We start from the raw sequence: 56,431 nt of genomic DNA, 5'->3' as shown, positions 1-56,431 counted from the left end.
CCAGTTGTTGTGCCGGATGGTGTTGTTCCGGATGACCGCGTTGTAGCTGGTCTCGTAGATCAGCGCGGCGCCGTCGTTGTCCTCCAGGACGTTCTTCTCGATGCGGAAGTCGTTGTTGTTGGTGTCGGCCCACAGGCCCGTGCCGCGGTTGTCGTGCACCCAGTTGCCGCGCACGTCGGCGCCGTCGACGGCCCAGAACTTGATGCCTCCGGTGCAGCCGCAGCCCTTGCGCTTGCGCTCCCAGTCGCCGGTGTTGTTGCCGACGATCTCGTTGCCCTCGACGACGAGGCCGGTGAGCCGGCCGCCGCCCTTGTACGCGTTCATGCCGTACTGGCCGTTGTCGCGCAGGCAGTTGGCGCGGACCTGCTGGCCGACGCCGGCCATCAGCGCGGCGCCGTCGTTGTTCTGGATCCTCGAGTGCTCGATCACCCAGCCGTCGCCCGAGTCGTGGTTGACCACGCCCTCGTCCGGCGGGGCCACGAACCGCTGCACCGTCAGGTGGCTGATGGTGACGTCGGTGGCGGTGCCGGTGAACGCGTACTGGTTCTTCTTGGCGCCGTCGAGCACCGCGCCGGGCGCCCCGAGGTAGCGGTCGCCCTTCTTGGGCACGATCTGGGCGTAGCGGTCGGGGTCGAGCCGGTGGGTGCCCGGGCGCAGCCAGAACGTGGTGTGCGCGGGACTGCTCTTGGTCTTCTCCGCGAGGTCGCCGACCTTCTTGGGGTCGATGGTGACCGCGCCGGCCGGTGCCTTCGCCGGTCCGGCCGGGGGCTCGGCGCACACCCGGGCCACGGGTGTCTTCGCCGGTGCGGCGGCCGACGGGGTGCTCTTCGGCTTGGCCCCGGCCTCCGACGTCGGCGTGCTGTCGCAGCCGGCCGTCGCCAGCAGGACCAGCGTCAGCGGTGCCACCGCGAACGCCCAGTGCCGTCTTTTGTGGTCCACGTGTGCCCCTAGCCGCGGAATCTGAGCACGGTCGTGAAGTCGGCGGCGCCGTCGGCGCTGCCGGTCCCGACCAGTGTGGTGGTGGGTTCCTTGCGTCCGAAGCCCGGCGAGTACCAGCCCAGCGGCGGATCACTCTCCCCGCGGTGCGCCCGCCAGGACAGCTGCCCGGGCAGGTCGAGCACGGCGGAGCGGCCCTCGCCCTCGTGGATCCAGGTGAGGACGGCGCGGCCGCCCACCAGGTCGGCGGCGACGGCCGGGCCCAGGTGGAAGGCGAGCCGGACGTCGCGGCGCGGCCCGCGGACCTCGTCGACCAGGCGCAGTTCCTCGGTCGCGGTGGTCAGCTCGACCCGGCGGCGGTGCACGGACGGCTGGTAGCCGTCGTGCTCGGCGCTCCACCGGGCCACGCCGTCGGCGGAGGTGTCGACGTCCAGGACACGGGTGCGCGCGTGCCGGGTCCACAGGAACGGGCCGCCGGACGCGGACTGGTCGGTGCCGTCCAGCTCCAGGGTGTTGTGGCCCAGGGTGGAGCGGAAGTACCGCCGCCACTCGGGCTCGCCGTGGTAGCAGAAGGTCCCGGGGTCGGCGAGCACGTCGACCCCGTCGTGCCGGACCTCGACGGACAGCGCGTCGGCGTGGGCGTGCGCGGCGATGGACAGGAAGCCGTGCGGGCCGCCGTCGCAGCGGACCCAGAGCTTCTCCGGGCCGCGCAGCACGGTCGTCCCGGCGTCGGCGAAGTGGGCGGGGCGGGTCCGCGGCCGGGTCACGGCCGGGGTCGCCCGGTGGATGAGGGCGGCCAGCAGCGGGGTGCGCACATCGGTGGCGGTCACCTCGGGCCACCAGTCGAGCCGGCCGAACGCGGCGTCGCCGGTGGCGAGCAGCGAGGCCCAGCGGTCGGTGCCCGCGCCGTCCACGATCAGGCCGTGGCCGTCGTCGGCGTCGCCCTGGCGCGGCGACCGGAGCCGGTTGTCGACGACGGCGGCGAGCGCGTCGGTCATCCGCAGCAGGACGATCCGCAGGGTCGCCGGGACCGGCCGGCCCGCGGCGTCGGCCTCGGCCAGCGCGGCCAGGCCGAGTTCGAGGACGAGCCCGTGGTATTCGGAGGCCAGCTCGCGGTTGAGGCCGGAGTGGAAGGTGTTGGCGCGCAGGTTCCTGTCGAGGGAGCGCAGCGCGTTCTCCCGCCAGCGGGGCGAGTCCGGGAACCAGTCGAAGGCGCAGGCCGACGCGTACTGGCCGGCGGTCTCGGCGATGACGTGGTTGTTGGCCGACGAGCCCCGGCTGGGGAACGCGGCCAGCCAGCGCTGGTGGTGCCAGATCTGGCCGACCGCCACCGGGTTGTCCTCGAACAGCGCGCCGGCGCCGGACCAGCCGTCGAGGAGCCGGCGCACCCACACCCAGGACAGCAGCCGGATGCCCAGCTCGATGCCGCTGATCCAGTGCACGCCGCGCAGCGGCGGGTTGGCCGCCCACCACGAGCGCAGGTGGTCGGCGGCGCGCTCGGCGTACCGCTCGTCGCCGGTGACCGCGTAGGCGGCGGCGAGCCGGGTGAGGTGCTGGTGCCGGGAGGGCTCCCAGATCTGCTTGATGTCGCCGACCGTGTCCTCGTCGCGGTACGGCACGTCGAAGGCGTAGCCGGCCGAGGCGCGGCGGCCGGTCTTCGGGTCGCGCGACCAGTCGGGGTCGGTCAGGTCGTCGCGGGCCACGCCGAAGTACTCGGCGTGCCCGTCCAGCAGCCGGTCCGCGTCGGCGACGAGCCGCTTGGCGGCGTCCGGCGGGATCGCGGCGATCGTCCCGGCGGGCAGGACGGCCGTGAACCGGGCGCCGGTCACGGCCGGTGCCGCCGGCCGCGCCGTCCGCCACCGGCGGCGGCGGGCCGCGTCGCCGGCCCGGCCGGCGATCTCCTGCGGTCCCATCCGGGACAGGCGCCGCAGGTACCAGCCCGCGCTCATGGTCATCGGGACCCCGCCAACGTCACGGGCGCGCCACTGGCCAGGCCGGTCCGGACGGCGAGGGTGGCCGCGGTGGTGGCGACCAGCGACTCCAGCGGCACCGGCATCGGGCCGCCGGTGCGTACGGCCCTGATGAACGCGGCGAGTTCGGCGTTCTGTCCCTTGTCGCGGGTCTTGGGCAGGCGCGAGCTGACCCAGCGCTTGCGGCCGTAGACGGAGGCGCGGACGAAGTCGTCGAAGCGGAGCACCTTGCCGTCCGCGACCAGGTCGAGCGTCTCCTTGGGGTAGCCGGGGGCGCCGGTGGTGACGTAGCTGATGGTGGCGGTGGAGCCGTCCGGGTAGCCCACGACGACCTGGAGGTCCTCGTTCCCCGCGGGGGCGGTCGCGTAGACCGAGACCGGGTCGGAGTCGAGCAGCCAGCTCGCCGTGTCGATGAAGTGGCCGCCCTCACCGGCGAAGCGCGAGCCCTCGGTGCCCTGCTGGAGGTACCAGCTGCCCTGCTGGAGCCGTCCGGCGTTCACCAGGTAGCGCAGGCTGGCCGGTCCGGTGCGGACGCCGAACCGGCCCTTGGCCTCGTGCAGCAGCGGGGCGAAGCGCCGGTTGAAGCCCACCTGGAGCCGGTCGTTGCCGGACTCCTCGACCGCGGCGAGGACATCGGCCAGTTCGTCCTCGGTGAGCGCCAGGGGCTTCTCCACGAACACGGACTTGCCCGCGAGGAGGGCCTGCCGGGTCAGTTCGGCGTGCGAGCTGTGCCGGGTGACGACGAAGACCGCGTCGATCGACGTGTCGCCGAGGACGGCGTCGAGGTCGGTGGTCGCCTCGGCGAAGCCGAACTTGCGCTGGGCGTTGGCCGCCGACAGCGCGGTCGTGGTGACGACGGTGGCCAGTTCGACGCCGTCGCGCTCGCTCAGGTGGGGCAGCAGCATCGAGGTCGCGTAGTTGCCCGCGCCGACGAAGGCGACCCGCACCGGGGACGGGACGGCCCGTGCGGTCCGGGGCCGCGCGCTCACGGCGGGCACGGCCACCCGCGGTGCGGGGATCTCCGCCGGGGACTCCGCGGGCTGGTCGGCGTAGCGGAACAGGACGGCCACGGCCTTCAGTTCGCCGTCCTTCAGGCGCTGGTAGGTGTCCACCGCGTCGTCGAAGTCGGCGACGTGGGAGATCAGCGGCTCCACGTCGACCCGGCCGCGCGCGACGAGGTCGAGGAAGCAGGCGAGGTTGCGGCGCTCGGTCCAGCGCACGTACCCGATCGGGTAGTCGCGGCCCTCCAGCTCGTACTCCGGGTCGTAGCGCCCGGGGCCGTAGCTGCGCGAGAAGCGGACGTCGAGCTCCTTCTCGTAGTACGCGTTCCAGGGCAGGTCGAGGCGGCACTTGCCGATGTCGACGACGCGGCCGCGGTCGCGGCAGAGCCGGGCCGCCAGCTCGACGGGCTGGTTGCTGGCGCCGCCCGCGGCCAGGTACACCTGGTCCACGCCGTATCCGCCGGTGAGCTCGGCGACGGCGCTCTCCACGGCGGCGGACGCGGGGTCGCCGGTGGCGGCGGCGCCCAGGCTCTCGGCGAGGGCGCAGCGGCTCGGGTCGGGGTCGACGCCGACGACGCGGACGCCCGCGGCGGTGAGCAGCTGCGCCACCAGCTGGCCGATCAGGCCGAGCCCGATGACCAGGGCGGACTCGCCGAGCTGCGGCTCGCCCTGGCGGACGCCCTGGAGCGCGATGGAGCCGACGGTGCCGAAGGCCGCGTGCCGGGGCGCGAGGCCGTCGGGGACCGGGCTGTAGAGGTTCTTCGGCACCCAGTTCAGCTCGGCGTGCAGCGCGTGCTCGTTGCCCGCGCAGGCCACGAGGTCGCCGACCTTGACGTCGTCGACGCCCGCGCCGACCTGCTCGACGATCCCGCACAGCGAGTAGCCGAGCGGTGTGTAGGAGTCCAGCTTGCCCATCACCTTGCGATAGGTGGCGGGCACCCCGTTGGTGGCCACGCTCTGCATGACCTTGGCCACCTGGTCGGGGCGGGAGCGCGCCTTGCCCAGCATCGACATGCCGGCCTCGGACACCTTCATCAGCTCGGTCCCGGTGGAGATCAGCGAGTAGGCGCTGCGGACCAGCACCCCACCCGGCTTGCATCCCGGTACCGGCACGTCGAGCACCGCCAGCTCGCCGCTCTTGTAGTTCTGTACGACCTGCTTCACCCGAACTCCTCTATTTCCTAAGCCGTCAACCGAGTGCTCTGGCCGGACCCGGAGGTCGCGTCGCGGTACCAGTACTCGAGAGTCAGTACGTGCCACAGATGCTTGGAGTAGTCCTGCTGTCCTGCGGCGTCCGCGGCGACGAGGCGGCGCAGCGCGTCGCGGCGCAGGAAACCGGAGCGGACCAGCTCTCCGTCGTTGATCACCTCGCGCACCAGGGGTGCCAGGTCCCGGCTCATCCAGGCCCGCAGCGGGGCGCTGAACAGGCCCTTGGGCCGGTAGACGATCTCCCGGGGCAGGATCGAGGTGGCCGCCTCCTTGAGGACGGCCTTGCCCTGCTTGCCGGCGATCTTGCGGTCGCCGGGCAGGGCGAACGCGGCCTTCACCACCTCGACGTCCACGTAGGGCACCCGTACCTCGGTCGACGCGGCCATGCTGGAGCGGTCGGTGTAGGCGAGGTTGAGGCCCGGCAGGAACATCCGGGCGTCGGTCAGGCACATGCGGTTGACGAAGTCGTCGAGGGTGTTGTCCTGGTAGGTGTCCGCGTGTTCGGTGAGCACGTCGTCGACCGTCCCGGCCAGGTCGGGGTCGAGCAGGTCGAGCAGCTCCTGCTGGTCGTACATGGTGTAGCTGCGGCGGAACGCGGTCTCCTCCGGCAGGTCGGCGAAGGACAGGAACCGCTTCGCGAAGCGCACCGAGCGCAGTCCCCGGCGCGAGGTGGCGACCGGGAGCCGGCCGACGGCCGCGGACACGCCGCGCCGCAGCGGGCGGGGCACGCGCTGGTAGCGCAGCGCGAGGGTGTTGGCGAGGTGCTTGCGGTATCCGGCGAACAGTTCGTCCGCGCCCATGCCCGACAGCATCACCTTGACCCCGGCCTCCCGGGCGGCCGAGCAGATCAGGAAGGTGTTGATGGCGGCCGGGTCGCCGATCGGCTCGTCCAGGTGGTACGTCATCCTGGGCAGCAGGTCGAGCACGTCGGGCGCGATCTCGATCTCGTGGAGGTCGACGCCGTACCGCTCGGCCACCTGCCGGGCGTAGCGCAGGTCGTCGGGCATCGCCTCGAACTTGGCGTCCTCGGCACGGAATCCGATGGTGTAGGCGGAGATCCCGGGCCGGTACCGGGCGGCCAGCGCGGTGAGGTAGCTGGAGTCGAGGCCGCCGGAGAGGAAGGTCGCCACCGGCACGTCGGCGAGCAGGTGGCGCCGGGTGGACTCCTCGACGATGGCCGCCAGGTCGGGCAGTTCGCCGCTGCGGGCCCGGTCCTGGCCCTCGGCGGCGACGTCCTTCAGGCTCCAGTAGGTGCCGCGCTCGATCCGGCCGTCCGGGCGCGCGCGCAGCCAGCTGCCCGGCGGCAGCTTCTCCGCCTCGCGGAACGCGCAGCGGGAGTCCGGCACCCAGTAGTAGAGGAGCGAGGCGACCATCGCGCCGTGGTCGACGTCGAGCCGGCCGCCGGTCGCGGCGGCGAGTGCCTTCAGCTCGGAGGCGAAGACCAGCCCGGTGCCGCGGCGCAGCAGGAACAGCGGCTTGATGCCCAACTGGTCGCGGGCGAGGACCAGTTCGCCGGTGCGCTCGTCGAAGATGCCGAACGCGAACATGCCGCGCAGCCGGGGCAGGCAGTCGGTGCCCCAGCACCGCCAGGCCTCCAGGACCACCTCGGTGTCGGAGGTGCCGCGGAAGCGGACGCCCTTGGACTCCAGTTCGGCGCGCAGCTCCGGCGCGTTGTACAGCTCGCCGTTGTACGTGAGGGCGAGGCCGTCGGAGACCATCGGCTGGGCGCCGGTCTCGGACAGGTCGATGATGGAGAGCCGCCGGTGTCCGAGCTGTACCTCGCCGTCGGCGACGGGGTGGCCGTAGCGGCCGGCTCCGTCGGGGCCGCGGTGGGCGAGGATGTCGGTGAGCCGGTCGGTGACGATCTTGCCGTCCGGCCAGCGGTAGGTGCCTGCGATGCCACACATGGTTACCGCGCCTCCTGGTCGTTGTCCGCGCCGTGTGCGGCCCACATCGGCTGCCGCTCCGCGCGTCGCGCGGTCCCGCCCGGGCGGGCCTGTCGTTCGCTGCGTCCGCGCAGCGCGGTGTGCAGCCCGTCCCACAGCGTGCCGTCGGTGCGGTCCCGCGGATCGGGGTCGGTCAGGACCACCCCGATGACGGGTATGCGCTGGTCGGCGAGTTGCCGGGCCACGGTGTGCAGCCAGGCGGCGCTGCCGTGTCCGGCGCGCACCACGAGCACGGTCTGGGTGCCGAGGTACTGGAGGTCGGTCCAGGCGGTGCCGGGTGCCACGGAGCCGACGCCGAGGCGCAGGCCCTGCTGCGGTTCGGCCGCGGCCCGCTCGCCGCCGATCACGGCCGGGTCGCCCGGCTTCGGGCGGTGGCCGGAGAGCTGGGAGCCGGGCAGTCCGTCGATGACGGCGACGGGTCCCTCGGCCGAGAGCTGCCTGCCGATGTCGAGGGCTAGGCCGCCTGCGGTGCGGGCCGCGCCCAGTTCGAGCAGGGACACCGCCTCCGCGGAGCCGCGCACCGTGCGGGCGAGACTCGTGGTGAGCCGTTCGCGGGCCACGCGGGCCCGGCGGCGCCGCCACGGGAGGACGGACCTGCGGGGCAGGTCGGTGATGACCGAGGCGCCGAGGTGGGCGGCGATGTCCCGGCGGAGCACCGGGCGGTCCTTGACCACGACGCCGACCGCGGCGAGGGCGATGCCGACCACGAGGCCGAGGACGAGGCCGATCACGGCGTTCGTGGCGGCGGCCTTGGGCATCGAGTACGGCACCGCGCGGGCGTCGTCGACGATCTGGGTGCCGGCGACGACCTGGGGCGTCCCGGTGCGCGCGTCCGCGGCCCGCTCGTCGAAGTCGGCGATCCGCGAGTTGAGTTCGGCGCGGCGGGCGAAGAGCGACTCCAGGCTCGCCGACGCCTGCGGGTCGGTGTCCGGCGAGCGGTTGCCGATCTCCTTGTTGACCTCGACGAGTTCGGTGCGCATCCGGTCGCGCTGTTCGAGCAGGGCGTCCGACTCGGCCTTGGCGGTCGCCCGCATCCGGCGGACGTGGTCGGCGACGAAGGCGTCGGCCAGCGCCTTGGCCCGCTCGACCGCCTGGGCGTCGGTGTCGCCCTTGACGTCGATCTGCATCAGGTTGTTGGTCAGGCCGGTGCCCTGGTAGTCCCGCAGGAAGTCCTCGGGCTTCTCCGGGGAGTTCAGGGAGCGCAGGGCCAGTGCGGCGATGCGGGTGGTGCCGAGGACCTGGACGTCGGTGCGTATCAGGGTGCCGGAGTCGTTGGGCTGGTCGTCGGCGTGGGCGACCAGCACCTTGGTGACCGCGCTGGGCGGCGGCGGCAGCACGATCGCGATGGCGGCGCCGGCCAGCAGCCCGAGCAGGGCCAGGGCGGACCAGAGGCGGCGGCGCCTGCGCACCGACACCACCAGTCCCTGGAGATCGATGAGCGGTGTGCTCGCAGACGACTCCGAAGTCGTGCTCGTCGTCACGCTGAGCCTCCCGTGGCGTGGCTGTGGACCGCCGGTGCCGGAGCGGCGTGGTGCGGAGGGTGGGCGGCGGACCGCCCGGGGCCGGCCAGGACCGGTTCGGCGATGACGAGGCCGACGATCTCGTGTCCGCCGTCCGCGCACGCCCGGGCGATGCCGGAGAGTTCGGCGGCGGTCCAGGTGCCGGCGCTGACCACGATCAGGGCGCCGGACTCGCTCGCGCGGTCCGGGACCATCGGCCGGTCCACGGACACCGGTGCCACGGTCAGCAGGGGGTGTCCCCCGCCCAGGGCGCCGGCGGCCGGGTCGGCCGTGGCCTCGGCGACGAGCTGGCCGGCCGCGTCCTGGGCGATCGCGTCGCCGTCGGGGACGACCGCGAGGAGCCGCGGGGACATCCCGGAGCGGTCGCGCAGCCGGGCGCACACCCGCCGGTAGCGGATGCGTCTGCCGGCCTCGTCGCCCGACCGCTGCGGGGCCGGGGTGTCCCACCGGACGTCGGTGCCGAGGAACCGGCCGATCCTGGCGCGGGTGCCGTCGTCCTGCGGCCGGTGCGCGTGCCGGTCGTCGGGGACGTCGACGGTGCCGATGAGGTCGGCGCCCAGTGCGGTGGCGATCTCCCGGTCGGTGCGCGGGCGCCGGTTCATCCGGGCGGCGGCGAGGTGGCCGATCACCGCGGCGAGGAGGAACACCAGGGCTCCGGCGCCGATGAGCTGGGCCCGGGTGGGGGCCGCCTCGCCGACGGGCCGGGCCGACGGGCCCATGACGACCATGCCGGTGGTGTTGCTGGTGGGGTCGGCCTGGTCCAGCTTCGTCATGGCCTCCTCCAGCGAGGTGCGCAGCTTCTCCAGGGAGGTGCGGGCCTCGACGCCCTCCACGGTCTGCCCGGGGTCGGCGGCCCTGGCCAGCTCGGTGATCCGGCGGTTGGCCGCTTCGACCTGCTTGCGCAGGGCGAGCCGCAGGGTGGCCGCCTCGGTGTCGGCGCTGCCGCCCGCGATCTGCTTGGCGAACACGACGAACTGCTCCGCCGTCCGGTCGGCGAGCTGCTGGGCGTGCTTGGGCGTGTCGGCCGTGCCGGAGATCTTGATGATGTTGCCGTCGGCCGCCTTGGCGACGACCCGGTCCTGGAGGTCGGTGCCGGTGACGTCGGACCAGTGCAGCTTGTCGGCCGCGAGGTCGAGCACCGTCGAACTGGTGGCGATGTCCACCTGGGTGAGCAGTTCACGCTCCTCCCACTGCCCGGGCAGCAGGACCGAAGCGGTGGTCGTGTAGCGCGGCGGGAACACCAGCGAGGTGCCGTAGCCGACGAGCGCGCCCAGCACGGCGAGGGCGGCGAGCAGCCGCCACCGCCGTCGGAGCATCCGTCCGATGGTGGCCAGACGGATCGTGTCCTCGTTCAACGACGCTGCCTCTTCCTTGTCCGTCGCGTCGTACCGGCCGCGACCGGTGGGCGCCCGCCACTGGCCGCGGTGTAGGCGGCGAGCAGCGCTGTCTGCGAGTTCCGCCACGACAGCGGCCCGCTGACCCGTTCCTGTCCGATCCGGCCCATCAGGGCGCGTCGCTCCGGGTCGTCGAGGAGCACGGTGATGAGCTTGGCGAACTCGGCCTCGTCGTTGGCCGGCGCGTAGACGGCGGCGTCCCCGGCGGAGACGCGTGCCTCCCGCAGTTCGAACGAGACGAGCGGCCGGCCCATCGCCATGTACTCCAGGACCTTGTTCATGGTCGACACGTCGTTGAGCGGGTTGCGGGGGTCGGGCGAGAGGCAGACGTCCGCCGTGGACAGGTAGCGCACGAGGTCGGCGTCCGGGATGCGGCCGGTGAACTGGACCTGGTCGTCGAGTCCGAGCGTGCGGGCCAGCTCGACCATCGCGTCGAAGGCGTCGCCGGAGCCGACGAACACCGCGTGCCAGTCGGTCCGTCCGAACTCGTCGCGCAGCTTCGCGAGGGCCCGCAGCGCGTAGTCGACGCCGTCCTGGGGGCCCATCACGCCGAGATAGCACAGCAGATGGGGCTTGCCGCGCTTCAACTCGGTTTCGGCGGGCACGGGTTGGAAGCGCTCGATCGCGGGCGCGCTGCGCACCACGAAGACGTCCTCGGGCCGTTTGCCGCCGCGGCGCACCGCGACGTCCCGGTAGCTCTCGTTCGTGGCGATCACGATGTCCGCGGCCCGGTAGGTGCGCCGCTCCAGCGCGCACACGGCGCGGTAGAGCAGGTCCTTGCCGCGGCCGAAGCGGGACAGGTACAGCTCGGGCACCAGGTCGTGCTGGTCGAAGACGAACCGCGCGCCGCGCCGCTTCAGCCACAGGGCGGGCAGGAAGAGCAGGTCGGGCGGGTTGCAGGCGTGCACCACGTCGACCGGGCCGACCGCGCGGGCCAGCCGGACCGTGTGCCACAGCGCGGACCCGTACTCGCGCAGGTAGCCGGCCGGGCCGCCGGTGGCGGCGCGCAGCGGGTAGCGGTGGATCCGCACCCCGTCGATCACCGCCTCCGGCTCCGTGTCCCGCTTCTCGCCGCGGGGGCAGATGACCTCCACCTGCCAGCCCGCGTCGCGCAGCGTCGTGCATTCCTGCCACACCCGCCGGTCGAACGGCACCGACAGGTTCTCCACCAGGATCAGCGCGCGCCGGCCATCGCCGTCGCCGCCCGTCGCGCTACCAGACAAGGCCCGTGTATCCCGGTTCGGTCCGGCGCGCGTCGGCGTCGGGCAGGTGGACGAGGTCGATGATGTCGGGTCCGCCGCCGTGGGGCAGGGCCGCGAGCACGGCCTCGTCCTTGGTGCCGACCAGGCACACCTCCGCGTGGTCGAGCACCTGGTCGACGGAGTCGGCGAGCAGTTGCGCGAGGTGCGGCAGCCGGTTCTCGATGTACTCGCGGTTGGCGCCGAGCAGCCGGGACATGCTGACGTTCGCGTCGTAGATGCGCAGGTCGTAGCCCTTGCCGAAGAGCCGCTCGGCCAGCTCGACGAGCGGGCTCTCGCGCAGGTCGTCGGTGCCGGGCTTGAAGGACAGGCCGAACAGGCCGACCCGGCGCTTGCCGCTGCGCTCGACCAGGTCGACCGCGCGCTGGAGGTGGTCGGCGTTGGACGACAGCACGTGCGACAGGATCGGCACCGAGACGTCGGCGCGCTGGGCCGCGTGGACCAGGCTGCGCAGGTCCTTGGGCAGGCAGGAGCCGCCGAAGGCGAAGCCGGGGCGCAGATAGGCGGGGCTGATGTTGAGCTTGCGGTCGGCGAGGAAGACGTCCATCACCTGGTGCGAGTCCACGCCGAGTGCCTGGCAGACCGCGCCCAGCTCGTTGGCGAAGCCGATCTTGAGGCCGTGGAAGGAGTTGTCGGCGTACTTGATCGCCTCGGCCGTCGGCACCGGCACCCGGAACACCTCGCCGGGCAGGCCCTCGTAGAGCGCGAGGACGGCGTCGCCGCTGGCCGGGTCCAGTTCGCCGATGACGGTCTTGGGCGGGTCGAAGAAGTCCCGCACGCTGGTGCCCTCGCGCAGGAACTCGGGGTTGACCGCGACGCCGAGCTCCACGCCGGCGGTGCCGCCGACGGCCTTCTCCAGGATGGGCACCAGGAGGTTGAGGCAGGTGCCGGGGAGCATGGTGCTGCGGAAGACGACGGTGTGCCGTCCGCCGCGCTCGGCCAGCGCGGTGCCGATCTCCTCGGTGACCCGCTCCAGATAGGTGGTGCACAGGCTGCCGTTGGGCTCGGACGGCGTGCCGACGCAGATCAGCGACACCTCGGTGTCGGCTATCGCCTCCCGGACGTCGCGGGTGGCGCGCAGGGCTCCGGTCCGCACGACGTCGGCGATCAGCTCGCCGATCCGCTCCTCGACCACCGGCGCCTTGCCGTCGTTGACCAGGTCGACCTTCACCTGGTTGACGTCGACCCCGATGACCTCGTGTCCCATGCTGGCCAGGCACGCGGCGGACACGCAGCCCACGTAGCCGAGGCCGAAAACGCTGACTCTCATGACCCGTTACTCCCCCCAGGCAGGCCCTTGTGGCCTGCGGTCCGCGCGCCGCCGGTACGGCGGTCCCCACGCATCAGTACGCCCCCTGTCCATGGATCACCGCGCGCAGCGTCTTCCACAAGATCACTGTGTCCAGGGCGAGTGACCAGTCCTCCACGTACCGCAGGTCGAGGCGGACGGCCTCCTCCCACGGCAGGTCGCTGCGTCCGCTGATCTGCCACAGTCCGGTGAGCCCCGGCTTGACCAGCAGCCGGCGCCTTATGTCCGGGCCGTAGGCGGCGGACTCCTCCGGCAGCGGAGGCCGCGGGCCGACGAGCGACATCGACCCGGTGAGTACGTTGAACAGCTGCGGCAGCTCGTCGATCGAGTACCGGCGCAGCACGGTTCCGACGCGGGTCACCCGCGGGTCCCGGCGCATCTTGAACAGCAGTCCCGCGCCCTCGTCGCGCTCGGCCAGTTCGGCGCGGGCCGCGTGGGCCCCGGCGACCATGGTGCGGAACTTGAGAATGGTGAACTCGCGCCCGTCCTTGCCGACGCGGCGCTGGCGGTAGAAGACGCCGCCGCGGCTGTCCGCGAGCACGAGGATGCCGACGACCGTCATCAGGGGTGCGAACAGCACCAGCAGCAGGGCGGCGCCGAGCCGGTCGACGAACGCCTTGATGGCCCGGCGGGCGCCGGTGAAGGTCGGCAGGCTCACCCGCAGCAGCGGGATGCCGAGCACCGCGTCGACGTGCAGGCGCGGTCCGGCGACCTCCATCAGCACGGGGGCCACGACCATCTCGGCGTCGCTGCCCTCCAGGTTCCAGGCGAGCCGCTGGAGCCGGTCGGGTGTCCAGTGCGGGTCCGGTGTGACGGCGATGACCCGGTAGCCGTCGCGCTGTACGTGGGCGGCGAGGTCGGAGAGCCGGCCGACGACGGGCACCCCGTCCAGGTGGTCGCCCTCCGGCCCGAGCCCGTCCGTCGTGCACACGGCCTCGATCCGCCAGCCGAGGTGCGGGAACTTGCGGGTCCGCGTGATCAGGTCGTGCACCGTGGCCGGGCTCCCGGCGGCGAGCACCGGCCTGAGGCACTGTCCGTCCTTGCGCTGCTTGTGCAGCCAGAGCCGGAGCAGGTACCGCTCGGTCATGGTGACGATCCCGATGGCGGGTATCGCGACGAAGATCCAGAGTTTGATGTTCCGCGAGGTGAGCGCTATGCCGCCGAGCGCGAGCACGACGGTCGCGGTGAAGAGTGAACGTCCCAGGCGACGGAACTCCTCGGCGCCCTGGCCGAGCACGGCCGGAGCCCAGGCGCGGCTCACCGTGAGGGCGGCCAGCACCAGCAGTTCGGTGCCGAAGGCCAGGATCCCCCACTTCTCGTGCCAGTTGGCCGCGTCGCGTGCCCCGAAGAAGTTGCCGATGCCGGCGACCACCAGAGCGGTGGCCACCATGTCACTCGTGATGACGGAGCGGCGGTACCGCTGCTCCCAGTCGTTTGCCGGCTGGCTGATCGCCTCATCCGTCAGACGCCCACGCGCCGACGAAAAAGAGCCGACTAATCCCCCCTGCCGCACAGAAACCCCCCGGTCCCCAGTGGTGGTGCTTGGTCGGTGACTCAATTCCCCCAGGAGGCCCCCGCCTCCCGCACCGCGCCGCTCTCCCGCCGGAAGGCCCCCGCCTTCCGTACCCGGCCCCACGGCCGCCGGCAGCGCTGCTCGGGTCCATCACGACGGCCATCGGCATGCTTGCCACGTGCAACCCGCGACAGCCTGCGAGAACCCGTCGACACTCCGGACGCTCCCCTCGTCCGAAGCCCGTCTTGGACCCCACTCCTCGATCACTCCCCGGGCGGGACCGGAGGGGGATCCGCCGATCAGCCGGAACTGCTGATCAATAGATCGCCATTTGTCGCCTCGTGTCCCACCATGTGAAGCACGGTCAATCTAGACCATGGGGACCCCTCTGAAGAGGGGGATGTGTGGAATTTGTGGTTGATATTTGCGGTGGGCTCAACCGATCGATGTTCACGTGCGTCCACCACGAGGGCCGGACACACGGTGTGACCTGTGCTGACGTGGCGTGTCCGGAGAGCCGGACGGCGGTGGCCGCACCCCCGGGATCAGGCCCTTCGTAGAGAAAGTCGTCTTGATTCGATCAGTGGCGGAGCGCTCCGCGAGGAGCCGGGCCGTCCCGTACGGTCGTCGCCACGGACATCGGCGTCGAAGGACACCGGCGGGCGACGCCCCGCCGCCGAGGATCGGAGCCCGGGATGAAGGCCGCCCGCTTCAGTGCGTTCGGGGACCCCGACGTCCTCGGCATCGTCGACCTGCCCGATCCGCGTCCTGGCCCCGGCCAGGTGCGGATCGCGGTGCGCGCGGCCGGGGTCGGCGCCGGCGACTGGCGGAAGCGGCGCGGTCTGCTGGACCAGGAACTGCCGCAGACGCTGGGCCACGAGGCGGCGGGTGTCGTCGACGAGGTGGGCGAGGGCGTCACGGACGTCGCCGTCGGCGACCGGGTCTTCGGCTTCGTCCCGGACGGGGCGGCGCAGGCCGAGCTCGCGGTCCTCGCCCCCTACGCGCCGATCCCGCCGTCGCTCGGCTTCGCCGGCGCCGCCGCACTGCCCGGCGCGATCGAGACGGCGATGCGCGCACTCGACCGGCTCGGCGTCGCGCGCGGCGACACGGTGCTCGTCAACGGCGCCTCCGGGAGCGTCGGCAGCGCGGCCGTGCAGTTCGCCGTGGCGCGCGGGGCGCGGGTGATCGGCACGGCCTCCGCGGCGAACCACGCCGCGCTGCGCGCCCTCGGCGCCGAGCCCGTGGCCTACGGCGACGGGTTCGTCGAGCGGGTGCGGCAGGCGGCGCCCGACGGTGTCGACCTGGCGCTCGACGTCGCCGGGAGCGGGGTGCTGGCGGAGCTCGTCGCTCTCGCGGGCGGCGCGGAGAACGTCCTGACCGTCGCCGACGTCACCGGGGCGCGGGAGCACGGGGTGCGGTTCAGCCGGGGCGAGGACGGCCGTGCGGTCCATGTCCTCGCCGGGATCGGCCCGCTGATCGAATCCGGCGGTTTCGCGCCTCCGTCGGTGACCACCTTCCCGCTCGCCGCCGTCGCGCAGGCGCACCGGGCCGGCGAGAGCGGCCGGGTGCGCGGGAAGCTCGTCCTGCTGGTCGGCTGACCGCACGCGGGCGGGGCCCGGAGGGACGCTTCCCTCCGGGCCCCGCGGGCTGTCCTGGTCGGCTCAGGCGACGACCGGCTCCCGGGTGTCGCGGCCCTCCGGCTCCGCCTCGTCGGAGGCGTCGGCCGGGAGCTGCGAGAGCGGGCCGCGCGTGTACTGGGCGGCGACCAGCTCCGAGGCCTCCTCGGCGGTGGAGACCGACGGCGGCGAGCCGGCCAGCGGCTGGCGGGCCGTCTCCTTCATGAACAGGACGGCGACGGCGCCGACGACGGCCGCGAACATGATGTAGAACGCCGGCATGAGGTTGTTGCCGGTGGCGCTGGTCAGGCCCTCCATCACCAGCGGCGTGGTGCCGCCGAAGAGGGAACCGGCGACGTTGAAGGAGATCGCGAGCGCCGAGTAGCGCACCTCCGTCGGGAAGAGCGCCGGCAGCACGGCCGACATCGTCGCGAGGAACGTCAGCAGGCACAGTCCGAGCAGCAGCAGCCCGGCGTAGATCGCCAGGTGGCCGCCGGCGCGCAGCAGCAGGAACGCGGGCACGGTCAGGACGACGAAGCCGAGCATGCCGGTCAGCAGGACGGGCTTGCGGCCGACCCGGTCGGACAGCGCGCCGAGCGGGTGGACCAGGCACATCAGGACGACCATGACGACGACGAGGGCGACCAGGCCGGCGGTGGAGCCGTACTTCAGCTCGTCGGTGAGGTAGGTCGGCATGTACGACAGCAGGCCGTAGTCGGCGATGTCGTAGGCGGCGACGAGCACCATGCACAGCATCAGCGCGCGCCAGTGGTCCCGGAAGAACGGGCCGAACCGGAATTTCGGGCGCTCGGCGCCGCGCTCCTGCTCGCGCTCCAGCTCCTGGTAGGCCGGGGTGTCCTCCAGCTTGAGCCGCATGTACATGCCGATGAGGCCGAGCGGTCCGGCGACCAGGAACGGCACCCGCCAGCCCCAGGAGAGCATGGCGCCGTCGTCCAGGGAGGTGGTCAGGACGGTGACCAGACCGGCCGCGCCGACGTACCCGGCGAGCGTGCCGAACTCCAGGTAGCTGCCGAAGAAGCCGCGCCGCTTGTCCGGCGCGTACTCGGCGATGAAGGTGGCCGCGCCGCCGTACTCGCCGCCGGTGGAGAAGCCCTGGATGACGCGGAAGAGCAGCAGCAGGACCGGCGCCCAGATGCCGATCGTCGCGTAGGAGGGGACCAGGCCGATGCCGAAGGTGCCGAGCGCCATCATGATCATGGTGAGGGACAGGACCTTCTTGCGGCCGATCCGGTCACCGAGCGGGCCGAAGACGAATCCGCCGATCGGACGCAGCAGGAAGGCGGCGGCGAACGCGCCGAACGAGGCGAGGGTCTGGGCCGTCGGGTTGCCCGACGGGAAGAACACCTTGCCCAGGGTGACGGCCATGTAGGAGTAGATGCCGAAGTCGAACCACTCCATGGCGTTGCCGAGCATCGCGGCCTTCACCGCGCGCCGTACCGCCGACTCCTCGGTCACGGTGATGTCGCTGCGCCGCAGCTTGGGGCTGCGCCGTCGCTCGATCACCCGGAACAGGCCGCGGTGGCGGCGTACCGCCTCCGGGTTCCACTCGGGCTCGCCCTCACTTGCCGCCTGCGTCGTCTCCGCGCTCACTGACGGTTTTCCTTCCTCCGGCTTCCCTCCGGACGGGGCACGGAACGGTCGTCCGCTGCGCGCCGCCTCCGGGCGGGAAGGCAAACTCCTTCAGGCCACCCCCCTGCCCCCCGATCACCCGTCCATGCAGGTCGACCTCGCGCGGCGGCCGCGACGAGGGTCACACCGGCCGCCCGGCCCGTTTCCGGTCCGCGTCACGGAGGTGCAGGTCAGCGGCTTCGTATCCGACATGACAACGGTCACCGGTGCAGCCTTTGCCGATGGTCGCGGCATGCGTTTGACTGCCTTGGAGGCAACCGTCGACGGGGGAGGACGCGCACATGAGCCGGCACGACCACGGACCGACTCCGGGGCGGACCGAAGGGCCCGCGGACGGACACGACCACGGCGGCCACGGGCACGCCGGGCACGCCGGGCACGCCCACGGGGTCTCGGCGGACGCCGACCGCCGCTGGCTCGCCATCGCCCTCACGCTGATCACCGGTTTCATGGCCGTCGAGGTCGTCATCGGCGTCGTCGCGCGCTCCCTCGCCCTGATCTCGGACGCGGCGCACATGCTCACCGACGCGGCGTCCATCGTGCTCGCCCTGATCGCGATGCGGCTGGCGGCCCGTCCGGCGAAGGGCCGCTTCACCTACGGGCTCAAGCGCGCGGAGATCCTGTCCGCCCAGGCCAACGGCCTGACGCTGCTGCTGCTCGGGGTCTGGCTCGCGTACGAGGCGGTGCGCCGGCTGTTCGCGCCGCCCGAGGTGGCGGGCGGTCTGATGCTGGCCACCGCGCTCGCCGGCATCGTCGTGAACGTCGCGGCGACCTGGTGCCTGTCCCGGGCGAACCGGTCCTCGCTGAACGTGGAGGGCGCCTACCAGCACATCCTCAACGACCTGTTCGCGTTCATCGGCACCGCGATCGCCGCCCTGATCGTCGTCCTCACCGGCTTCGCGCGCGCCGACGCCATCGCGACGCTCGTGGTCGTCGTGCTGATGGTGAAGGCGGGGTACGGACTGCTGCGGGACTCCGGGCGGATCTTCCTGGAGGCCGCCCCGGCGGGCCTGGACCCCGACGCCCTCGGCGACCGGCTCGTCGCGCAGAAGCAGGTCGTCGAGGTGCACGATCTGCACGTCTGGCAGATCACGTCCGGGCAGGCGGCCCTGTCCGCGCACGTCCTGGTCGAGCCCGGCGGCGACTGCCACTCCGTGCGCCGCGTGCTGGGCGAACTGCTGCGCGACGACTACGGCATCACGCACACCACGCTTCAGGTCGACCACGCGCCGGAGCCGGTGCTCCAGGTCGCCCGGTCCGGCGCCGCCGGGGCCGACACCCACTGCGCGGGCGCCCACGGCCCGGTCCACCGCGACGGCCCGCACCCGCACTGACGGCGGCACCTCCCCCCTCCCCGGCGGAACAATGCGGCCGCCCGCAGCGCTGTCCCTGATACCTGGCCAGGTATCAAGTGCGCGGAGCAGACCGGCGGCAGAGCCCCACCGGGGGCGGAGGAGTGTGAGAGTGATGGTGAGGTCGGGACCCGACGGGCCGCTGAGCCACGAGGACAGCTGTGTCGTGACGACGTGCGGGCGCAGGATCGCCGTCCACCGCATCCAGCTCGCTCCCACGGGACGGCCCATCACGCGGGTCACCCTGGACGTGGGCGAGGACCGGGGCGGGGAGCCGGGGGTGTGGGCGTCGCTCACCGGCGCCGAGGCCCGTGAGCTGGCCCGGCTGCTCGTGCTGCACGCCGAGCTGACGGAGAGCGGGGCCGAGCCCCGCCGCTGATGCCCGGGTCAGCCGGCGGGGCCCCGGGGCGGGTCGCCGCGGGGCCCCGACTCGGCGTCGGCGACGGCCTGTTCCCGCTCGTCCTCACCGGCGAGGTGGGCGAAGGTCCCGGTGATCCGCAGCATCCGGTCGAGGCGGGCGGTCCGCCGCGTGATGCGCAGGGCCAGCCCGTCGCGGTCGAGGCGGCGGCGCAGCGTGAGGAGCAGGGAGAGGCCCATGGAGTCGATGCCGCTCAGCCCGGCGCAGTCCAGCAGGACGACGCCGACGTCCGGGTGCGCGTCGAGCACGGCGTCCGTCAGCCGGGTGAAGGTGTCGTCGGTCTCGTAGTCCAGCTCGCCGGCGACCCGCAGGGTCAGGACGCCGTCGCGGGGTGCGTCGGCGGTCACGCTCAGGGCGGTGTACGCGCTCATGCGGGCTGTCCGGGCCGGGGAACGGTCAGGATCGCGCGGGCTCTGGCGAGGATGTGCCGGGCGCGCGGGAAGTCCGTCAGCTGGCGCGCCAGCGAGTGGAGGGCGGGCACCAGGCCACCGGCCGGGACGCCCCGGGCGGCGAGGATGTCGGCGGTCCAGGCGATGAAGGACGTGAACAGCTCCGCGTCGTCGACGTACAGGGCCGTGGCGAGGTACGTGACGATGTGGTCGAGGTCCTCGGCGGTGCGGTCCCGCTGGATGTCGCTGTATCCGGTCATCGGCGGGTAGGCCTCTTCGAGGTCGACGAAGGTCTGCTTGACCAGCTGCCGCTTCGACCGCTTCACCGCGGTGTACTCCTGGTCGTCGAGGTGCGGCAGGTCGTGGGTGGCGAGGCGGGCCGCGGACGCGGCGGGCCGGTCGAGTCCCGCGCTCAGCAGGGTGTGCGCGGCGTCGGCGTCGGCGGCCCAGAGGGCGCCCATCCGCAGCGCGTGGCGCCCCTGCGGGCCGAATCCGGCGCCGCCGGCGAGCACCGGGGTGCCGGCGGCCTGGCAGGCGGTGATCGCCGTGTGGGCCGCGGGCAGTTGGGCGGGGGTCGAGCAGGACAGCAGCACCGCGGTGGCGACCCGCTGGTGGAGGTGGGCGACCAGGTGCTCGGTGGGCACCTGAGCCCCCAGGTGCTCGACCCGCCAGCCGCGCAGGCGCAGCACCTCGCCGACCAGGCGGGCGGGCAGGGCGTGCCATTCGCCCTCCACGCAGGCCACGGTCAGCCGGCCCCGTGGCGGGCCGGTCACCGCGGGGGCGGCGAGGTCGGACACGGCGGTGACACAGCGGGCGCTGATGGCGGTGGCCGCGTGCTCCTGGGCGACCGTGAGCCTGTTCGCCGCCCATTCCTCGCCGACGCGGCGCTGCACCGGTGCGATCAGTTCGAGCAGGACCCGCTCGGCCACCGCGGGCAGGCGGGCGGGCTCCGTCCCGCTCATGGCGCGTCGGGTCAGCGCCACGGCGTGCGTGTCGTCGCAGTCGATCACGGCTCTCCACAACCGCTCGCGCAGGACGTCCGGCGACAGCGGCCCGTCCGTGACGACGCTCTGCGATGTCATGACGTGAACCTTCCCCGGGTGTGTCCGTCCACGGCGGTGAGGTGGGCGGCGCGCGGGGCCGTGATGGCGAGCAGCGCCATGTCGTCGTGGGGGCCGTCGCCGACCCATTGCGAGGCCACCATCTGCACGCGCTCGGTGACGGCCTCGGCGGGCAGTCCGGCGCACTCGGCGAGCACGGCGCGCAGCCGCTCCTCGCCGAACATGCGGTCCCCCAGGGGCCCGCCGTGCGCCTCGGTGATGCCGTCGGAGTACAGCAGGCAGGTCTCGCCGGGCTGGAGGACCACGGTCGCGCCGGACACCTCCATCTCGGGCAGGACGCCGACCAGCGTGCCGCGTGTCCTGGCCTCCTCGACCCGGCCGTCGGTGCGGACGACGAGCGGCGCGGGATGTCCGGCGCTGGTGACCCGCAGCCGGACGCGGTCCCGCTCGCGCACCGCGGAGGCGAGCACCATCGTGGCGAAGCGGGCGTGGTGGGAGGAGAGCAGGGCGCTGTTGAGCAGCGTCAGCATGCGGGCGTGGTCGGTGGCGAACGGCAGCAGCGCCTCGACGGTGTTGCGGATCTTGCCGGTGAGGACGGCCGCTTCGAGGCCCTTGCCGCACACGTCGCCGAGGACCGCGAAGGCCTCGCCGTCGGGGTCGTCCGTGGCGTGGACGTCGTAGAAGTCGCCGCCGATCCGCTCGCTCGCCGCGGAGGGGCGGTAGCGGCCGGAGAAGTCGATGCCCCGGGTCCGGCGCAGGGTGGGCGGGAGCAGTTCACGCATCAGCACATCGGTGATCCGCGTCTGCTGCGCGTATGTCCGGGCGGCCGACAGGGCGGCTCCGGCGCGGGCGGCGAACAGCCGGGCGAAGGTCTCCTCCGCCTCGCTGAAGGCCGCTTCCTCGCAGCGGCGCAGCAGGACGACGGCCCCGGCGGGGAACCCGTGTCCGGGCAGCGGGACGACGGCGACGGAGCCGATCGCGGAGTCCGGCCGGGCGAAGCCCTCCGGGATCGCCCAGGCGGGGACGCGCGCGGGGTCGATCCAGCGGGAGGGGACCGGGGGGAAGCCCAGCAGCGCCTCGGTCAGGCCGGGCAGTTCGCCGGGTTCGACGACGATGTTCCGCTGGGTCGTGCGGCCGCCGGACGCCCAGGTCACCGGATGGGTCCGGCCGTTGCCGACGCCCACGATGACCGCCGCGTCGGCGAGGTGCGCGGCCGCGAGGGCCGCGGTCGACGCCATGCAGCGGTCCACGTTGAGCGAGGCCAGGAGTTCGCTGGACACCTCCTGGAGGAGGCGTGAGCGGGCCCGCTCGCTCGCCAGTTGGGCGCGGGCGCGGTGCAGATCGGTGTCGTCGACCAGCCACCAGGACACGGCACCGTCCGCGCGCCGGCCGGGGAAGGCCTCGACCGTTCGCTCACCGATCCGGCCCGAGGCCGTCCGCGGCCGGTCCCCGTCGCCGTGGGCGAGCAGTTCCGTGTGGGCCCGGGACAGCCAGGCGGGGGCGGTGTCGGCCAGCAGCGCACCGACCCGCACGCCGTCGAGGAGAGCGCCCGTCGGGTCGTCGCGGGACAGGACGCGGCCCGCGCCGTCCACCGTGACGGTGGGGTGGGTACCACTGGTACCGCGCCGGTCCGTCGCCGTGCTCGCGCCTCGCGGGCTTTCTGGTTCCGTGGGGGAAACCATCACGCAGGGCTCGGGAAGGACGAGCCCACACCACCCTTCGCCGCAGGTCCGAGGAGAGCAATCGGCGCTCGGTTCAAGGGATTTGTCCCACCCTCGAATCAGCCCGACCCCTCATGCTTTCCATCGGGCAACAGTTGCACGGTAAGGGTCCCTCCGGCAACTGACATCCCTACAGATGTCGGGATTGCCCACAGGATCGGACAGTTTCCGACTCAGTGCGCCCCGGACCCGCGTCCGAACCAGTCAAGACACACCACGAGCGCGTCGTCCTCCGTGTCGGCGGTGTTCACGTGTCCCGCCAGTTCCTGGAGGATCGCGCGGGGCACGGCCGAGGCCGGGAGCAGGCTCGCGCCCTGGATCGCGCGGGCGAGCATCCGCTCGCCGTAGGCCTCGCCGGAGGCGGAGAGCGCGGAGTAGACGCCGTCGCTGACGAACAGGAGCCGGTCGCCGGGCCGCACGTCGAATTCCTGCACGACGTAGTCGGTCTCCTCGAACATCCCCAGGGGCAGCTGCGCCTCGAAGGGGACCTGCTCCACCGTGCGGTCGCGCCGGCGCCACAGCTGGGGCGACCCGGCGTCCACCGCCCGCACCCGCTCCGTGGCGAGGTCGAAGGAGAGCAGCAGCGTCGACACGTACCGCTCGCCCCGGTACTGGGCGTAGAGCGCCTGGTCGGCGAGGGCCGCCTGGTCGGCGATGTCGATGCCGGCCCGCCGGGCGTTGCGCAGGGCGTTCACGGCGAGGTTGGTCAGCAGCGACGCCTCGATCCCCTCGCCCATGCCGTTGGTGACGGTCAGGGTGAGGGTGTCGCCGGTGGCGGCCCAGTCGAAGTTGTCGCCGTGGATGGCGTACGCGGGTTCCAGCTGGGCGCCGATCGCGTACTCGGTGCGCGTGTACGAGCGTCCGGGCAGCAACTGCCACTGCATCTCGGCGGCCAGGGTGAGCCGGCTGGCCCTGCGGGCCTGGAGGTACACGTCGGTGTCCCGGTCGGCGACGACGATCTCGTGCCCGAGGATCTCCGCGAGGCCGGTGAGTTCGTCGATCTCGCGGGGCGTGCATCTCTCCTCCGGTACGCGCACGGAGAGGATGCCGAGTCTGTCGCCCCGCACGGTGACGGGCAGCAGGAGGTCGACGCAGCCCTCGCGCACGTGCCGGGTGTGCGGGTCCTGGCTGGCGAAGGCCCGCCCCTCGGGGCTGGCGTGGACCGGGACGGGCTCGGCGGTGTGCGGCAGCCGCGTCACCGGCTGGAGCAGCGTCAGGCTGTAGTCGGCCATGAGCAGGTCGACGCGCAGGGCCGCGTAGTGCTCGACCAGTGCCCGGCGCACGGTGTCGAGCAGATCGAAGGGCGCGGCGGCACGGATGGCCCGCTCGGCGGCGAGGAAATGCGTCACGGGCTTCTCCGATGGGGCGGGCCGGCCGCCGGCGCAGGAGCGGGGACGGGTGCCCGGCGCCGCCGCTTCCCGCGCGGGCCCGGAACGCTCCTGGCGGCACGTTCGTCATCGGCCCGACAACAGCCACGGTCCCGGCCGCGCGCCTGCGAGCCGAGCGGAACATGAGAAAAATGAAGAAATCGACATATTGCCATGCGGCACTTTTCGAGGATTCTAACGCGCCGCGGGGCCGTCCCGGCGCGATCCGGAGGACCGGCCGAAGGACCCGGGCGAGGGGCCGGCCGCGACCGGGCCGCGACCGCTTCCGCCCACGTCAGGCGGTGGCTTCGGAGGTCCCCTCGGGGCCCGGCCCGGCGTCGTGCAGGCCGATGTGCGCGGCGGCGGCCTCCTGGAACTGCTCCAGCCCCTCGACGAGGGTGCTCAGCTCGGCCGGCGCCATGCCGCGCAGGACCGCCTCCAGTTCGCGGGCGCGGGAGGCGCGGAACTCGTCGAGCACGGCGACACCGCGCCGGCTCAGCCGGAGTTCGACCTCGCGGCGGCTGGTGGGGCTGGGCACCCGCTCCACCAGGCCGGCGGCCTCCAGCCGGTCGCAGAGTCGGCTCACCGACGACGGCCGGGAGCCGAGGGCCTCGCCCAGCGTCCGCTGGTTGACCCGCTCGTGGCCCTCGATCACGGTCAGCGCGCGGAACTGCGAGGGCGGCAGCGGTCCGGCCAGTGCGGCCGCCTGGCCGCGTCCCCACAGCACTTCGAGCAGCTCGGAGACCCCGCACGCCACCTGCGCCACGTGCTCGGGCGAGCGGAGGGGCAGACTCTGGGGCATCCCAGCACCCTCCCGTCAGGCAAGCGAGGTCGGCCTTGCCCGAGCCTACCGCCGTCCTGGGACGGCGGTGCGACCCGGCCCCGGCGTCGGCCGACGGCGGACCCCGGGCCGGGCGTGCGTCAGCCGGCCCGGCGCGTCGAGTCGCGGGCCAGCAGGGTGGCCTGCACCAGCCGGTGCCCCGGTTCCGACCCCGGCCGGTGCGGTTCCTGGACGAGGGCGATCAGCAGTTCCGCGGCCTGCCTGCCGATCTCCTCGGGGGCCAGGTCGAGAGCGGTGAGCGCCGGCCGGGCGCTGCGGGCGAACTCGCCGTCGGCGCCGACCACGATCTGTACGTCGTCGGGCACGCGCAGCCCCAGCTCGCGGCAGACCGCGAGGGTGGCGAAGCCGAACTTCTCCATCACCACGTAGAGGGCGTCGGGGCGGTCCGGGCGGGCCAGCAGCCGGTGCGCGGCCTCCGTGGAGTCGGTGCCGGGCTCGGCGCGGTCCATCAGGACGGGGTTGCCGGTGCGCGCGCACCAGTCGCGGTAGGCGCGGGCCGCGTCCTCGTCGTAGGACTGGCCGGTCGAGCCGGTGAGCAGGCCGATGCGCCGGGCGCCGGTCGCGGCGAGGTGGTCGAGGGCGGCCACGGCGCAGGTGGACAGTTCGTTGTCGACCCAGGGGAAGGCGTCCTTGCGGGACAGGTCGCGTCCGGTCGTGACGACGGGGACGCCCATGCCGGAGAGCCGTGTCAGCAGCGGGTCGTCGGTGAGCGGGTCGATGACGATCGTGCCGTCGAGCGGCAGGGTGTCGAAGGGGCGGCCGTCCAGGGACGGCGGGACGAGCACGAGGGAGTAGTCGTGCGCCATCGCCGTCCAGGTCGCGGCGTTCACGATCTTGACGAAGTACTCGATGTCGGTGATGCCGCCCTCGACGGCGGTGCGGTGGGTCAGCCCGAGCAGCCCGGTGCGGGCGCCGCGCAGTCCCCGGGCGTTGGGGTTGGCGCGGTAGCCGAGCTCGGCGGCGACGGCCAGCACCCGCTCGCGGGTCTCGGCGCCGACCCGGCCCACGCCGTTCAGCGCGTGCGAGGCGGTGGTCGCCGAGACACCCGCGCGGCGGGCCACCTCCCGCAGCCCGCCGCCCTTCGCCGAGGCCCCCCGGGGCGTTCCACCGCGCTTCGGCTGTGTGACGTCTGACATGGCGGCGAGCTTACAGGTTGACTGCCAAAACGTTTAGGCAGTACGTTCCGGACCGTTGCCAAAACGTTTAGGCAATGCGTCGGCGGGCTCCCCGATGACCGTCCGGGCACCCGCCGCTCCCCCGCCGCACACCGCCGTGCGGATCCCGGCTCGCCCGGATCGCTCGCCCCCCTCGTCACCCCCTCTCGCCACCCCCTCGCCCCCCGTACATCGCGTCCCGTCCCTCCAGGCCGGGACGCCGGTCCGCAAAGGACTCCTGCCGCCCATGGCCGAGGCCACCGCCACCGCCCCGCCCGGATCCACCCCGCCCGCCGCGCCCGCGTCCGTCTTCACGGTCGAGCAGCGCGGCATCGACGCCGTTCCCGCCGCGGAACGCCAGGGCGGTCCCGGCCGCCTGTTCGGCCTGTGGGCCGGCACCAACACCACCGTGTTCACCGTCGTGTACGGCGCGCTGGTCGTCTCGTTCGGACTGTCGTTCTGGTACGCGGTCGCGCTGATCGTCGTCGGCAACGTGCTCGGGTTCACCGTCACCGGTCTGACGAGCCTCCAGGGCCCGCGCACCGGCACGTCCACCCACTCCGTCTCGCGCGCCGCGTTCGGCCCGCGCGGCGGACGGCTGCCCGCCCTGCTGAGCTGGGTCATGCTGGTCGGCTTCGAGGCCGGCGGCATGGTGCTGATCGTGCTCGCCGGGCTCGCCCTGCTCGACCAGGCCGGGATCACCCCGGGCACGCCCGTGAAGCTCCTCGTCATCGCCGTGGCGGCGGGGTTGCAGATGCTGCTGCCGCTGTCCGGCTACCACCTGATCATGAAGGTGCAGAAGTACTTCGCCTGGATCTTCGCCGCGATGTTCGCCGTGATGGCGTTCCTCGTCGCCCCGAAGGCGGACTTCTCGGCGCACGGCGCCGCGCCGTCCCTCGTGACGGTCTCGCTGGTGCTGGCGATGGTCACCGCGTCGGGCGGCCTGTCCTGGGCCGACATGGGCAGCGACTACTCCCGCTACCTGCCCGAGGACTCCGCGCCGCGCAAGGTCTTCGCGTGCGCCGCGCTCGGCGGCATGGTGCCCAACATCCTGCTCCAGGTCCTCGGCGCGGCCGTGGCCACCGCGACGACGAAGGCCACCGACCCGATCTCGGGTCTGCCGGAGGTCCTGCCCGGCTGGTTCATCACCCCGTACCTGCTGCTGGCGATCGTCTCGCTGCTCGCGGTGAACACCACCGACATGTACTCCTCGGGCCTGAACCTGCTCGCCGTCGGCATCCCGGTCAAGCGCTGGATGGTCGTCTTCATCGACCTGACCCTGTGCACGGCGATCACCCTGTGGGCGGTCTTCTCGGCCGACTTCTACACCCTGCTGTCGAACTTCCTCAGCCTGATCGTGCTGTGGCTCGGCCCGTGGGCGGCCGTCTACCTCACCGACTGGTGGCTGCGCCGCGGCCGGTACGACGTGCCCTCGTTCTTCCCCCGCGAGACCGGCCGCGACGGCATCTACTGGCACCGGGGCGGCGTCCGCCCGGCGGGTCTGGTCGCGGTCCTGCTCGGCTTCGTGGCCGCGGTGCTGTGGGTCGACTCGACGGTGTTCGTCGGCCCGCTGTCCGACGCGGCCGGCGGCCTCGACCTCTCCGTCTTCGCCGGCGCCCTGGTCGCGGGCGTCGTCTACTGGCTGCTCGCCCGCCGCACCGTCCGCGCCGAGGCCGCACCGGCCGCCTGAGCCGCCCTCCCCCCCCCCGGCTTCCCCGGCCTCCCCGACATCTCTTCACCTTCGTACGCGCTCTGGAGCGAACCCCATGAACCAGCCCAGCCTCCGCACCCTCATCGACGCCTCCGAGGGCGTCGTGAAGGCCGACCGGATCATCAAGGGCGGACAGCTCGTCAACGTCTGCACCGGCGAGATCTACCCGGCGGACGTCGCCATCACCGGCGACCGGATCGCCGCCACCGGTGACGTCGGCGCGTACGAGGGTCCGGACACCGAGTTCGTCGACGCGAGCGGCAAGTACCTCACGCCGGGCCTGATCGACGGTCATCTGCACCTGGAGTGCTCGAAGCTGTCGGTGACGATGTTCGCCGACGCCGCCGTCCGCTTCGGCACGACGTCGGTCGTCTCCGGGCTCGACCAGTTCCTCGTCGTCGCCGGGCCGGAAGGCGTCCGCGAGGCGCTGCGCGAGGCCGACGCGAGCCCCATGAAGATCTTCTGGGGCGCGCCGTTCAAGACGCCGTACACGCTGCCCGAGACGACGGTCGGCTTCCGTTTCGGTCCCGAGGACCACGCCGAGGCGCAGGGCGGCGCCGACTGCTTCGGCGTCTGGGAGACCGTCGCCGAGTTCGTCCTGAACCGCGACGAGAAGGTGCTCCAGGCCCTCGAACTCGCGCACCGCAACCGGCTGCCGATCTTCGGCTGCGCGCCGATGGCCGCGCGCACCACGATCAACGCCCTGTCGGCGGCCGGCGTCCGGCTCGACCACGAGAGCTACACGGCCGAAGAGGCGCTGGAGAAGCTGCGCGCGGGCATGTCGCTGCTGATCCGCGAGTCGTCGGTGGCGCACTTCATGAACGAGAACGTGCGCACGATCACCGAGTTCGGCGCGCAGTCGCGCCGCGTGGGCCTGTGCACCGACGACATGCACGTCGCCGACATCCTGCGCGGGGGCCACCTCGACAAGCTGGTCCGCATGGCGATCGCGGCGGGCGTGAAGCCGGTCGAGGCGATCCAGATGGCGACGCTGAACTGCGCCGAGATGTACCGCATCGACCACCTCGTCGGCTCGATCACGCCGGGCCGCTACGCGGACGTGCTCATCGTCGACTCCCCCGAGTCGTTCGTCGTGGAGCGGGTGTTCTCGCGCGGCGAGCTGGTCGCCGAGGGCGGCCGCACGGTCAGGGCCCCCCGCCCGCCCGAGCGGACCGCCGCCCTCTCCCCCGCCTTCCGGGTCGCGCCCGTCGCCGCGGACGGCATCGGGGTCGCCGCCGCGGGCGACGCCGCCGAGGTGCTGGTCGTCGAGATGGACCGCACGGTGCCGTTCGTGCGCAAGGGCGTTTCGATGACGCTGCCCGTCGAGGACGGGACGGTCCGCGCCGACCTCGCGCAGGACGCGCTGTACGTCACCGTCTCCGAGCGCTACGGCAAGAACGACGGCGCCACCGTCACCGCGATGATCAACGGCTTCGGGCTGCGCTCCGGCGCCATCGCCTCCTCCGCCGCGCCCGACGACAACAACATCGTCTGCGTCGGCGCCGACCGCGCCGACATGGCCCTCGCCGTCAACCACCTCTCGGCGAGCGGCGGCGGCCAGGTCGTCGTCGACGGCGGCGAGATCAAGGAGTTCCTGCCGCTGCCGGTCGCGGGCATCGTCGCCGACCTGCTGCCCGAGGAGATGGCCGCGGCGGAGGACCGCCTGGAGGCCGCCGCCCGGGCGCTCGGCTGCGCGCTGCCGTCCGCGTTCGGCTACCTGATCTTCCTGGAGATCACCGCCATCCCCGAGTACGCCGTCACCGACCTGGGCGTCGTCAACTACCACACCCAGGACGTCGTCGACATCCTGCGGCCCGCCGCCTCCCCCGCCAACTGACGCCGCCCACCGAGGAGTTCCCGCACATGACTGTCGACGCCTTTGTCACCGGCCTGCCCAAGGCCGAGCTGCACCTGCACATCGAGGGCACCCTGGAGCCGGAGCTGAAGTTCGCGCTGGCCCGCCGGGGCGGCATCGAGCTGCCCTACGCCGACGAGGCCGCGCTGCGCGCCGCGTACGACTTCGACGACCTGCCCGGCTTCCTCGCCGTGTACTACGAGGGCATGACCGTGCTCCGTACCGAGCAGGACTTCTACGACCTCGCGGCGGCCTACGCGGCCAAGGCGCACGAGCAGAACGTGCGCTACGCGGAGATCTTCTTCGACCCGCAGGCCCACACCGCGCGCGGCGTCGCCTTCGACACCGTCGTGCGGGGGCTGACGCGGGCCCTGGACGACGCCGAGCGGGCCACCGGTTTCCGGGGCCGCCTGGTGATGTGCTTCCTGCGCGACTTCCAGGCCGAGTTCGCGATGGCCACCCTGGTGCAGGCGCTCCCGTACAAGGAGTGGATCGTCGGGGTCGGCCTGGACTCGGACGAGGCGGGCAACCCGCCGGTGAAGTTCCGTGCCGTGTTCGCCCGGGCGCGCGCCGAGGGCTTCCGGCTGACGATGCACTGCGACGTCGACCAGCAGAACTCCACCGAGCACATCCGGCAGGTCATCGAGGAGATCGGGGTCGACCGGATCGACCACGGGGTGAACGCGCTGGAGGACCCGGCGCTGGTCGCCGCGATCCGTGAGCGCGGGCTCGGCCTGACCGTGTGCCCGATCTCCAACGCCCATGTCACGGACGGCATGAAGGCCGCCGAGATCCGCGCGCTGCTCGACCAGGGGGTGCGGGTGACGGTCAACTCCGACGACCCGGCCTACTTCCCCGGCTACGTCGCCGAGAACCTGGCGGCGCTGCGCGGCCCCGCCGCCCTCACCGACGAGGACCTGGTCCGGTTGCAGCGCAACGCCATCGCCGTCTCGTGGGCCGCGCCCGCGGTGCGCGAGGAGTTCCTGGCGGAACTGGCGGCGTACGCGTCCGCGGCGCGCTGAGCCACGGGCCACGGCTGCCGCCCGGGGAAGCGGGGGGCAGCCGTGGCCGGATCCGGAGCGCGGGTCAGCAGGCGCCCTCGTCCGTCCAGGGGCCCCACTCGGCCGCGCCGGGCTTCTCGTTCTGGGTCCACCACTTGGCTTTCCAGTTGTGCCCGTTGTAGCCGACCTCGTTGCCCGCCGTGTACACGGCGGTCGCGCTCCACGCGGCCTTGCAGGAGCCGGTGGGCGGGGTCGTGGGAGGGGTCGTCGGAGGCGTCGTGGGCGGGGTCGTCGGAGGAGTCGTGGGCGGCGTGGCCCCCGCGAACTTCACCGAGTACTTCGCGAAGTCCCAGGAGTTCTGCGCGACGCTGGAGCAGGTGCCCGACGTGCGGCCGCCGTTGTCGGCCGGGGTGCACTGCCGGTCGCGGTTGAGGGACCAGAAGGTGAAGCGGTCCATGCCGTGGCTCGTCGCGTAGTCGAGGACCGTCTGGAAGTCGGCCTGGGTGAAGATCTCCCCCGTGTCGCTGCGGCCGTTCATCCCGGAGAAGCCCTCGTGGGCGTAGGCCGTGGCCTGGCTCCAGCCGAACGTCGACTGGAGGATCGTGTTGAAGTTGGTGAGGGCGGCGGTCTGCGACGCCGCGCCGTTGAACCCGCCGTCGAACGGCATGATGGAGAAGTTGTTCGGCGTGAAGCCCTGCGCCTTGGCCTCCAGCAGCATCTGCTTGCCGAACCAGCCGGTGCCGTCGGCCGTGCCGGCCGTGGTCACGGAGACGTAGAGGCCGGGGTTGTTCTGCTGGAGGATCTTCGCGGCGCCGATCTCGTTCTTGATGGCCGCCGTGTTCTCGTACTCCGGCTCTTCGAGGTCGAAGTCGATGGCCTTGAGCCCGTACTTGGTGATGACCTGCTGGTACGCGGCCGCCGTGGACGCCGGGTCGGAGCAGGCCTGGCCGAGCTTGGTACCGCCGTAGCCGCCGATGGAGACCGACACGTCGCCGCCCTTGGCGCGGATCGCGTCGATCTTCGCCTTCACGGCCGTGTCGGAGGACACCGGGGCGGTACCGTCCCACGTCGGCGAGCAACCGCCGCCGCTGGGCGCCAGGATGAACGCGAGCTGGAAGGCCTTGAGCCCGCTGGCGTCCATGATCGCGCCCGCGTCCGGCGGGTCGTTGTCGAGCGGCATCAGATAAGGGGCGGCGGCGTACCAGCGGTTGCTCAGGGCCGCTGACGCGCCCGCGGCGTCCGTCGCCACGAACGCGCCGGCGGCCAGCGCGACGGTGGTGACGGCGGTGGCAGCGCCCAGACATGCGCGAAGTCGTCTCACTCTGTTCCTCCTGCACGGGGGGATCGAGGCGCTCGATGGGGGTCGAGTGCGGACAGCTTCTTGAGCAGGAGGGGAGCACGTCAACGGATTGGACTGGACCATATGAGTCTTTGGACTAGACCATACGATCTCTTTGCCTGACCGTACGGGCGGACGGCCGGGGTCAGGGGCAGACGAGGGCCTTGAGGACCCGGCGGTCGGCCATCGCCCGGTAGGCCTCCGGGACGTGGTCGAGGGTGTACGTCCGGTCGAAGACGCGGCCCGGGGCGATGGTCCCGTCCAGGACGTCGGGCAGCAGCTCCTCGATGTAGGCGCGGGCGGGGCTGGCGCCCCCGGTCAGGGTGATGTTCCGCATGAACACGGCCGGGCCGATCGGGCCCTGCTCGTACTGGGGCACGCCCAGGCGGCTGACGGTGCCGCCGTCCCGGACCGCGCCGAGCGCCAGGTCCAGGGCCCGGCCGGTCCCGACGGCCTCGATCACCTTGTCGACACCGCCGGTCAGCTCACGGATGCGGGCGACGCCCTCCGCGCCCCGCTCGGCCACGACGTCGGTGGCACCGAAGTGCCGGCCCAGGGTGGTGCGCGACGCGTGCCGGCCCGCGAGGACGATCCGTTCGGCACCGCGCCGCCGGGCGGCGATCACCGCGCACAGGCCGACCACGCCGTCCCCGACGACCAGGACCGTGTCACCACGGCCGACCCCCGCGGTGACGGCGCCGTGATGGCCGGTGGTCATCACGTCCGACAGCGCGAGCAGCGACGGGATCAGGGCGGAGTCGGCGGCCACCGGCAGCTTCACCAGCGTGCCGTCCGCCAGCGGGACGCGCATCGCCTCCCCCTGCCCGCCGTCCACCCCGTCGAAGCCGTACCGGCCGCCGTTGCGGCACGCGATGTGCAGGCCCCGGGCGCAGCGGTCGCAGGTGTTGTCGCTGTAGGTGAACGGGGCCACGACCAGATCCCCCGGCTTCAGGCCGGACACGTCCGCGCCGGTCTCCTCCACGACCCCCAGGAACTCGTGCCCCATGGGGCGCCCGGTGTCCGTGGCGGGCATCGATCCGTACGGCCACAGGTCACTGCCGCACACGCACGCGGCACCGACCCGGACGACGGCGTCACCGGGCCGCACGATCCGGGGGTCGGGCCGGTCCTCGACCCGGACGTCTCCGGCTCCGTACATCAGTGCTGCGCGCATGGGTCTGCTCCTCCGGAAGGGGACGGGCGGGGTCGGGCGGTGTCGGGCGGCGTCGGGCGGGGGGGTCAGCGTTCGAGCCAGCGGGACTGGGCCTCGTTGTGGGTGGCGCCCGCGGCGGGCGGCAGCGCGGAGAGCCGGTCGAGCTGCCCGGTGGTCAGGGTGACGTCGTCGGCGGCGGTGTTCTCCTCGACCCGGGCGACGCGCTTGGTGCCGGGGATCGGGGCGATGTCGTCGCCCTGGGCGAGCAGCCAGGCCAGCGCCACCTGGCCGGGCGTCGCTCCGGCCTCGTCGGCGAGCGCCCTGACCTCGTCGGCCAGCGCCAGGTTGTGCCGGAAGTTCTCGCCGGTGAAGCGCGGGTTGTCGCGGCGGAAGTCGTTCGCGTCGAACTGGTCGGTGGACCGGACGGTGCCGGTGAGGAAGCCGCGGCCGAGCGGGGAGAACGGCACCAGGCCGATGTTCAGCTCCCGCAGGACGGGCAGCACCCGCTCCTCGATGCCGCGCGTGAACAGCGAGTACTCGGACTGGACGGCGGTGACCGGCTGGACGGCGTGGGCGCGGCGGATCGTGTCCGGGCCCGCCTCCGAGAGGCCGAAGGCGCGTACCTTGCCCTCGGCGATCAGCTCGCGCACGGCGCCGGCCGTCTCCTCGATGGGCGTCTCCGGGTCGACGCGGTGCTGGTAGTACAGGTCGATGTGGTCCGTGCCGAGCCGGGACAGGGAGCCCTCGACGGCGGTGCGGATGTTGGCCGGGCCGGAGTCCAGGTGCCCCGCGCCCTCGCCGCCGTGCGAGACCATGCCGAACTTGGTGGCGAGCACCACCTGGTCCCGGCGCCCCTTCAGGGCCCGGCCGAGCAGTTCCTCATTGGTGTACGGGCCGTAGATCTCGGCGGTGTCGATCAGGGTGACGCCCAGCTCCAGCGCCCGGTGCACGGTGCGGATCGACTCCGCGTCGTCGGTGCCGGAGCCGGTGTAGCCGTGGGACATGCCCATCGCGCCCAGCCCGATCCGGGAAACCTCCAGGTCACGCAGTTTGATGTAGCGCATCTCGCCCTCTCCGATGGATGTCGACGTCAATGTCGATGTCGATGTCGATGTCGATGTCGATGTCGATGTCGCTGTCGTGCCGTCGGCCCGTCCCCCTCACTCTCGCCCGGTCCGGCGGGCCGTGCCGGTCGGTGCCGGACGTCGGCGGGGGGGACGGCGCCTTCCTCACCCACCTTGGCGCGGATCGCGCCGGTGCGGCAGGGCGGGCTCTTCCGGGGTAACGGCAGGGCCCCCCTCGGCGCCGCGCGCCCGGCGCCGCCCGGGGGAGACTGGAGTCATGGCATCCACGAGCGCGCACGGCGAGGGCGCCGAGCTGGGCCGCTATCTGCGCGCCCGCCGCACCCGGACCAGCCCCGAACACGTCGGACTCACCGTCGGCACCGGCATCCGCCGCACCCCGGGGCTGCGCCGCGAGGAGCTGGCCACCCTCGCCGGGATCAGCATCGACTACTACGTGCGCCTGGAGCGCGGCAAGGAGACGCGTCCCAGCCCCGCCGTCCTCGACGCGCTCGCCCGCGCCCTGCACCTGGACGACCGGGAACACCAGCACCTGCGCGAGCTGGCCGCCCGCGCCGCCCGCTATGCCCCCGAGCCGCCGCCCGCGCCCAGCCGCACCGTGCGCCCCCACGTCAGGCTGCTGCTGGAGTCGCTGCGGCCGAACCCCGCGTACGTCATCAGCCGCAGCATGGACGTGCTGGCCTGGAACCCGGGCGGGCTCGCCCTGTACGCGGGTCTGGCGGACTGGCCGGCCACGCAGCGCAACCTGGCCCGCTATCTCTTCCTGCACCCCGCGGCCCGCTCCCTCCTCCCGGACCGGGAGCGGCAGATCACCGCGTGCGTCGCGCGGCTGCGCGCCCTCGCCGGCATCGCGCCGGACGCGCCCGACCTCACCCGGCTGGTCGGCGAACTGCTCCTCAAGAGCCCCGACTTCGCGGGTCTGTGGGAGCGCTACGAGGTGACCGGACACAAACCGGTCCGGAAGACCTTCCAGCACCCCGAGGTCGGGCCCCTCACCCTCACCTCGCAGTCGCTGCACATCGAGGGCACGCCCGGGCAGCGCATCGGTGTCTACACCGCGGAACCCGGCGGTCCCGACCACGACGCCCTGCTCCTGCTCGACCTGACCGCGCCGTCCGTCGCCCCGTCCGGCGGCGCTCCCCGCGTCGGCTGAGACCGGGCCCGGCCGTGCGGTCCGTCCGGTGGGCGGCGCGGGCGGCGGGCGGAGATCCCGGGACCGGCGGCGCCCGGGCGATGAGTCCCGGCGCCCCGGACGGTCTCCCCCATCGACGGGTCGTCCACCCGGGACCGCCCACGCACAACGCCCACGCACAAGGGGAACGCCATGACCACCACGTACACCTTCGACGTCTTCTCCAGCCTCGACGGCTTCGGCGGCGCCGGCGGCGACTGGACGGGCTACTGGGGCAAGCAGGGGCCCGAGCTGCTGGCCCACCGCCTCGCGACGTACGACACCGACCAGCGGATGGTGCTGGGCGCGCACACGTACCGGCTGTTCGCGCAGATGCTGGCCGACAGCGACGAGGGCGCCGACGTGCGCGACCCGTGGGTCACCCGGATGCGGAACCTGCCGACCACGGTCGTCTCGTCGACCCTGGAGGGCCCCCTCGACTGGCCCGACGCCACCGTCGAGAGCGGTGACGCCGTCGACGTCGTCGCCCGGCTCAAGAAGGAGTCCGCGGTGCCGCTGCGCTCGCACGGCAGCCTGTCGATGAACCGGGCGCTGATGGCGGCCGGCCTGGTCGACCGGGTGCAGGTGACGGTGTTCCCCGTGATCACCGGCCGCACCGGCGAGGACCCGGTGTTCGCCGGCGCCGAGGACTTCGACCTGGAGCTGCTCGGGAACCGGACGCTCGACGGCGGCATCCAGGAGCTGACCTACCGGCCGACCCTGCACCCCTGAGCCCGGAGCGCCGCGGTCACGGGCCGCTCGGCCGGCCCGTCCCGACCGGCGCGGCGTCCTGTCCCGCGCTCTCCCCGGCCGCGACGGCGGCCACCGGCGAACCGGGTCCGCCGCGGTCGGTCCGGCCCGCCACGACGGCGAGCACCAGACCGGCGACGGCGAGCACGGCTCCGGCGAGGTTGGGCGCGGCCCAGCCCCAGCCCGCCGAGATCACCAGTCCGCCGATCCAGGCGCCGCCCGCGTTCGCCAGGTTGAAAGCGGAGTGGTTGGAGGCGGCGGCCATGGTGGGCGCGTCCTTCGCCTTCGCCATGAGCAGCATCTGGACCGGTGTCGTGATGAGGGAGCCCATCGCGCCGATGAAGGTGATCGTCAGCAGCGCGGGCACCGTGCTGTGGACCGTGAAGTAGAACGTCACCAGCGCCGCGGCGAGCAGCGCGAGCCCGCCGTACAGGGTCGGGCGCAGGGCCCGGTCGGTGAGCGGCCCCGCGAGGAGGGTGCCGGCGGTCATGCCGACGCCGTACAGGGCGAGGACCAGCGTGGTGGAGGAGTCCGAGATGCCGGTGAGGTGCGTCAGCATCGGGACGAGGTAGCTGTAGACGGCGAAGAAGCCGCCGAAGCCCACGACGGCCGTCGCCAGGCCGAGCGCGACCTGCTTGTTGCCCATCGCGCGCAGTTCGTGCCGGATCCCGGACTGTGCGCCGCGCGGCTGGTGCGGGACGAAGACGGCGAGCGCGGCGAGGGCGACGACGCCGATGCCGGCGACGGCCCAGTAGGCGGCGCGCCAGCCGAGCTGCTGGCCGAGCGCGGTCCCGGCGGGCACGCCGACGATGTTCGCGACGGTGAGGCCGAGGAACATCTTCGACACGGCGCGGGCCGCCCGGTCGGGGGCGACGAGCCGGGAGGCGACGACGGCGCCGACGCCGAACAGCGCGCCGTGCGGCAGGCCCGCCAGGAAGCGCGCGGCGAAGAGCGTGCCGAAGGAGGGGGCGAGCGCCGACGCGGCGTTGCCGACGACGAAGAGGCCGGTCAGGAGCAGCAGCAGCCGCTTGTGCGGGATGCGCGCGCCGACGCCGGTGAGCAGGGGGGCTCCGACGACGACGCCGAGGGCGTACGCCGAGACGAGGTTGCCCGCGTGGGGCACGGAGACATGGACGCCGTCGGCTATCTGGGGCAGCAGCCCCATCGTGGCGAACTCGGTCGTGCCGATGCCGAACGCGACAACGGCCAGGGCCAACAGGGCCAGCGGCATGGTGCGGGAGGACCTTTCGAAGACGTGGGGAGGGGGCCGGTTTTCCGGGACGTACCAGGATATTCATGGATGTCCCGGGCCGGAATCAGCGGCCGTCGAACGGCTGTGACCTGGAGTGCAGCCGTCGCGTCCGGCCGCGCATTCCGGGATCGGGGGGCCCGCCGCGGTGATGTGTGTCACCACGCCCGGTCCGGTCCGGGCGCCGTGGCGGCCCGGGCCCGATGGCGTAGCCTCCCGGGATCGGACGGCGGGGACGGAGGGTTCGGGGCATGGCGGAGCGGTGCACGGCACGGGTGCCGGGGGTCGGGCTGTCGTACGAGGTGTCGGGGCCGCCGGACGCGGCGCCGCTGCTGCTCCTGGCGGGTCTGGGCGAGGGCGCCGTCGACTGGGCGCCGGTGGCCCCGGAGTTCGCCCGCGACCACCGGGTGTACGCCCTCGACCTGCGCGGGCACGGGCACAGCGGCCGGCCGGGACGGTACTCGCTGGAGCTGATGCGCGACGACGTGCGGGCGTTCCTGGACGCCGTGGGCGCGGACCGGGTGCGGATCGTCGCGCACTCCATGGGCGGTGTGGTCGCCCACCTGCTGGCGGCGGCCGAGCCGGAGCGGGTGACGCGCCTGGTCCTGGAGGACGTCCCGCTCCCCCGCCCGCGGACGCCTCCGCCGCTGGTCCGCCCGGCGGGCGAGCCGCCCTTCGACTGGGAGATGGTGGTGGCGGTCAGGCGGCAGCTCGACACGCCGCCCGCGCACTGGCGGGACGGGCTCGGCTCGATCACCGCGCGGACGCTGGTGGTGGCGGGCGGGCCGCTCAGCCACGTACCGCAGGACGGCGTCGCGGAACTGGCCCGGCGCATTCCCGGCGCCCGGCTGCTGCCCCTCCCGGTCGGACACCTGATCCACCGCGACGCACCGCGGGAGTTCGCGCGCGAGGTGCGCGCGTTCCTCACCGACCGGGCCGACCCCGCGTCCCCGGAACGGCCCGGCGGGCGGGCGTCCGGCCCCGAAACCCCGGCGGCGGGGCCCTGATCAGGCCCGTGATACTTTCGCCGGGCCAGTCGTACCCGTGCACGGTCCGTCCGTGCGGGGGTCAGGGAATCCGGTGGAAATCCGGAACTGACGCGCAGCGGTGAGGGTGACGGGCGGAGCCACAGCCACTGGTCCGATGACACGGACCGGGAAGGCGCTCCGCCGGGACGACCCCGAGTCCGAAGACCTGCTGGCGGCCTCCGGGATGCCACGCCCGGCGGTGGACCCTTGACCGGCTCCGCGTATGAGCCCCGGACGCAGAGGATGCCCCGTGCCGCCCGCCCGTTTCACCCCGTCCCTCCGCCGTACCGCTCCCCTGCTGGCCGGAGCCCTGTTCCTGGCCGGATGCGGGGGGTCGCCCGACGCCGGCGGCGACGGGAGGCCCGCGCGCGGGGTCACGATCGACAACTGCGGTACGAAGGTGACGGTCGACCGCGCGCCCGAACGGGCCGTCGCCCTCGACCAGGGCGCGGCGGAGATCATGCTGTCGCTCGGCCTCGCCGACCGGATGGTGGGCACCGGCACCTGGACCGACCCGGTCCGCAAGGGACTCGAGAAGGCGAACGCGCGGGTGCCGCGGCTCGCCGATCGCTATCCGTCCTTCGAGAAGGTGCTGTCCACCGAACCCGACTTCGCCGCGGCCTCGTTCAACTACACCCTCGGCAAGGGCGGGGTCGCGCCGCGCGACAAGTTCGCCGAACTGGGGGTCCCCACCTACCTCTCGCCCAGCGACTGCGCGGGCAAGGACAACAGCGGCGACGGGGACGGCACGCGCACCCGGCCCCTGACGCTCGACACCGTCTACGGCGAGATACGCGACCTGGCACGGATCTTCCACGTGCGGGCGCGCGGCGAGAAACTCGTCGACACGCTCAAGGCCCGCGTGGACCGGGCCACCGCGGCCGCCGACACCTCGGGCGTCAGCGTCCTGTACTGGTTCGCGAACTCCGACTCCCCCTACATGGCGGGCTGTTGCGGCGCGCCGGGGGTGATCACCGAGGAGCTGGGGCTGCGCAACGTCTTCGACGACACCCGTGCGGAGTGGCCGCAGGTCGGCTGGGAGACGGTCGCGGACCGCGACCCGGACGTCCTGGTGATCGGCGATCTGACCCGCCGCGCGGAGACCGCCGAGTCCGCCGCGCGCAAGATCGCGTTCCTGGAGTCCGACCCGGTCACGAAGAACATGACGGCGGTGCGCGAGAAGCGGTACGTGCGGCTGAGCGGGCAGGACATGAATCCGACGATCCGCACCGTGGACGGCCTGGAGAAGGTGGCCGCCGCGGTCGGTGAGTTCGGCCTCGCCCGGTGAGTGCCGGACCCCTGCGAACCGCTCTGTACGGCGCGGCGGGCGTGGCGGCGCTGTGCGCCTCCGTCGCCGTGGCGATCACCTTCGGGCCGGCCCGGATCGGCGTCGGCGACGTGTGGTCGGCGGTCGGGGCGCGGCTCGGCGGGGGCGCCTCGGACCTGTCGCCGATCCGCGACGGGATCGTGTGGAACCTGCGGCTGCCGCGGGCGCTGCTCGCGGCCGTGTGCGGCGCCGGGCTCGCCGTGTGCGGCACGGTGCTCCAGGCGCTGCTGCGCAATCCGCTCGCCGACCCGTTCGTGCTCGGCGTGTCCTCGGGGGCGTCGACGGGGGCCGTGCTCGTCGTGGTCCTCGGGGTGGGCGGCGGCGCGCTGTCGGTGTCCGGCGGGGCGTTCATCGGCGCGGTCGTCTCGTTCGCGCTGGTGCTGCTGCTCAGCCACAGCCTCGGTGGGGCGACGGACCGGGTGGTGCTCAGCGGGGTGGCGGCGATGCAGCTGTTCTCGGCGCTGACCTCGGTCGTCGTCCTGACGGCGGCCGACGCGGAGACCACGCGCGGGGTGCTGTTCTGGCTGCTCGGTTCGCTCGGCGGGGTCGGCTGGACCGAGGTGTGGCTGTGCTCCGCCGTCCTCGTGGCCGCGCTCGCGGTGTGTCTCGGGTACGGGCGCACGCTCGACGCGTTCGCCTTCGGCCCGGAGGCGGCGGCCGCGCTGGGCGTCCGGGTGGCGCGCACCCGGCTGATCCTGCTGTGCGTGACCGCGCTGCTGACCGCGGTGCTGGTCAGCGCGGCGGGCGCGATCGGCTTCGTGGGCCTGGTGCTGCCGCACGCGGCGCGCGCCCTGGTCGGCCCGGGGCACGCCCGGCTGCTGCCGGTGACGGCGCTCGCGGGCGCGGTGTTCCTGGTGTGGGTGGACGCGGCGGCGCGCACGGTCCTCGCCCCCCAGGAGGTTCCGGTGGGAGTGGTGACGTCCCTGATCGGGGTGCCCGCGTTCGTGCTCGTGCTCTACCGGCGCAGGGCCGTCCGGTGACGGCCGGGCTGCGCGCGGAGCGCGTGTCCCGCTCGGCGGGCGGCGCGCTCATCCTCGACGGGGTGACGCTCGCGCCGCGCCCCGGCACCGTGACGGGGCTGCTCGGCCCGAACGGCTCGGGCAAGTCGACCCTGCTGCGGGTGTTGTCCGGGGTGCTCGCGCCGCATGCCGGTGTCGTCAGCCTCGACGGCACGCCGCTCGCCGGGGTGCCGCGCCGCACGGTCGCCCGGCGGGTCGCCGTGGTGGAGCAGCAGTCCGACACCCAGGTCGAGTTGACGGTCGCCGACGTGGTGCGGCTCGGCCGGATCCCGCACCGCCGCGCCTGGGCGCCGGCGTCGGCGGCCGACGAGGCGGCGGTCCGCTCGGCCCTGGAGCGCAGCGCGCTGGCCGACAAGGGGCACCGGCTGTGGCACACGCTGTCGGGGGGCGAGCGGCAGCGGGTGCAGCTCGCCCGCGCCCTCGCCCAGGAGCCGCGCGAGCTGCTGCTCGACGAGCCGACCAACCACCTGGACATCCAGCACCAGTTGGAACTGCTCGATCTGATCACCGGCCTCGGCCTGACCAGTGTCGTCGCGCTGCACGACCTGAACCTGGCCGCCGCGTACTGCGCGCAGGTGGTCGTGCTGTGCCGGGGCCGGGTCGTCGCGGCGGGCACTCCGGAGCGGGTCCTCACCGAGGAACTGATCGCGGACGTGTACGGGGTGCGTGCCCGGGTGGCCGTCCCGGAGCCGGGCGCGCGCCCGCACATCCGGTTCCTGGGGACCGTCGCGCGCGGTTCCTAGGGCCGGTGGGCGGGAGCGGTGGGGCGCCGGTCGCGGCGCGGGTGCGGGGGCTGCTGGTCGGGCCGGTCGAGCGCGCGTCGGGCGGTCGGCGGCGCGTGGACGCGCGGATCCGGGCGCCGGAGGAATGCCGGTCCGGCGTCGCGTGGAAGGTCGGCGTCCACGCCGAGCACCCCGCCCGCGGTGAGGCCGACGGGCTCCGGGAGCCCAGGGCCCGAGGTCGGCGCGCCGGGGCTCCGCGTCACCCCGACGCGGGCCCGCGGCCCTCGTGGGCCCGCGTCAGCACCAGGACCCCGCCCGCCACCGCCGCCACGGCACCCGCGGCGAGGAAGCCGCGCGAGGAGCGCCAGGAGAGCACCGACCAGCGCGACTGGGCGGAGAACAGGGAGCCCGTGCTCAGCCACGACCCGGTCGAGATCAACGACAGGGACGAGCCGATCGAGCCGACCGACAGGGCGCTCCCGATCGAGCCGACCGACAGCGCCGATCCGACGGACCCGATGGAGAGCACCGAACCCACCGACCCGATGGACAGCACGGAGTCCCGCGACCACAGGGACAGGGCGGAACCCGAGGAGCGACGACGACACGACCGTACGGGCGGCTTCGACATGAGGTCATTCTGCGCTCCGGACGCCGGGTCCGGCTCCTTTTTCCGGGTGCGGGCTCACATCCGGGCCCGCAGTACGTCGATCTCGCAGCCGGGTTCCTCGTGCCCGAGGGTGAAGGCGGCGAGGTCGTACAGGGCGTCGCCCCGGCCCGCCTCGGACCGGTCGACGATGCCGGTGACCTCGTCGCCGCCGCCCGGGCCGCGGGCGATCCGGTGGCCGGTCCGCCCGGGCGTCCGAGTTTCGTGCCGGGGAGGGCGGCGAGCGCGAGGACGGGCCCTCTGCGCCGCAGGGCGTCCGGGGTGGGGACCGGCGCGGGGGCCATCGCCTTGACCTCGGCGTCGACGCGCGCCTGATCGGCGTCCACCTTCAAGAACACGCCCGCCGCCGACGCGCAGGGTCGCGCGCTCGGAGTGGGCGACGACGGCCTCGACCTCGTCCGTGGCGGACCAGTGTCCCCGAAACGATCGCCGCCGTCGCCCGGTTATCGCGCGCGCTGTGCCGGGCGCTGTCCCTGGGTGCGCCCGCCGAGGTGGGTGGCGAAGAAGCGTTCGATGCCGAGGTGGAGGTCCTCGTTGTTCCCCGGGTTCACGAAGCTGTGCCCCTCGTCGTCCAGGACCCGGTACTCGACGCTCGCGCCGTGGGCGCGGGCCGCCTCGACGATCCGGTCCGACTGGTCCCGCACGACCCGCGGGTCGTTCGCGCCCTGGACCACCATCAGCGGGGTGCGGATGCGGTCCGCGCGGGTGAGCGGGGACCGGGCGCGCATGTCGGCCGCCTGCTCCGGGTCGTCGGGGTCGCCGACGAAGCGGAACCAGTTGTCGGCCAGCGCCGGGCGGGTGAACTCCGGCAGGCTGCGCAGGAAGGGGGCCAGATCGGAGATGCCGACGAGATCGACGGCGGCCGCGAAGACGTCCGGCGTGAAGGTGACGCCGACCAGCGCGGCGTATCCGCCGTAGGAGGCTCCGAGGACACCGACGCGTCCGGGGTCCGCGTATCCCTCGCGGACCGCCCAGTCGACCCCGTCCAGCAGGTCGTCGTGCATCTTTCCGGCGAACTCGCCGACCGCGGCCTGGGTGAACCCCGTGCCGTAGCCGGTGGAGCCGCGGAAGTTGACCTGGAGCACGGCGTACCCGCGGTTGGCGAGCAGCTGGACCACCGGGTGGTACCCCCAGCTGTCCCGCGCCCACGGGCCGCCGTGGAACAGCAGCACCAGGGGCAGTCCCACCGGTTCCACGCCGAGGGGCAGCGTGAGGTACGACGGGAGGGTCAGCCCGTCACGGGAGGTGAGGGCGACGGGGCGCATCGGGGCGAGCTCCTCCGGCGCGAGGTGCGGGAAGGGGCGGGACAGCAGGCGGGCCTCGCCCGTGCGGCGGTCGTAGAGGTAGGTGCGTCCCGGGTGCCGGTCGTGGGTGAAGGCGGCGACCCAGCGCTGTCCGCTCTCGTCACCGGACAGCGTGCTCAGATCGCCGTCGCACAGGCTCTCGAGGCGCCGCAGGACGTCGGCGAAGGGGGTGTGCCGGCCGACGGTGTTGATGGTCTGGCGGTCCCCGAGGTAGCGCGCGCCGATCAGCTCGCCGGTGCGCCGGTCGAGGATGAGCGGCGGGGGCAGCGTGGGGAAGACCTGTGCGCGGGTGTCGAGGTCGAGCCGGGGGTGGCTGTCGGTCTCCGTCTCCTCCCCGGTGGTCAGGTCGAGGCGGGCGACGCCGGTGAGGCCGCCGTCCCGGTGCGCGCCGATCCACACTCCGGTGCCGTCCGGAGTGGGCTGCATCGGGAAGATGCCGTAGGGCCAGGCATGCTCGTCGAGCTCCTTGACGGTGTGGGTGGGTCCCCGCTCCGCGTCCCACCCGGTCAGCGCGCGGGCGCCGCTGTCGGTGCGGACCAGCGCGTACAGTTCGCCGGTGCCGCTGCGGATCCAGTCCTCGACCCGGCCGTCGTTGCGGGCGATCAGGGTCAGCCCGGCGGTGGAGATGTCGAGTTCGTAGAGGTCGAACCGGGCGGGGTCGCGGTGGTTGAGCCGGAGGATCGCGCGCCCCGGTGCCGCCGGCTGGTAACCGAGGGCGCGGACCCCGGGCGGGAAGGGCGTCAGGTCGACGGCGGGCGCCTCGGGGTCGTCCAGGTCGACGCGGTGCAGATGCCAGTTCTCGTCTCCGTCGCGGTCCTGTTCGTAGAGCAGCCACCGGGGGTCGTCGGTCCAGTGGTAGGTGTGCACACTGCGGCGGGTGTCGGTGGTGACGGGGCGTGGTTCCGGCGGGCCGTCGAGGTTCTCGGTCCAGACGTTCAGCCGGTCCTGCCACGGGGCGAGGTAGGCGATCCTGGTGCCGTCCGGGGAGATCGTCACCCGGGTGCGCCGGGGCGGCCGGAAGAACTCCTCGACGGTGATCAGGCGTGGTGGCGGCATGGCGTCTCCTTCGCAGCCGGGGGCGGGTCGGGTCCCGCACGGGGAGGGGCGCGCGGCGGGGTGCGCTCAGGGGCGGGGTGCGGGCCGCCGCGTCCGGACGTCACCGGTCGCGTACCGCTGCGTGCGCCCGTCCCGCGCCGCCGGGACACCCCGCGCCGGGGCGGGAGCGGTCGCGGCCCGCTCCGGTGCGGCCAGGCGCTTGCCCGAGCGACGGGCCGCCCAGACGACGACGAGCAGGGCCAGGGCGAGCAGCGGGTAGCCCATCGCGATCTTCGCCACGGCCAGCCAGCCGGTGGAGTCCGCGCCGTAGAGCCACTGCTGCACGACGAAACGGGCGGCGAAGACGGCGGTCAGCGCGAGCGTGGCGATGTCGTAGTAGCGCACCGAGGGCTTGTCGCGCAGCCAGCGCGAGCCGGTGCTGTTGAGCGCGCCCCAGATCAGGCCGGCCAGCGGCCGGCGCACCGCCACGGAGAGCAGGAAGATCCCGCCCAGCAGCAGGTTCGTCCAGATGCCCAGCAGGAAGTAGCCCTTCGCGGAGCCGGTCTTCCAGGCGACGAAGGACGCGACCGCGACGCCGAACAGGCCGGAGATCGCGGGCTGGAGCGGCTCCTTGCGGACCAGGCGCAGCACGGTGATGCCGACCGCGACGGCGAACGCGACGATGATCGCGGCGGTCAGTCCGGCGGACGCGTTGGCGACGACGAACGCGACGATGGGCAGGCTGGTGTAGACGAGTCCCGTGGTGCCGCCCATCTGTTCCAGGGCGGTCGGCCTGGCCGGTGCGTCGGCTCGGGTTCCGGCTTCGGCCTCGGTCGCTTCGCGTGCGTGGTCAGTGGCCATGATCGGTCAACTCCGTTCGTTCGTCGACGACTTCGCTCGGTTCTCGGGGCGGGCGAGAGGCACGGCCGACTGCCGTGGTGATCGTGCCGCCCGGCCCGGTGCAGTGGGGAATGTCCCCGAAGCGGCGCCACATGCGCCGGGTACGGCGATTGGCACCAAGTGCCAGACGGCCGGGGCCGGATGCGGTTCCGCGCCCGCGGTGCCGGTCAGCCCCCGGCACCCGGTCTGCCGCGGGTGGGCCCGCCGACGGGCTCACCGACGGCGCCCCCGGTGGCCCGGCGGATCGCGGCGGCGAACCGCTCGGCCAGCAGGCCCGGGTCCCCGAACTCCCGCCGGGCGGTGCCCGCGAGGACGGCGGCGCCCACCTGCTCCTCCAGCACCCGGACCACCGCGGTCGCGGCGGCCGCGTGCAGCCGCACCTCCAGGTCCGCGGCGGGCAGCTCCAGCCGGGCGGCGAGGATGGTGCGCAGCTCGTCCTCGATGCGGTCGCAGGCGGCCAACCAGGCGGCGCGCAGGGCGGGTTCGGTCCCGGCGAGGGAGATCATGCGCAGGGCGAGCAGCTCGTCCGCTCGCTCCTGGGGGCGCGACGTCCTCGCGTGGCGCCGCACCTCGGCGGTGAGGTGGCCGGCGAGCGCGGCCTCCTCGGGCCAGTCCCGCACGACCGACATGAACCACTCCACGCCGTGGGCCACGATCGGCTCCGCGCAGCTCTCCTTGGTGCGGAAGTGGCGCCAGACCGTGCGGACGGAGACACCGGCGTCCTGTGCGATCCGCTCCCCGCTGGTGGCCTCCACGCCGCGCTCCCAGAAGAGCCGGCAGGCGGCGCGCGAGACGTTCATCCGCAGGGTCCGGCGGCGGCGCTCGCTCATGCCGCCCCTCGTCCGCTCCGGTGCCGCCATGACGTGCCACCTCCCCGCGAGTCGACGCCCCTCCTCCGTCACTGAACGCCATAATGTCACTAAGTGACGCTCACGGCAATGGCGTCTCCCCGGGTGCGGAGGATGCGCAGGTCAGGCGGGTCGGTCGGCGACGGGGTCGCCCACGGCGCCCCCGGTGGCACGACGGACGGCGCGGGCGACCCGATCGGCCGCGTCGGCGAACTCCCGGGGGTCGGCGCCCCTGAGCAGCGCGGCGCCGATGTCCTCGTTGACGACGCGCAGCGCGGCCGACGCGGCTGCCGCGTGCAGGCGCACGTCCAGGTCGTCCGGGGTGCGCCCGAGCCGGCCGGCGACGATCCGGGCCATCTCGCGCTCCACCTGGTCGCACGCCATCAGCCACGCCGTGCGCAGGGCGGGCTCCTGGTCGGCGAGCAGGATCATCTTCATCGCGAGGTCGTTGTCGGCACGCGTGAACGCGCCGGCCTCCCGGGCGTACACGGCCATGCGCTCCGTGAACTGCTCCTCCAGGGAGAGGTGCGCGGGCCAGGCCCGCAAGGTGGCCATCTCCCACTCCAGGCCCTGCGCCACGATGGGCTCCGCGCAGCTCTCCTTGCTGCGGAAGTGGCGCCAGATGGTGCGCGTGGACAGACCCACCGCCTCGGCGATCTGATCGCCGCTGGTCGCGTCGACCCCCTGCTCCCAGAAGAGCCGGGCCGCCTCCCGGGAGATCTCCAGCCGGACCCGGCGGCGCCGCTGCTCGCTCATCCCGCCGCCACGGCCCTCCTGGGCCGGCGCGGCACCGCCCGCCCTCGGCCCCTTCGCCTCACCGGACGCCGACCCGACCATCACCGCTCCTGCCTCCGTGATCCCGTTTCCGCCCCATGCTGTCAGCTGTCGTCGGACGGCACACGCGGGCACCGCGCCGCGGGCGGCTCCGCGGTTCCGCGGGTTCCGCCCGGGTCCGCGGCCGGGTCTCACTCGAAGCGGTCGGGGTCCCCCGCGCCGCGCCGGACGACCTCGGCCCCGCCGCCCGAGAAGTCGATCACGGTGGTGGGTTCGGTGCCGCAGTCGCCGGAGTCGAGGACGGCGTCCACGACGTGGTCGAGGCGCTCCTTGATCTCCCAGCCCTGGGTGAGCGGCTCGTCCTCGCCCGGCAGCAGCAGGGTGCTCGACAGCAGCGGCTCGCCGAGTTCGGTGAGGAGCGCCTGGGTGACGACGTGGTCCGGGATGCGGACCCCCACCGTCTTCTTCTTCGGGTGCTGGAGCTGTCGCGGCACCTCGCGGGTGGCGGGCAGGATGAAGGTGTAGCTGCCCGGCGTGGCCGCCTTGATCGCCCGGAACACGTCGTTGTCGATCATCACGAACCGGCCCAGCTGGGCGAAGTCCTGGCAGACGAGCGTGAAGTGGTGTTTGTCGTCGAGGTGCCGGATCGAGCGGATCCGGTCGACCCCTTCCCGGTTGCCGAGGCGGCAGCCGAGTGCATAACAGGAGTCCGTGGGGTAGGCGACGAGTGCGCTGTCACGGATGCCGTCGGCAACCGCTCCGATGATGCGTGCCTGCGGGTTCGCGGGGTGGACGTCGAAGTACCTGGCCATTCGCCGAGCCTACGGGATCGGGGGCGGCGGACGACGGCGCGGCCGGCCGGGACACGGCGGACGGGAACGGCTGACGGAAGGCGGATGGCGGCATGGGCTCGACGACGGTACGGCGGCGGACGGTGCGCCGCTCCCTCCGGGGGCGCGGGCACCCGCCCGGGACCCGGGCCGCGCGCACGCGCGCTGCGGCACACGGCGGAACACGACACACCCGGCATTCACCGTCCGACGGATTCGGCGCCCACGCGCGACAATCCCGACACCGACCCACCCCGACCGAGCGCTTCGGCAGGTCCTCGGACCATACTGTCTGCGCCCCGACCGCCCACAGAACGACTCCATGACCTCCAAGAAGAACTCTTCCTTCGTTCCCGCCCCCGACACCGTGTGGCTGTCCCGCGGGCGGCACCTCGGGCACGAGCCCGAGCAGGACGTCCGGCGCAACCTGATCGCCCTCAAGGCGGCCGGGGTGCTCGACGACCATCTCGACCTCGATCCGGTCGAGGCGGCGCGCGGCTCCGTGCTGCACCCGCGCGACGAGGACGCCGATCCGGGCCCGCTGGCCCGCCGGCAGTTCGAGGCGCGCTGGCGGGTCGCCGGCGACGTCACGGTGCGCGCGCAGCTGACGACGTACGACGTCGAGGCGCGCCGCAAGGAGGGCGACGGCATCGTCTGGGTGCTCGCCGCCGAGGCCGAGCGGCCCTGGGACCTGGGCTGGCCGTCCCCCGCGACGATGTTCTGGCCGGACAGCGACCAGGTCGGCTGGGACCACGACACCGTCTCGGGGCTGCGGCTGCGGTCCACGAACCATCTGCCGAAGGACCCCGACGAGCTGCGCCACCAGGTCCGGGACTGGGCGCGGCGCAGCTGGTACACCCATGTCGTGGTGCACGAGGCGATGACGCCGGACGCGCGCGGGGAGCAGCCGATCACGCCGTTCCTGCCGCCGAGTCTGCGGCACCGGGTGATAGAGCACCGCGCCTCGCCCGAGCAGTCGCAGATCGCGGATGTCGCGCTGAAGCGGGAGCTGAGTGTGCGGATGCCGCGCGGCGGGGCCGTCGTGCTGCCGACGCAGCCGCCGCTGCCGGGCTACGACGCGGACCGCGCGGCGGTCTCCAACGTGTTCCTGAACGGCACCGAGCCGGCCGAGCTGATCGCGCGGATCGTCGAGTTCGCGACACTGCCGAGACCCCTGCCGGAGGACGCGGAGCAGGCGCTCGCGCGGCTCCGCAAGGGCTGGCACCTGCTGACGCCGGACGAGGAGCTGGCGCACGCGCAGGACATGGTCGGCCGGTACGCGGAGGCGCTGGAGGCGATGACCAGGTCCCGGGACGCGTACAAGGAGGCGGCCGAGGCGACGCAGTCCGCGCTGAACGAGGCCCGCGGGAGCGAGGGCGTGTCGGCGAGCCTGCCGTTGACGCCGCCCGGCACGAAGCCGGACGGTTCGCCGCTGAGCGCCCTGACGAAGGCCTTCGGCCGGTTCCGCGACCCGAACAAGTAGGGCGCGCGAGGGCCCGCCCGCGGGTCAGTCCGACCCGGTCTCGCCCGGGTCGGACATCCGCAGCGCGATCTCTCTGAGCAGGTCGGTGGAGCCCACGTCGCCGCGTCCCTCGTCGTGCACCTTGGCGAGCTGGGTGAAGAGGAACGCGAACGCCTCGACGAGCGACACACTGGCCGGCATGAGCGCGGCGATGGTCAGCTCGGCGGCCTGTTCCGCGGTGGCCCCGGCCGGGATCTCCACCGTCGGGAACACCTCCGACACCAGCCGGCCGAGCTGGGACTGGTCGGTGTCCAGTTCCACGCCGTCGCTGAGCCTGCGTACCATCTCCTGCGTCTCGGTGAGCACACCGATGGCCCGCAGGATGATCTCCCTCTGTTCCATGCGGGGAGCCTATGCGGACGCGGCGCCCACGCGTGCAACGTCCTCGCAACGTCCCGGCGCGGATGCTCGCCCGTATGACCGACGTACCCCGTGTGGAGCTGACGTCCGCGGCCGCCGACCTGTTGCGGCGGCTGCGCGCGGCCCATGGTCCGCTGATGTTCCACCAGTCCGGCGGCTGCTGCGACGGCAGCGCCCCGATGTGCTATCCGGCGGGCGAGTTCCGCACCGGTGGATCCGACGTGCTGCTCCAGGATCTGACGGTGGAGGGGGTGGCGGAGCCCGTGTCGTTCTGGATGTCCAGGAGCCAGTTCGACGTGTGGAGCCACACCCGGCTCATCGTCGACGTCGTCGAGGGGCGCGGGAGCGGTTTCTCGCTGGAGGCGCCGGAGGGCGTGCGCTTCCTGATCCGCTCCCGGCTGGTCGACGCCCGGCCACCGCGGTAGCGGGAAGCCCGGCCGGGGCGGCCCTGGCGGGAACCGCTCCGGCCGGCGCCGCGTCCGGTGCGAGGGACGCGGGAGGCGTCAGCTGTCGTGCACGGCGACCAGTCCGTTGAAGACGCCCACGTAGGCGGTGCCGTCGGGGCCGATCGTCACGGGCGCCCAGTTGTTGTCGTAGGCGACGCCGGTCCCGACGAGCCGCTTCCAGCGGGTGTCGCCGGTGCGGAAGTCGACGGCCGTGAGATACCAGGCGTCCACACCGAGGGAGTTGGGCTCCTTGGTGTAGAAGTACAGCAGCCCGTTGGCGGTGGAGAGCTTCGGCACCGTGGACGGGGAGCGCACACCGCTCTGCCACACCGTGTCGCAGCCGCTGCCGTCGGCGCGCACGTCGATCCGGGTGACACCGCCGACGACGCTGCGCCCGAAGGTGAGCGAGGTGATGTTCTCGTAGCCGTAGTTGTTCTCGACGACGAGGCTGTTCCCGTACGAGATCAGGGAGTTGTCGGTGGTGGAGGCGCCCGAGCCGAAGACCGGCACCTTGCAGACGAGCCGTCGGTCGGCGGGGACGTCGGCGCCGCGCCGGTAGACGAGGACGTTCATCCGGTCGTCGGCGTTGTCGGTGATGGCGACGTAGTCGTCCTGGATGCCGAACAGGTCGGGGGTGGTGCCCGAACCCTGGTTCACGGAGCCGGGCTTGGTGCCCGTTCCCCGGTCGTAGGTCTGGCGCCAGACGGCCTTCGGGGTGCCGTCGGCGGTGGCGTCGAAGCTGTACAGGGCGTGGTCGGTGACGATCGACACCCCGTCCTCGGCGACGGAGAACGAGTTCTGGATCTCCTCGCCCGTCAGCCGGATCGACCGGACGGTGCCGGTGGCCGGGTCGACGGTGCCGACGCGGCCCTGCCGGGTCACCCACCACACGCGGCCCTGCCAGTCCGGCATCACGGAGGTGACGGGGTCGCAGACGCCGCTCGGGTACAGGTTCGTCCAGGACACGCAGTCGTGCGGGACGACGCCGGTCAGGTCCCAGTCGTCGGTGACCTCGAACCTCCACGTGCCGTCGGCCGCGCGGGTGTGCGCGAGGCGCAGGATGTGCTGGCGGGAGTCGGCGAGGACCAGGCGGTCCTGGTCGTCGAGGTAGGAGTAGGCGCCGCCCGAGGTGTCCTTGAAGATCTTCGAGAAGTCGAGGCGGGTGATGGCCTCGACGGTCGACGGGCGCTGCGGGAGCTGGTACTCGGCGAGGGTCGCGAGGCTGTGCGGGTCGATGAGCTTGACCAGGAACCCGGTGAAGGTGCCGCACACGCTGACGATGCGGCCCTCCTTGTCGAAGGTGACGGTGGCGCACTCCCCGCCGAGGGCGGCCATCTGCTCGCTGGTGACCTGCGGGGCGTTGCCGTTCGGGCCGCTCCAGGGGTAGGTGCCGCTGCCCCAGGCGTCCGCGTGCATGCCGCTGCGGCCGTTCGCCGCGAGGTGCGGGTGCTGGGCCGGGGGCGCGGCCGGGACCGGTTCGGGCCGGGCCGGCGCGCCCTCGTACTGCGGGACGAGGCGGTGGCCCGGGGCCTTGGGGATCTCGTCGGCCCCGGCGCCGGACGGCCCGGCGAGGGAGGCCCCCACCACGGTCAGCGTGACGGCGAGGGCGCGGGCGAGTTGTCTGCGAAGCGGCATGCCGCGAAGCTAAGCGCCCCCGCTTGAAGTGTCCATGTAGATAAGGGAGTTGTTCACGAACCCGCAACGATCATCGCGCGCGGGTCCCGTGCGGCCGGTCGTGGGCGTCGAGGAAGGCTTCGAGGCCGGCGAGGTCGTCGGTGTTCAGATGATCGACGTCGGCGGCGATCGACTCGGCCCATACGGCGTCCCGTTCGGGTCCGGCGACGTCCGGTGTCGCCCAGAACCGGACGCGCTGCCCGCGTGCGTGCGCCGCGGAGACGATGCCGCGCAGCCTGGCGCGCTCGGCGGGCGGCATCGGGCCGCTGCCCTGCCAGGTGAAGGTGTTGGTCCAGTTGTCGCTGATCAGCGGGATGAGGCCGGCGGGTGCCGGGCCGCCGAGGTCGGTGAGGCGGCCGTCGTAGAAGGCGCTGCGGGTGCGCTGGGCCGCGATGACGGGGCCCGCGGCGCGGTCGCCGGAGACGACGGCCGTGACGGGCCCGGTGCGCACCCGGCCGCGCGCGTACGTCGTGAACAGGCCGGGGTACCGGCGCAGTTGGCGGTCGAGTTCGCGGTAGGTGGCGTCGCCCTCGGTCTTGATGTCGACGAGGAGTTGCAGCGACAGCCGCCGGCCCCGGTACACCGAGCCGTGCTGGGCGCGGACGCGGGCGGCGAGCGGGGCGAGGTAGAGGGCCGCGAGGGTGCGCTCCGGGTCGAGGTCGACGGGGTCGTGGGCGACGAGGAGTTCGCCGTCGACGAGGTAGATGTCCGCCTCGACGCTGGCGAAGCGGTGGTCGAGGGCGTCGAACAGCGGGCGCGGGTGGTCGTAGTCGTTGTGGGCGTGGGCGCGCGGCAGCGGGCGCGGGCCGCGTGGCCCGGCGCCCGCGTGGGCGAGTTGTGGTGCGGCGACACCGGTGGCCAGTGCGGCGGCGAACGTGCCGAGGGCTCTGCGGCGGGTGGTCGGTGCCATGCGTGCCTCCCGTGGTGGGCCGGTGGGACACGGGTGAGTATGGAGGGCCCGTGGCACCGACGGGCAGTCCCCGGGGAGGAGTTGGCCGGACCGCCGCCCGTGGTTCACCCGGCGCCGCGACGGCCCCGGCCTATCGCTCGCCCGCGCTGCGCTCGACGCAGAACTCGTTCCCCTCGGGGTCGTGCAGGGTGACCCAGCCCGTGCCGTCGGGCCTGCGGTGGTCGCCCTGGAGGGTGGCGCCGAGGGCGAGGAGCCGGTCGACCTCCTCGTCGCGGGTGCGGTCCTGCGGTTCGAGGTCGACGTGCAGCCGGTTCTTGGCGCTCCTGCCCTCGGGGACCCGGATGAACAGCACGCCGACGGACGCGCTGCGCACCAGTGCCTCGGGGTCGCCGGGACGGTCGTCGTCCGCGAGGGTGCCGTCCAGGGCCCGGGCCCAGAACCCGGCCAGGGTGTAGGGGTCGGCGCAGTCGATGGTGACGTGGCGGATCAGAGAACTCATACCGCGGAGTCGATCACGGCCCCGCGGGCTCGTCCATCGGTTTGAGCCCTGCCGGGGTCCACTCCACGACCCGGTCGCACCAGCGGTCGAGGAGGACCCGGTCGTGGCCGACGGCGAGCAGCCCGGCGCCCGACACGGCCCGGTACTCCTGTACGACGCCGACCAGGGCGGCCGTGGTGGACGCGTCCAGCATGGCCGTCATCTCGTCGCAGACGAGCCAGCGCGGGCGCAGCGCCAACGCCCGTGCGACGCAGGCGCGTTGCAGCTGTCCGTCGCTGACCTCGTGGGGGCGGCGGCCGAGCAGGTCGGCGCCGAGCCCCACGGCGTCCGCCAGTTCGCGCACCCGGGCCGCGGGGTCGAGGCCGCCCGCGCGCAGGGGCTCGGCGATCAGGTCGGACAGCCGCAGTCGCGGATCGGCCGCCAGGCGCGGCTGCTGGAAGACGACGCCGAACGCGGTGCGCAGCGCGCGGGGGGCGCGGTGCCGCCAGCCCCGGACGTGTTCACCGTCCACGACGACCCGGCCCGCAGAGGGCTGGTGCAGCAGGGCGGCGACCCGCGCGAGGGTCGATTTGCCGCAGCCGCTCGGTCCGGCGAGTCCGACGCCCTCACCGGGGGCGAGCGTCAGGGTGACCGCGCGCAGGACGGGGGCGCGGCGTTCGTAGCCCGCGGTGACACGGTCCAGTTCAAGCACGGGCGGCCTCCGTGTCGGCGGGTACGGGATGGTGGCAGGCGACTCCGTCCACGGGTGCGGGCGGCACCGCGCAGCGCGCGTCGGCGCGGGCGCAGCGCGCGGCGAACGCGCACCCGTCGGGGAGGGCGCCGAGTTCGGGCGGCATGCCGGGGATCGGGGTGAACTCCCTTTCGGGCAGGGCGTTCAGGAGGCCGCGCGCGTAGGGGTGGCGGGGCCCGGGGGCGCCGAAGAAGGTGTCGGCGGGGGCGATCTCCACGATGCGGCTCGCGTACATGACGGCGACCCGGTCCGCGATGCGGGCGGCGGCGGCCAGGTCGTGGGTGATGAGCAGCAGGGCCCGGGTGTCGCCGAGGTGGCGGCGCAGTTCGTCGACGGTGCGCTCGACGAGGTCGCGGTCGAGCCCGGTGGTGGGCTCGTCGGCGAGGAGGAGGGGGGCGTCGCCGACGAGGGCGAGGGCGGTGGCGGCGCGCTGGGCGAGGCCGCCGGACAGTTCGTGCGGATGGTGGTCGAGGCGGTCGGGCGGGAACGCGGCGCGTTCGGCGGCGGCCACGGCCGGCCGCAGCCGCGCCTCTGCGCGCCGCACGCCGGCCACCTCCCTGAGGGTCTCCGCCAGCTGTGAGCGGACGGTGCGTACGGGTGTCAGGTGCGCGGCGGGGCTCTGCGGGACAAGGCCGATCCGGCGTCCGCGCACCGTGCGGGCCAGGGTCCGCTCGTCGGCGGCGAGCAGGTCGAGGCCGTCCACGTGGGCGTGGCCGGCCGTCTCGGCGTTCTCCGGGAGCAGGCCGAGCAGTGCGGAGGCGAGGACCGACTTGCCGCAGCCGCTCTCCCCGACGAGGGCGAGGCACTCCCCCGCGTGCAGCGCGAACGTCGCGTCGCTCACGGCCCGGACGTACGCGCCGTCGCGCATCCGGAACCGTACGGACAGGCCGTCCACGGTCAGGACCGGCTTCACAGGGACAGCTCCGATCGGCGGCGCGGGTCGAGCCGTTCGCGCCAGGCGCCGGCCAGCCCGGCGATGGCGAGGGTCGGCACGATGACGAACAGGCCGGGGAAGAGGGTGGGCCACCAGTCGCCCGCGAGCAGCGAGCCGCGGGCGCTCTGCACGAGGGTGCCGAGGCTGGCCTGGTGGGCGGGGAGCCCGAGGCCGAGGAAGGACAGGGCGGACTCGTGCCAGACGGCGTGCGGGACCATGAGGACGGCGGCGAGCGCGGCCCGTGGCAGCACGCCGGGCAGCAGGTGCCGTACGGTCACCCGCCACCGTGAGGCACCGCCGGAGATCGCCGCGTCGACGAAGGGCCGGGTGCGCAGGGACAGGACGTCGGCGCGGACGATGCGGGCCGTGGAGAGCCAGTGGGTGAGCGCGACGGAGACGACCACCGGCCAGACGCCGGGCCGGAACATCGCGACGACGAAGATGCCGAGCAGCAGGTGCGGCACGGAGGAGAAGACGTCGACGACCCGCATGACGGCCCGGTCCGTCCAGCCGCCGAGCGCCCCGGCGAGCGCGCCGACCGCGGTGCCGACGACGGTGGCGACGGCGGCGGCCACCACGCCGACGAGCAGCGAGACGCGCAGCCCGTACACGCAGCGCAGCAGCAGGTCGCGTCCGACGTCGTCGGTGCCGAACGGGTGCGCCCAGGAGGGGGGTTGGAGCTTCGCGGCGAGGTCGACGGCCTGCTGGTCGAGCCGCGCCAGCGGCGGCACGAGCAGCACGGCGAGGACGATGACGCCCACGATGGCGGCCGAGGTGCGGATCCGCCAGGTCCGCGTGGTGCGGCGGCGGCCGCCGCGCGTGCGCCAGGCCGGGGTCGGCTCAGCCATCGAAGCCCACGCGCGGGTCGGCGATGCCGTACAGCAGGTCGGCGGCCCAGTTCCCGGCGAGGACGGCGAGGGTCGCGAGGACGGTGAGCGCGGCGAGCAGCGGGAAGTCGACGGAGGTGGCGGCCCGCACGGTCGCGGCGGCGATCCCCGGCCAGCTGAAGACGGTCTCCACGAGCAGTGCCCCGGTGATGAGTTCGGGCACGCGGGAGCCGATCAGCGTGAGGACGGGGAGCAGGCCGGACCGCAGTGCGTGGCCGAGCAGGACGGTGCGCGGGGCGAGCCCCCGGGCCCGGGCGCCGCGCACGGGGTCGTCGGCGAGTGCGTCGGCGACGCCCTGACGCACGTACAGGACGAACCACGGCAGTTGGGAGAGGGCCAGCACGAGGGCGGGCAGGGCGAGGTGGGTGAGGACCTGGTCCGCGGTGACGGTGGTGGACCGGGTGTCGGTGAGGCCGCCCGCGGGCAGCACGCGGAGTTTCAGGGCGAACAGCCAGACGGCGAGCAGGCCCAGCCAGAACGGCGGGGCCGCCTCCAGGGTGTAGGCCAGCGAGCTGACGGCCCGGTCGAGGAGGCCGCCCTGGTGGCGGGCGGCGAGGACGCCGAGGAGGGTGCCGAGCGCGAGGGCGAGGAGGAAGGCCGTGGCCGCCAGCAGGACGGACCAGCCGAGGCGCTGGGCGATCGCGTCGGTGACGGGCTGCCGCAGGACGGCGGAGTCGCCGAGGTCGCCGGTGAGCGCGGCGGTGAGCCAGTCCCACCAGCGGGTGAGCAGCGGCTGGTCGGCGCCGAGGTTGGCGCGGAGCTGGTCGAGGTGTTCCTGGGACGCGGTCAGGCCCGCGGTGCCCGCGTACGCCTTGACGGGGTCGAAGGGGGAGGCCGCGGCGATCGCGAAGACGCCGAGGGTGACGGCGGCGAGGACGGGCACGGCGGACAGGATGCGCCGGGCCGTCAGGCGCGCCATCGGCCCCCAGGGGAGCCGTCCGCTCATGCGTGCCAGTCCTCGACGTTCCACCAGGGGCCCGAGGCGAGACCGTGGTCGTGCGGCTCGGTCTGGGTGGTGAGGTCGCCGAAGCGCCGGTCGGCGACGTAGAGGTGGTCGATGTGGGTGAGGAAGGTGTAG

49 protein-coding genes, 1 pseudogene and 1 riboswitch (2 of these 51 only partly in view) are annotated in these 56,431 nt (G+C 73.6%); of the genes and pseudogenes, 14 read left to right on the top strand and 36 right to left on the bottom strand.

The window, feature by feature from the left end:
• The 9 genes from ACIP5K_RS29600 to ACIP5K_RS29560 all read right to left on the bottom strand — a co-directional run.
• Positions 1-939: the 5' portion of a right-handed parallel beta-helix repeat-containing protein gene (locus tag ACIP5K_RS29600; protein WP_401414416.1), read on the bottom strand. 606 nt of this gene lie to the left of the window's left edge; 939 of the gene's 1,545 nt are visible here — the first part of the coding sequence; its start codon is at positions 937-939; its stop codon lies beyond the left edge, outside the window.
• 8 nt (positions 940-947) lie between these two features.
• Entirely contained in the window at positions 948-2,891 is a 1,944-nt protein-coding gene (locus ACIP5K_RS29595; protein WP_401414414.1) for an alginate lyase family protein, read from the bottom strand.
• Positions 2,888-5,071, bottom strand: a complete 2,184-nt coding sequence (locus ACIP5K_RS29590; protein WP_401414412.1) for a bi-domain-containing oxidoreductase — start codon at positions 5,069-5,071, stop codon at positions 2,888-2,890. The genes ACIP5K_RS29595 and ACIP5K_RS29590 overlap by 4 nt, the downstream gene beginning before the upstream one ends.
• A gap of 17 nt (positions 5,072-5,088) precedes the next feature.
• Positions 5,089-7,023 (bottom strand): asparagine synthase (glutamine-hydrolyzing), encoded by a 1,935-nt coding sequence (gene asnB, locus ACIP5K_RS29585; protein WP_401414410.1) that lies wholly within the window; start codon positions 7,021-7,023, stop codon positions 5,089-5,091.
• 2 nt (positions 7,024-7,025) lie between these two features.
• Positions 7,026-8,543 (bottom strand): Wzz/FepE/Etk N-terminal domain-containing protein, encoded by a 1,518-nt coding sequence (locus ACIP5K_RS29580; protein WP_401414409.1) that lies wholly within the window; start codon positions 8,541-8,543, stop codon positions 7,026-7,028.
• A complete protein-coding gene (locus ACIP5K_RS29575) occupies positions 8,540-9,937 on the bottom strand; it encodes a Wzz/FepE/Etk N-terminal domain-containing protein (protein WP_401414405.1) in 1,398 nt (465 codons plus the stop codon). The genes ACIP5K_RS29580 and ACIP5K_RS29575 overlap by 4 nt, the downstream gene beginning before the upstream one ends.
• Complete coding sequence (locus ACIP5K_RS29570; protein WP_401414403.1) at positions 9,934-11,199, bottom strand: glycosyltransferase family 4 protein; 1,266 nt, start codon at positions 11,197-11,199, stop codon at positions 9,934-9,936. The genes ACIP5K_RS29575 and ACIP5K_RS29570 overlap by 4 nt, the downstream gene beginning before the upstream one ends.
• Positions 11,189-12,505: a nucleotide sugar dehydrogenase gene (locus tag ACIP5K_RS29565; RefSeq protein WP_401414401.1), complete on the bottom strand. Its 1,317-nt coding sequence runs from the start codon at positions 12,503-12,505 to the stop codon at positions 11,189-11,191. Before ACIP5K_RS29565 ends, ACIP5K_RS29570 begins: the two co-directional genes overlap by 11 nt.
• A 73-nt stretch (positions 12,506-12,578) precedes the next feature.
• Complete coding sequence (locus tag ACIP5K_RS29560; protein ID WP_401414399.1) at positions 12,579-14,057, bottom strand: sugar transferase; 1,479 nt, start codon at positions 14,055-14,057, stop codon at positions 12,579-12,581.
• Between the two features lie 695 nt (positions 14,058-14,752).
• Here ACIP5K_RS29560 and ACIP5K_RS29555 point away from each other — a divergent pair.
• The gene (locus ACIP5K_RS29555; protein ID WP_401414398.1) at positions 14,753-15,655 is read left to right on the top strand and encodes an NADP-dependent oxidoreductase; all 903 of its coding nucleotides are present in this window, start codon (positions 14,753-14,755) and stop codon (positions 15,653-15,655) included.
• A 63-nt stretch (positions 15,656-15,718) separates the two neighbouring features.
• Here ACIP5K_RS29555 and ACIP5K_RS29550 read toward each other — a convergent pair whose 3' ends face one another.
• The gene (locus ACIP5K_RS29550) at positions 15,719-17,284 is read right to left on the bottom strand and encodes an MFS transporter (RefSeq protein WP_401414396.1); all 1,566 of its coding nucleotides are present in this window, start codon (positions 17,282-17,284) and stop codon (positions 15,719-15,721) included.
• Positions 17,285-17,604: 320 nt separating this feature from the next.
• Between ACIP5K_RS29550 and ACIP5K_RS29545 the strand changes: the two genes are divergently transcribed.
• Entirely contained in the window at positions 17,605-18,657 is a 1,053-nt protein-coding gene (locus ACIP5K_RS29545; protein ID WP_401414394.1) for a cation diffusion facilitator family transporter, read from the top strand.
• Positions 18,658-18,790: 133 nt separating this feature from the next.
• Positions 18,791-19,054 carry a hypothetical protein gene (locus ACIP5K_RS29540; protein ID WP_401414392.1) on the top strand — a complete coding sequence of 88 codons (264 nt, stop codon included), beginning with the start codon at positions 18,791-18,793 and terminating at the stop codon, positions 19,052-19,054.
• An 8-nt stretch (positions 19,055-19,062) separates the two neighbouring features.
• Here ACIP5K_RS29540 and ACIP5K_RS29535 read toward each other — a convergent pair whose 3' ends face one another.
• The 6 genes from ACIP5K_RS29535 to ACIP5K_RS29510 form a co-directional block, all read right to left on the bottom strand.
• The gene (locus ACIP5K_RS29535; RefSeq protein ID WP_401414391.1) at positions 19,063-19,464 is read right to left on the bottom strand and encodes an anti-sigma factor antagonist; all 402 of its coding nucleotides are present in this window, start codon (positions 19,462-19,464) and stop codon (positions 19,063-19,065) included.
• Positions 19,461-20,564 carry a B12-binding domain-containing protein gene (locus ACIP5K_RS29530; RefSeq protein WP_401414389.1) on the bottom strand — a complete coding sequence of 368 codons (1,104 nt, stop codon included), beginning with the start codon at positions 20,562-20,564 and terminating at the stop codon, positions 19,461-19,463. The genes ACIP5K_RS29535 and ACIP5K_RS29530 overlap by 4 nt, the downstream gene beginning before the upstream one ends.
• On the bottom strand, positions 20,561-22,225 hold the full coding sequence (locus ACIP5K_RS29525; protein WP_401414387.1) for a PP2C family protein-serine/threonine phosphatase: 1,665 nt from the start codon (positions 22,223-22,225) through the stop codon (positions 20,561-20,563). The genes ACIP5K_RS29530 and ACIP5K_RS29525 overlap by 4 nt, the downstream gene beginning before the upstream one ends.
• A gap of 212 nt (positions 22,226-22,437) precedes the next feature.
• Complete coding sequence (locus ACIP5K_RS29520) at positions 22,438-23,613, bottom strand: PP2C family protein-serine/threonine phosphatase (protein ID WP_401414385.1); 1,176 nt, start codon at positions 23,611-23,613, stop codon at positions 22,438-22,440.
• A 313-nt stretch (positions 23,614-23,926) separates the two neighbouring features.
• Positions 23,927-24,433 carry a MarR family winged helix-turn-helix transcriptional regulator gene (locus ACIP5K_RS29515; protein ID WP_401414383.1) on the bottom strand — a complete coding sequence of 169 codons (507 nt, stop codon included), beginning with the start codon at positions 24,431-24,433 and terminating at the stop codon, positions 23,927-23,929.
• A 119-nt stretch (positions 24,434-24,552) separates the two neighbouring features.
• Positions 24,553-25,608 carry a LacI family DNA-binding transcriptional regulator gene (locus ACIP5K_RS29510; RefSeq protein ID WP_401414381.1) on the bottom strand — a complete coding sequence of 352 codons (1,056 nt, stop codon included), beginning with the start codon at positions 25,606-25,608 and terminating at the stop codon, positions 24,553-24,555.
• 265 nt (positions 25,609-25,873) lie between these two features.
• Here ACIP5K_RS29510 and ACIP5K_RS29505 point away from each other — a divergent pair, with 265 nt between their 5' ends.
• From ACIP5K_RS29505 to add, 3 genes are all read left to right on the top strand, one after another.
• Complete coding sequence (locus tag ACIP5K_RS29505) at positions 25,874-27,316, top strand: purine-cytosine permease family protein (RefSeq protein ID WP_401414379.1); 1,443 nt, start codon at positions 25,874-25,876, stop codon at positions 27,314-27,316.
• 76 nt (positions 27,317-27,392) lie between these two features.
• Positions 27,393-29,174: an adenine deaminase C-terminal domain-containing protein gene (locus ACIP5K_RS29500; protein ID WP_401414377.1), complete on the top strand. Its 1,782-nt coding sequence runs from the start codon at positions 27,393-27,395 to the stop codon at positions 29,172-29,174.
• Between the two features lie 26 nt (positions 29,175-29,200).
• Entirely contained in the window at positions 29,201-30,214 is a 1,014-nt protein-coding gene (gene add, locus ACIP5K_RS29495) for an adenosine deaminase (protein WP_401414375.1), read from the top strand.
• A 64-nt stretch (positions 30,215-30,278) separates the two neighbouring features.
• On the opposite strand, the gene ACIP5K_RS29490 is transcribed toward add, so the two are convergent.
• From ACIP5K_RS29490 to ACIP5K_RS29480, 3 genes are all read right to left on the bottom strand, one after another.
• Positions 30,279-31,514 (bottom strand): chitinase, encoded by a 1,236-nt coding sequence (locus tag ACIP5K_RS29490; RefSeq protein ID WP_401414373.1) that lies wholly within the window; start codon positions 31,512-31,514, stop codon positions 30,279-30,281.
• A gap of 163 nt (positions 31,515-31,677) precedes the next feature.
• The gene (locus tag ACIP5K_RS29485) at positions 31,678-32,706 is read right to left on the bottom strand and encodes a zinc-binding dehydrogenase (RefSeq protein ID WP_401414372.1); all 1,029 of its coding nucleotides are present in this window, start codon (positions 32,704-32,706) and stop codon (positions 31,678-31,680) included.
• A 65-nt stretch (positions 32,707-32,771) separates the two neighbouring features.
• Positions 32,772-33,749 (bottom strand): aldo/keto reductase, encoded by a 978-nt coding sequence (locus ACIP5K_RS29480; protein WP_401414371.1) that lies wholly within the window; start codon positions 33,747-33,749, stop codon positions 32,772-32,774.
• Between the two features lie 277 nt (positions 33,750-34,026).
• Between ACIP5K_RS29480 and ACIP5K_RS29475 the strand changes: the two genes are divergently transcribed.
• The gene (locus ACIP5K_RS29475) at positions 34,027-34,920 is read left to right on the top strand and encodes a helix-turn-helix transcriptional regulator (protein WP_401414370.1); all 894 of its coding nucleotides are present in this window, start codon (positions 34,027-34,029) and stop codon (positions 34,918-34,920) included.
• 171 nt (positions 34,921-35,091) lie between these two features.
• On the top strand, positions 35,092-35,670 hold the full coding sequence (locus tag ACIP5K_RS29470; RefSeq protein ID WP_401414368.1) for a dihydrofolate reductase family protein: 579 nt from the start codon (positions 35,092-35,094) through the stop codon (positions 35,668-35,670).
• 16 nt (positions 35,671-35,686) lie between these two features.
• Here the strand turns inward: ACIP5K_RS29470 and ACIP5K_RS29465 are convergent, their stop codons facing one another.
• A complete protein-coding gene (locus tag ACIP5K_RS29465) occupies positions 35,687-36,919 on the bottom strand; it encodes an MFS transporter (RefSeq protein ID WP_401414366.1) in 1,233 nt (410 codons plus the stop codon).
• Positions 36,920-37,188: 269 nt separating this feature from the next.
• Here ACIP5K_RS29465 and ACIP5K_RS29460 point away from each other — a divergent pair, with 269 nt between their 5' ends.
• The 4 genes from ACIP5K_RS29460 to ACIP5K_RS29445 all read left to right on the top strand — a co-directional run bounded on the left by ACIP5K_RS29460 (position 37,189) and on the right by ACIP5K_RS29445 (position 41,054).
• Positions 37,189-37,944, top strand: coding sequence for an alpha/beta fold hydrolase (locus ACIP5K_RS29460; protein ID WP_401414364.1), 756 nt, complete (start codon positions 37,189-37,191; stop codon positions 37,942-37,944).
• Between the two features lie 29 nt (positions 37,945-37,973).
• Positions 37,974-38,154: riboswitch (cobalamin riboswitch) on the top strand.
• Positions 38,155-38,215: 61 nt separating this feature from the next.
• Positions 38,216-39,253 (top strand): ABC transporter substrate-binding protein, encoded by a 1,038-nt coding sequence (locus ACIP5K_RS29455; protein WP_401414363.1) that lies wholly within the window; start codon positions 38,216-38,218, stop codon positions 39,251-39,253.
• Positions 39,250-40,272 carry a FecCD family ABC transporter permease gene (locus tag ACIP5K_RS29450; protein WP_401414361.1) on the top strand — a complete coding sequence of 341 codons (1,023 nt, stop codon included), beginning with the start codon at positions 39,250-39,252 and terminating at the stop codon, positions 40,270-40,272. The genes ACIP5K_RS29455 and ACIP5K_RS29450 overlap by 4 nt, the downstream gene beginning before the upstream one ends.
• Entirely contained in the window at positions 40,269-41,054 is a 786-nt protein-coding gene (locus tag ACIP5K_RS29445; protein ID WP_401414359.1) for an ABC transporter ATP-binding protein, read from the top strand. The genes ACIP5K_RS29450 and ACIP5K_RS29445 overlap by 4 nt, the downstream gene beginning before the upstream one ends.
• Before the next feature lie 238 nt (positions 41,055-41,292).
• Here ACIP5K_RS29445 and ACIP5K_RS29440 read toward each other — a convergent pair whose 3' ends face one another.
• The 7 genes and pseudogenes from ACIP5K_RS29440 to ACIP5K_RS29410 all read right to left on the bottom strand — a co-directional run bounded on the left by ACIP5K_RS29440 (position 41,293) and on the right by ACIP5K_RS29410 (position 47,373).
• Positions 41,293-41,664, bottom strand: a complete 372-nt coding sequence (locus ACIP5K_RS29440; RefSeq protein WP_401414357.1) for a hypothetical protein — start codon at positions 41,662-41,664, stop codon at positions 41,293-41,295.
• Positions 41,665-41,718: 54 nt separating this feature from the next.
• Positions 41,719-42,147 (bottom strand): annotated as a pseudogene (locus ACIP5K_RS29435) (hypothetical protein).
• On the bottom strand, positions 42,144-44,060 hold the full coding sequence (locus tag ACIP5K_RS29430) for a S9 family peptidase (protein ID WP_401414355.1): 1,917 nt from the start codon (positions 44,058-44,060) through the stop codon (positions 42,144-42,146). Before ACIP5K_RS29430 ends, ACIP5K_RS29435 begins: the two are co-directional and overlap by 4 nt.
• A 66-nt stretch (positions 44,061-44,126) precedes the next feature.
• Positions 44,127-44,900 (bottom strand): DUF3159 domain-containing protein, encoded by a 774-nt coding sequence (locus ACIP5K_RS29425; RefSeq protein WP_401414353.1) that lies wholly within the window; start codon positions 44,898-44,900, stop codon positions 44,127-44,129.
• A gap of 206 nt (positions 44,901-45,106) precedes the next feature.
• A complete protein-coding gene (locus ACIP5K_RS29420) occupies positions 45,107-45,799 on the bottom strand; it encodes a TetR/AcrR family transcriptional regulator (RefSeq protein ID WP_401414351.1) in 693 nt (230 codons plus the stop codon).
• A 111-nt stretch (positions 45,800-45,910) separates the two neighbouring features.
• Positions 45,911-46,624 (bottom strand): TetR/AcrR family transcriptional regulator, encoded by a 714-nt coding sequence (locus ACIP5K_RS29415; protein WP_401414349.1) that lies wholly within the window; start codon positions 46,622-46,624, stop codon positions 45,911-45,913.
• A gap of 128 nt (positions 46,625-46,752) precedes the next feature.
• Positions 46,753-47,373 (bottom strand): L-threonylcarbamoyladenylate synthase, encoded by a 621-nt coding sequence (locus ACIP5K_RS29410; protein WP_401414348.1) that lies wholly within the window; start codon positions 47,371-47,373, stop codon positions 46,753-46,755.
• Positions 47,374-47,713: 340 nt separating this feature from the next.
• On the opposite strand from ACIP5K_RS29410, the gene ACIP5K_RS29405 reads away from it, so the two are divergent.
• Positions 47,714-48,874, top strand: a complete 1,161-nt coding sequence (locus ACIP5K_RS29405) for a hypothetical protein (RefSeq protein WP_401414346.1) — start codon at positions 47,714-47,716, stop codon at positions 48,872-48,874.
• A 24-nt stretch (positions 48,875-48,898) separates the two neighbouring features.
• Here ACIP5K_RS29405 and ACIP5K_RS29400 read toward each other — a convergent pair whose 3' ends face one another.
• Positions 48,899-49,255 (bottom strand): hypothetical protein, encoded by a 357-nt coding sequence (locus ACIP5K_RS29400; RefSeq protein ID WP_401414344.1) that lies wholly within the window; start codon positions 49,253-49,255, stop codon positions 48,899-48,901.
• Between the two features lie 74 nt (positions 49,256-49,329).
• Between ACIP5K_RS29400 and ACIP5K_RS29395 the strand changes: the two genes are divergently transcribed.
• Positions 49,330-49,698, top strand: coding sequence for a DUF779 domain-containing protein (locus ACIP5K_RS29395; protein ID WP_401414342.1), 369 nt, complete (start codon positions 49,330-49,332; stop codon positions 49,696-49,698).
• Positions 49,699-49,776: 78 nt separating this feature from the next.
• Here ACIP5K_RS29395 and ACIP5K_RS29390 read toward each other — a convergent pair whose 3' ends face one another.
• The 8 genes from ACIP5K_RS29390 to ACIP5K_RS29355 form a co-directional block, all read right to left on the bottom strand.
• Positions 49,777-51,354 carry a hypothetical protein gene (locus ACIP5K_RS29390; RefSeq protein WP_401414340.1) on the bottom strand — a complete coding sequence of 526 codons (1,578 nt, stop codon included), beginning with the start codon at positions 51,352-51,354 and terminating at the stop codon, positions 49,777-49,779.
• A 70-nt stretch (positions 51,355-51,424) separates the two neighbouring features.
• Entirely contained in the window at positions 51,425-52,303 is an 879-nt protein-coding gene (locus ACIP5K_RS29385) for a phosphatidylinositol-specific phospholipase C/glycerophosphodiester phosphodiesterase family protein (RefSeq protein WP_401414338.1), read from the bottom strand.
• A 130-nt stretch (positions 52,304-52,433) separates the two neighbouring features.
• Positions 52,434-52,802, bottom strand: coding sequence for a VOC family protein (locus ACIP5K_RS29380; RefSeq protein ID WP_401414336.1), 369 nt, complete (start codon positions 52,800-52,802; stop codon positions 52,434-52,436).
• A 13-nt stretch (positions 52,803-52,815) separates the two neighbouring features.
• Positions 52,816-53,493, bottom strand: coding sequence for an ABC transporter ATP-binding protein (locus ACIP5K_RS29375; RefSeq protein ID WP_401414334.1), 678 nt, complete (start codon positions 53,491-53,493; stop codon positions 52,816-52,818).
• Complete coding sequence (locus ACIP5K_RS29370; RefSeq protein ID WP_401414542.1) at positions 53,486-54,400, bottom strand: ABC transporter ATP-binding protein; 915 nt, start codon at positions 54,398-54,400, stop codon at positions 53,486-53,488. The genes ACIP5K_RS29375 and ACIP5K_RS29370 overlap by 8 nt, the downstream gene beginning before the upstream one ends.
• A 41-nt stretch (positions 54,401-54,441) precedes the next feature.
• Complete coding sequence (locus tag ACIP5K_RS29365; RefSeq protein WP_401414333.1) at positions 54,442-55,314, bottom strand: ABC transporter permease; 873 nt, start codon at positions 55,312-55,314, stop codon at positions 54,442-54,444.
• Positions 55,307-56,299, bottom strand: a complete 993-nt coding sequence (locus ACIP5K_RS29360) for an ABC transporter permease (RefSeq protein WP_401414331.1) — start codon at positions 56,297-56,299, stop codon at positions 55,307-55,309. The genes ACIP5K_RS29365 and ACIP5K_RS29360 overlap by 8 nt, the downstream gene beginning before the upstream one ends.
• Positions 56,296-56,431, bottom strand: partial view of an ABC transporter substrate-binding protein gene (locus ACIP5K_RS29355; protein WP_401414330.1) — the 3' portion only. The gene runs 1,460 nt beyond the window's last position; the window shows 136 of its 1,596 coding nt (coding positions 1,461-1,596); its start codon lies beyond the right edge, outside the window; it ends in the stop codon at positions 56,296-56,298. Before ACIP5K_RS29355 ends, ACIP5K_RS29360 begins: the two co-directional genes overlap by 4 nt.

Source organism: Streptomyces sp. NPDC088785 (assembly GCF_044750685.1).
GTDB lineage: Bacteria > Actinomycetota > Actinomycetes > Streptomycetales > Streptomycetaceae > Streptomyces.
This window is presented reverse-complemented; position numbering and strand designations above follow the sequence as displayed.

Bases quoted from the DNA above. Each gene is read 5' to 3' on its own strand.
- ACIP5K_RS29380 (WP_401414336.1), bottom strand. From the start codon at position 52,802: ATGAGTTCTCTGATCCGCCACGTCACCATCGACTGCGCCGACCCCTAC.
- ACIP5K_RS29395 (WP_401414342.1), top strand. From the start codon at position 49,330: ATGACCGACGTACCCCGTGTGGAGCTGACGTCCGCGGCCGCCGACCTG.
- ACIP5K_RS29410 (WP_401414348.1), bottom strand. From the start codon at position 47,373: ATGGCCAGGTACTTCGACGTCCACCCCGCGAACCCGCAGGCACGCATC.
- ACIP5K_RS29400 (WP_401414344.1), bottom strand. From the start codon at position 49,255: ATGGAACAGAGGGAGATCATCCTGCGGGCCATCGGTGTGCTCACCGAG.
- ACIP5K_RS29595 (WP_401414414.1), bottom strand. From the start codon at position 2,891: ATGACCATGAGCGCGGGCTGGTACCTGCGGCGCCTGTCCCGGATGGGA.
- ACIP5K_RS29415 (WP_401414349.1), bottom strand. From the start codon at position 46,624: ATGGTCGGGTCGGCGTCCGGTGAGGCGAAGGGGCCGAGGGCGGGCGGT.
- ACIP5K_RS29485 (WP_401414372.1), bottom strand. From the start codon at position 32,706: ATGCGCGCAGCACTGATGTACGGAGCCGGAGACGTCCGGGTCGAGGAC.
- ACIP5K_RS29425 (WP_401414353.1), bottom strand. From the start codon at position 44,900: ATGGCCACTGACCACGCACGCGAAGCGACCGAGGCCGAAGCCGGAACC.
- ACIP5K_RS29525 (WP_401414387.1), bottom strand. From the start codon at position 22,225: ATGGTTTCCCCCACGGAACCAGAAAGCCCGCGAGGCGCGAGCACGGCG.
- ACIP5K_RS29460 (WP_401414364.1), top strand. From the start codon at position 37,189: ATGGCGGAGCGGTGCACGGCACGGGTGCCGGGGGTCGGGCTGTCGTAC.
- ACIP5K_RS29530 (WP_401414389.1), bottom strand. From the start codon at position 20,564: ATGACATCGCAGAGCGTCGTCACGGACGGGCCGCTGTCGCCGGACGTC.
- ACIP5K_RS29535 (WP_401414391.1), bottom strand. From the start codon at position 19,464: ATGAGCGCGTACACCGCCCTGAGCGTGACCGCCGACGCACCCCGCGAC.
- ACIP5K_RS29365 (WP_401414333.1), bottom strand. From the start codon at position 55,314: ATGGCTGAGCCGACCCCGGCCTGGCGCACGCGCGGCGGCCGCCGCCGC.
- ACIP5K_RS29540 (WP_401414392.1), top strand. From the start codon at position 18,791: ATGGTGAGGTCGGGACCCGACGGGCCGCTGAGCCACGAGGACAGCTGT.
- ACIP5K_RS29470 (WP_401414368.1), top strand. From the start codon at position 35,092: ATGACCACCACGTACACCTTCGACGTCTTCTCCAGCCTCGACGGCTTC.
- ACIP5K_RS29475 (WP_401414370.1), top strand. From the start codon at position 34,027: ATGGCATCCACGAGCGCGCACGGCGAGGGCGCCGAGCTGGGCCGCTAT.
- ACIP5K_RS29370 (WP_401414542.1), bottom strand. From the start codon at position 54,400: ATGCGCGACGGCGCGTACGTCCGGGCCGTGAGCGACGCGACGTTCGCG.
- ACIP5K_RS29360 (WP_401414331.1), bottom strand. From the start codon at position 56,299: ATGAGCGGACGGCTCCCCTGGGGGCCGATGGCGCGCCTGACGGCCCGG.
- ACIP5K_RS29545 (WP_401414394.1), top strand. From the start codon at position 17,605: ATGAGCCGGCACGACCACGGACCGACTCCGGGGCGGACCGAAGGGCCC.
- ACIP5K_RS29480 (WP_401414371.1), bottom strand. From the start codon at position 33,749: ATGCGCTACATCAAACTGCGTGACCTGGAGGTTTCCCGGATCGGGCTG.
- ACIP5K_RS29405 (WP_401414346.1), top strand. From the start codon at position 47,714: ATGACCTCCAAGAAGAACTCTTCCTTCGTTCCCGCCCCCGACACCGTG.
- ACIP5K_RS29565 (WP_401414401.1), bottom strand. From the start codon at position 12,505: ATGAGAGTCAGCGTTTTCGGCCTCGGCTACGTGGGCTGCGTGTCCGCC.
- ACIP5K_RS29440 (WP_401414357.1), bottom strand. From the start codon at position 41,664: ATGTCGAAGCCGCCCGTACGGTCGTGTCGTCGTCGCTCCTCGGGTTCC.
- ACIP5K_RS29500 (WP_401414377.1), top strand. From the start codon at position 27,393: ATGAACCAGCCCAGCCTCCGCACCCTCATCGACGCCTCCGAGGGCGTC.
- asnB (WP_401414410.1), bottom strand. From the start codon at position 7,023: ATGTGTGGCATCGCAGGCACCTACCGCTGGCCGGACGGCAAGATCGTC.
- ACIP5K_RS29465 (WP_401414366.1), bottom strand. From the start codon at position 36,919: ATGCCGCTGGCCCTGTTGGCCCTGGCCGTTGTCGCGTTCGGCATCGGC.
- ACIP5K_RS29420 (WP_401414351.1), bottom strand. From the start codon at position 45,799: ATGGCGGCACCGGAGCGGACGAGGGGCGGCATGAGCGAGCGCCGCCGC.
- add (WP_401414375.1), top strand. From the start codon at position 29,201: ATGACTGTCGACGCCTTTGTCACCGGCCTGCCCAAGGCCGAGCTGCAC.
- ACIP5K_RS29505 (WP_401414379.1), top strand. From the start codon at position 25,874: ATGGCCGAGGCCACCGCCACCGCCCCGCCCGGATCCACCCCGCCCGCC.
- ACIP5K_RS29390 (WP_401414340.1), bottom strand. From the start codon at position 51,354: ATGCCGCTTCGCAGACAACTCGCCCGCGCCCTCGCCGTCACGCTGACC.
- ACIP5K_RS29430 (WP_401414355.1), bottom strand. From the start codon at position 44,060: ATGCCGCCACCACGCCTGATCACCGTCGAGGAGTTCTTCCGGCCGCCC.
- ACIP5K_RS29555 (WP_401414398.1), top strand. From the start codon at position 14,753: ATGAAGGCCGCCCGCTTCAGTGCGTTCGGGGACCCCGACGTCCTCGGC.
- ACIP5K_RS29515 (WP_401414383.1), bottom strand. From the start codon at position 24,433: ATGCCCCAGAGTCTGCCCCTCCGCTCGCCCGAGCACGTGGCGCAGGTG.
- ACIP5K_RS29510 (WP_401414381.1), bottom strand. From the start codon at position 25,608: ATGTCAGACGTCACACAGCCGAAGCGCGGTGGAACGCCCCGGGGGGCC.
- ACIP5K_RS29385 (WP_401414338.1), bottom strand. From the start codon at position 52,303: ATGGCACCGACCACCCGCCGCAGAGCCCTCGGCACGTTCGCCGCCGCA.